The 57,671-nt window shown below is 45.6% G+C and carries 44 protein-coding genes and 2 pseudogenes (1 of these 46 running past the window's edge); 14 read left to right on the forward strand and 32 right to left on the reverse strand.

Translation table 11 applies throughout. The features are described from left to right. Nucleotides 1-524: pseudogene (locus M1B78_RS03675) on the forward strand (HNH endonuclease); the annotation flags it as partial. A gap of 44 nt (nucleotides 525-568) precedes the next feature. On the opposite strand, the gene M1B78_RS03680 reads toward M1B78_RS03675, so the two are convergent. The 7 genes from M1B78_RS03680 to nagA all read right to left on the reverse strand — a co-directional run bounded on the left by M1B78_RS03680 (nucleotide 569) and on the right by nagA (nucleotide 10,107). Then, on the reverse strand, nucleotides 569-1,210 hold the full coding sequence (locus M1B78_RS03680; RefSeq protein WP_257939928.1) for a hypothetical protein: 642 nt from the start codon (nucleotides 1,208-1,210) through the stop codon (nucleotides 569-571). Nucleotides 1,211-1,250: 40 nt separating this feature from the next. Further along, the gene (locus M1B78_RS03685) at nucleotides 1,251-3,089 is read right to left on the reverse strand and encodes a YgiQ family radical SAM protein (protein WP_257930778.1); all 1,839 of its coding nucleotides are present in this window, start codon (nucleotides 3,087-3,089) and stop codon (nucleotides 1,251-1,253) included. Beyond that, complete coding sequence (locus tag M1B78_RS03690) at nucleotides 3,089-3,304, reverse strand: sulfurtransferase TusA family protein (RefSeq protein ID WP_136009304.1); 216 nt, start codon at nucleotides 3,302-3,304, stop codon at nucleotides 3,089-3,091. Before M1B78_RS03690 ends, M1B78_RS03685 begins: the two co-directional genes overlap by 1 nt. After that, on the reverse strand, nucleotides 3,305-3,619 hold the full coding sequence (locus M1B78_RS03695; RefSeq protein ID WP_136009303.1) for a hypothetical protein: 315 nt from the start codon (nucleotides 3,617-3,619) through the stop codon (nucleotides 3,305-3,307). Nucleotides 3,620-3,736: 117 nt separating this feature from the next. Next, nucleotides 3,737-6,664, reverse strand: coding sequence for a xanthan lyase (locus M1B78_RS03700; protein ID WP_257939929.1), 2,928 nt, complete (start codon nucleotides 6,662-6,664; stop codon nucleotides 3,737-3,739). Nucleotides 6,665-6,854: 190 nt separating this feature from the next. Further along, nucleotides 6,855-8,846 (reverse strand): glucosamine-6-phosphate deaminase, encoded by a 1,992-nt coding sequence (locus M1B78_RS03705; protein WP_136009301.1) that lies wholly within the window; start codon nucleotides 8,844-8,846, stop codon nucleotides 6,855-6,857. 94 nt (nucleotides 8,847-8,940) lie between these two features. Further along, nucleotides 8,941-10,107, reverse strand: coding sequence for an N-acetylglucosamine-6-phosphate deacetylase (gene nagA, locus M1B78_RS03710; RefSeq protein WP_257930781.1), 1,167 nt, complete (start codon nucleotides 10,105-10,107; stop codon nucleotides 8,941-8,943). Nucleotides 10,108-10,555: 448 nt separating this feature from the next. Between nagA and M1B78_RS03715 the strand changes: the two genes are divergently transcribed. Continuing rightward, on the forward strand, nucleotides 10,556-11,257 hold the full coding sequence (locus M1B78_RS03715) for an SIMPL domain-containing protein (RefSeq protein ID WP_257930782.1): 702 nt from the start codon (nucleotides 10,556-10,558) through the stop codon (nucleotides 11,255-11,257). Here the strand turns inward: M1B78_RS03715 and M1B78_RS03720 are convergent. The 3 genes from M1B78_RS03720 to M1B78_RS03730 are packed head-to-tail and all read right to left on the reverse strand — an operon-like array spanning nucleotide 11,229 to nucleotide 12,883. Next, nucleotides 11,229-12,035, reverse strand: coding sequence for an amidohydrolase (locus M1B78_RS03720; RefSeq protein ID WP_257939930.1), 807 nt, complete (start codon nucleotides 12,033-12,035; stop codon nucleotides 11,229-11,231). The two genes, M1B78_RS03715 and M1B78_RS03720, sit on opposite strands and share 29 nt — an antisense overlap. A gap of 22 nt (nucleotides 12,036-12,057) precedes the next feature. Next, nucleotides 12,058-12,612: a 1-acyl-sn-glycerol-3-phosphate acyltransferase gene (locus tag M1B78_RS03725; RefSeq protein ID WP_257939931.1), complete on the reverse strand. Its 555-nt coding sequence runs from the start codon at nucleotides 12,610-12,612 to the stop codon at nucleotides 12,058-12,060. Nucleotide 12,613: 1 nt separating this feature from the next. Then, nucleotides 12,614-12,883 (reverse strand): hypothetical protein, encoded by a 270-nt coding sequence (locus tag M1B78_RS03730; RefSeq protein WP_257939932.1) that lies wholly within the window; start codon nucleotides 12,881-12,883, stop codon nucleotides 12,614-12,616. A 303-nt stretch (nucleotides 12,884-13,186) separates the two neighbouring features. Here M1B78_RS03730 and M1B78_RS03735 point away from each other — a divergent pair, with 303 nt between their 5' ends. Genes M1B78_RS03735 through M1B78_RS03745 form a run of 3 tightly spaced genes read left to right on the forward strand, consistent with a single transcriptional unit; the run spans nucleotide 13,187 to nucleotide 18,977 of the window. Next, nucleotides 13,187-14,461, forward strand: a complete 1,275-nt coding sequence (locus M1B78_RS03735; protein WP_257930784.1) for an efflux RND transporter periplasmic adaptor subunit — start codon at nucleotides 13,187-13,189, stop codon at nucleotides 14,459-14,461. Nucleotides 14,462-14,468: 7 nt separating this feature from the next. Continuing rightward, nucleotides 14,469-17,579 (forward strand): efflux RND transporter permease subunit, encoded by a 3,111-nt coding sequence (locus M1B78_RS03740; protein WP_257939933.1) that lies wholly within the window; start codon nucleotides 14,469-14,471, stop codon nucleotides 17,577-17,579. Between the two features lie 21 nt (nucleotides 17,580-17,600). Further along, a complete protein-coding gene (locus M1B78_RS03745) occupies nucleotides 17,601-18,977 on the forward strand; it encodes an efflux transporter outer membrane subunit (RefSeq protein ID WP_257939934.1) in 1,377 nt (458 codons plus the stop codon). Nucleotides 18,978-19,063: 86 nt separating this feature from the next. Here M1B78_RS03745 and M1B78_RS03750 read toward each other — a convergent pair whose 3' ends face one another. Next, a complete protein-coding gene (locus M1B78_RS03750) occupies nucleotides 19,064-19,369 on the reverse strand; it encodes an RNA recognition motif domain-containing protein (RefSeq protein WP_257930787.1) in 306 nt (101 codons plus the stop codon). A 308-nt stretch (nucleotides 19,370-19,677) separates the two neighbouring features. Between M1B78_RS03750 and M1B78_RS03755 the strand changes: the two genes are divergently transcribed. From M1B78_RS03755 to M1B78_RS03770, 4 genes are all read left to right on the forward strand, one after another. Then, nucleotides 19,678-21,324 carry a diphosphate--fructose-6-phosphate 1-phosphotransferase gene (locus M1B78_RS03755; protein ID WP_136009291.1) on the forward strand — a complete coding sequence of 549 codons (1,647 nt, stop codon included), beginning with the start codon at nucleotides 19,678-19,680 and terminating at the stop codon, nucleotides 21,322-21,324. 69 nt (nucleotides 21,325-21,393) lie between these two features. Beyond that, entirely contained in the window at nucleotides 21,394-22,257 is an 864-nt protein-coding gene (locus M1B78_RS03760) for a glycoside hydrolase family 25 protein (protein ID WP_257939935.1), read from the forward strand. Between the two features lie 172 nt (nucleotides 22,258-22,429). After that, nucleotides 22,430-23,722, forward strand: coding sequence for an ABC transporter permease (locus M1B78_RS03765; protein ID WP_257939936.1), 1,293 nt, complete (start codon nucleotides 22,430-22,432; stop codon nucleotides 23,720-23,722). A gap of 7 nt (nucleotides 23,723-23,729) precedes the next feature. Further along, nucleotides 23,730-25,013 carry an ABC transporter permease gene (locus M1B78_RS03770; protein ID WP_257939937.1) on the forward strand — a complete coding sequence of 428 codons (1,284 nt, stop codon included), beginning with the start codon at nucleotides 23,730-23,732 and terminating at the stop codon, nucleotides 25,011-25,013. A gap of 33 nt (nucleotides 25,014-25,046) precedes the next feature. Here M1B78_RS03770 and prmA read toward each other — a convergent pair whose 3' ends face one another. Next, entirely contained in the window at nucleotides 25,047-25,892 is an 846-nt protein-coding gene (gene prmA, locus M1B78_RS03775) for a 50S ribosomal protein L11 methyltransferase (protein WP_136009288.1), read from the reverse strand. 281 nt (nucleotides 25,893-26,173) lie between these two features. On the opposite strand from prmA, the gene M1B78_RS03780 reads away from it, so the two are divergent. Both M1B78_RS03780 and M1B78_RS03785 read left to right on the forward strand, forming a co-directional pair. Then, nucleotides 26,174-27,580, forward strand: a complete 1,407-nt coding sequence (locus M1B78_RS03780; RefSeq protein ID WP_136009287.1) for a hypothetical protein — start codon at nucleotides 26,174-26,176, stop codon at nucleotides 27,578-27,580. A gap of 33 nt (nucleotides 27,581-27,613) precedes the next feature. Then, nucleotides 27,614-29,302 (forward strand): OmpP1/FadL family transporter, encoded by a 1,689-nt coding sequence (locus tag M1B78_RS03785; RefSeq protein WP_257939938.1) that lies wholly within the window; start codon nucleotides 27,614-27,616, stop codon nucleotides 29,300-29,302. Nucleotides 29,303-29,413: 111 nt separating this feature from the next. On the opposite strand, the gene M1B78_RS03790 is transcribed toward M1B78_RS03785, so the two are convergent. The 6 genes from M1B78_RS03790 to M1B78_RS03815 form a co-directional block, all read right to left on the reverse strand. Next, entirely contained in the window at nucleotides 29,414-30,319 is a 906-nt protein-coding gene (locus tag M1B78_RS03790; protein ID WP_257930793.1) for a hypothetical protein, read from the reverse strand. A gap of 20 nt (nucleotides 30,320-30,339) precedes the next feature. Continuing rightward, nucleotides 30,340-30,810, reverse strand: a complete 471-nt coding sequence (locus M1B78_RS03795; protein WP_136009284.1) for a DUF6108 family protein — start codon at nucleotides 30,808-30,810, stop codon at nucleotides 30,340-30,342. A 13-nt stretch (nucleotides 30,811-30,823) separates the two neighbouring features. Next, nucleotides 30,824-31,285, reverse strand: coding sequence for a hypothetical protein (locus M1B78_RS03800; protein WP_257939939.1), 462 nt, complete (start codon nucleotides 31,283-31,285; stop codon nucleotides 30,824-30,826). After that, on the reverse strand, nucleotides 31,282-31,806 hold the full coding sequence (locus tag M1B78_RS03805) for an RNA polymerase sigma factor (RefSeq protein WP_176468165.1): 525 nt from the start codon (nucleotides 31,804-31,806) through the stop codon (nucleotides 31,282-31,284). The genes M1B78_RS03800 and M1B78_RS03805 overlap by 4 nt, the downstream gene beginning before the upstream one ends. Before the next feature lie 373 nt (nucleotides 31,807-32,179). Next, nucleotides 32,180-32,737, reverse strand: coding sequence for an NADH peroxidase (locus tag M1B78_RS03810; protein WP_009123967.1), 558 nt, complete (start codon nucleotides 32,735-32,737; stop codon nucleotides 32,180-32,182). 26 nt (nucleotides 32,738-32,763) lie between these two features. Next, nucleotides 32,764-33,198, reverse strand: a complete 435-nt coding sequence (locus tag M1B78_RS03815; protein WP_136009281.1) for a Fur family transcriptional regulator — start codon at nucleotides 33,196-33,198, stop codon at nucleotides 32,764-32,766. 294 nt (nucleotides 33,199-33,492) lie between these two features. Here M1B78_RS03815 and M1B78_RS03820 point away from each other — a divergent pair, with 294 nt between their 5' ends. Beyond that, nucleotides 33,493-35,418 (forward strand): NAD(+) synthase, encoded by a 1,926-nt coding sequence (locus tag M1B78_RS03820; RefSeq protein ID WP_136009280.1) that lies wholly within the window; start codon nucleotides 33,493-33,495, stop codon nucleotides 35,416-35,418. 227 nt (nucleotides 35,419-35,645) lie between these two features. Here M1B78_RS03820 and M1B78_RS03825 read toward each other — a convergent pair whose 3' ends face one another. From M1B78_RS03825 to M1B78_RS03880, 12 genes and pseudogenes are all read right to left on the reverse strand, one after another. Next, nucleotides 35,646-36,476 (reverse strand): transporter substrate-binding domain-containing protein, encoded by an 831-nt coding sequence (locus M1B78_RS03825; protein WP_257930796.1) that lies wholly within the window; start codon nucleotides 36,474-36,476, stop codon nucleotides 35,646-35,648. Nucleotides 36,477-36,487: 11 nt separating this feature from the next. Beyond that, entirely contained in the window at nucleotides 36,488-38,698 is a 2,211-nt protein-coding gene (locus tag M1B78_RS03830; protein WP_257939940.1) for a putative porin, read from the reverse strand. Between the two features lie 448 nt (nucleotides 38,699-39,146). After that, the gene (locus M1B78_RS03835; protein WP_257930798.1) at nucleotides 39,147-40,526 is read right to left on the reverse strand and encodes an RNA-binding domain-containing protein; all 1,380 of its coding nucleotides are present in this window, start codon (nucleotides 40,524-40,526) and stop codon (nucleotides 39,147-39,149) included. A 50-nt stretch (nucleotides 40,527-40,576) separates the two neighbouring features. Then, nucleotides 40,577-40,651, reverse strand: a pseudogene (locus tag M1B78_RS18845) (SEC-C metal-binding domain-containing protein); the annotation flags it as partial. 1,262 nt (nucleotides 40,652-41,913) lie between these two features. Then, the gene (locus M1B78_RS03845; RefSeq protein WP_257930800.1) at nucleotides 41,914-46,809 is read right to left on the reverse strand and encodes a DEAD/DEAH box helicase; all 4,896 of its coding nucleotides are present in this window, start codon (nucleotides 46,807-46,809) and stop codon (nucleotides 41,914-41,916) included. A 115-nt stretch (nucleotides 46,810-46,924) separates the two neighbouring features. Then, nucleotides 46,925-47,800 carry a formylglycine-generating enzyme family protein gene (locus tag M1B78_RS03850; protein WP_257939942.1) on the reverse strand — a complete coding sequence of 292 codons (876 nt, stop codon included), beginning with the start codon at nucleotides 47,798-47,800 and terminating at the stop codon, nucleotides 46,925-46,927. A 151-nt stretch (nucleotides 47,801-47,951) separates the two neighbouring features. After that, nucleotides 47,952-48,497: a 2-oxoacid:acceptor oxidoreductase family protein gene (locus M1B78_RS03855; protein ID WP_257939943.1), complete on the reverse strand. Its 546-nt coding sequence runs from the start codon at nucleotides 48,495-48,497 to the stop codon at nucleotides 47,952-47,954. A gap of 22 nt (nucleotides 48,498-48,519) precedes the next feature. Further along, nucleotides 48,520-49,281, reverse strand: coding sequence for a thiamine pyrophosphate-dependent enzyme (locus tag M1B78_RS03860; protein ID WP_136009276.1), 762 nt, complete (start codon nucleotides 49,279-49,281; stop codon nucleotides 48,520-48,522). Nucleotides 49,282-49,293: 12 nt separating this feature from the next. Further along, complete coding sequence (locus M1B78_RS03865; RefSeq protein WP_257939944.1) at nucleotides 49,294-49,467, reverse strand: hypothetical protein; 174 nt, start codon at nucleotides 49,465-49,467, stop codon at nucleotides 49,294-49,296. After that, a complete protein-coding gene (locus M1B78_RS03870; RefSeq protein WP_257939945.1) occupies nucleotides 49,464-50,549 on the reverse strand; it encodes a 3-methyl-2-oxobutanoate dehydrogenase subunit VorB in 1,086 nt (361 codons plus the stop codon). The genes M1B78_RS03865 and M1B78_RS03870 overlap by 4 nt, the downstream gene beginning before the upstream one ends. A gap of 19 nt (nucleotides 50,550-50,568) precedes the next feature. Next, a complete protein-coding gene (locus tag M1B78_RS03875) occupies nucleotides 50,569-50,796 on the reverse strand; it encodes a 4Fe-4S dicluster domain-containing protein (RefSeq protein ID WP_136009273.1) in 228 nt (75 codons plus the stop codon). 16 nt (nucleotides 50,797-50,812) lie between these two features. Continuing rightward, entirely contained in the window at nucleotides 50,813-51,088 is a 276-nt protein-coding gene (locus tag M1B78_RS03880; protein ID WP_136009272.1) for a tetratricopeptide repeat protein, read from the reverse strand. A gap of 178 nt (nucleotides 51,089-51,266) precedes the next feature. Between M1B78_RS03880 and M1B78_RS03885 the strand changes: the two genes are divergently transcribed. Together M1B78_RS03885 and M1B78_RS03890 are read left to right on the forward strand one after the other, a co-directional pair. Then, the gene (locus M1B78_RS03885) at nucleotides 51,267-52,994 is read left to right on the forward strand and encodes a helix-turn-helix domain-containing protein (protein ID WP_257939946.1); all 1,728 of its coding nucleotides are present in this window, start codon (nucleotides 51,267-51,269) and stop codon (nucleotides 52,992-52,994) included. Nucleotides 52,995-53,061: 67 nt separating this feature from the next. Next, on the forward strand, nucleotides 53,062-55,719 hold the full coding sequence (locus M1B78_RS03890) for a leucine-rich repeat protein (protein ID WP_257939947.1): 2,658 nt from the start codon (nucleotides 53,062-53,064) through the stop codon (nucleotides 55,717-55,719). Nucleotides 55,720-56,135: 416 nt separating this feature from the next. Here M1B78_RS03890 and rpiB read toward each other — a convergent pair whose 3' ends face one another. Both rpiB and M1B78_RS03900 read right to left on the reverse strand, forming a co-directional pair. Continuing rightward, nucleotides 56,136-56,570 (reverse strand): ribose 5-phosphate isomerase B, encoded by a 435-nt coding sequence (gene rpiB, locus M1B78_RS03895; protein ID WP_136009269.1) that lies wholly within the window; start codon nucleotides 56,568-56,570, stop codon nucleotides 56,136-56,138. 91 nt (nucleotides 56,571-56,661) lie between these two features. Beyond that, nucleotides 56,662-57,671, reverse strand: partial view of a transketolase family protein gene (locus M1B78_RS03900; RefSeq protein ID WP_176468156.1) — the 3' portion only. The gene runs 1,000 nt beyond the window's last position; 1,010 of the gene's 2,010 nt are visible here — the last part of the coding sequence; its start codon lies beyond the right edge, outside the window; its stop codon occupies nucleotides 56,662-56,664.

Raw genomic sequence — 57,671 nt, forward strand, 5'->3', positions numbered from 1 at the left:
TATCGCGTACTAAGAACTTTGTAATCGGTTGTTTTACAGTCGACATAGTAATTGTATGCGGAAAAAAGGACGTTTACTTTGCTCCTCTTGAAAAACGTGTATTAATATCAACTAAAGAAATAGAGCCTTTGGGAGAATTTGTGAATCAGCTGTATGTTGTAAAAATTCCAGTTTATTATGGTGGGAAAGATTATAAATTAGAAAGTGATAATATCGTAACATTGCAATTTAATGAATTGAGTGATACTGGTAATAGATATTTCCTTTATCGTTGCTTTGCTTGGAATCATATTTATTATTATCCCGGTTCATATCTTGGCCAAGGGGTACTTGCTTATAATCAATATTCCATTATTTTTCCTTTATACTCATTAGACTCATTGGATGTCCATCATAAAGTATATAGAAAAAAGAATGGACAGATAATTGAACCGTGGGAGTATGATGATAAGGATTTAGAGACTCTTTGCCATAGTTGTCATTTGAAAAAGCATAAACTCCCAATCTATGTCATTAATGAATAGTTTTATGGAGTTAGAGATTCCTTTGAATTTTTCTATTTTTGTTATTATTTTCCGAATTGTAACGCGAATCCCAGATTGAAGAATGTGATGTTGTTTTTGAACCAATTGTGATTCACTCCGTCATCATAGCCGTCCGTGTTGTAAAGTCGTGCATCGGGGTTGGCAAACCAGTCTGCTGTTAGGAAATCACAGCGAATCATGCCCGAGAGTTTACGGCTGATGCGGAATTCATAGCCTACAGCGAAAGTTATTCCACAATATCCTTTATGGAAAAGGTGTCCGTTCCGTTCACCGCGTTTATATGTCCGTTCCTGATAGTTCATATACCCGATGCCGAACGAGAGGAACAGTCCTTGATTCCCGTTGCTCCACAAGGGACGGTATGTGATGTTGGGGCGTATGCAGTGCAGATGTGCCTTATCCGGCAGGCGGGCCATGCGCAGATAGTCATATTGAAGTCCCACAGCAAATAGGGGCGTGATGTAGTAGCGGCCTTCTGTCATGAGGTCATATCCCACCCGGTTGCCGTTCTTGCTGAAGAAGTCGTTGCGGTTTCCTTCTACATGGGGCAAGGAAACACCGCCACCAAGGATGATGCTGTAATTTTGCGGTAGGCATTCGCTTTGTGCCAGCATTCCTGTCACTCCGATGGAGAGTAGGGATAGACAGAGGAGGAATCGTTTCATGCTGTAGCTGAGGTCTTTGGAGATATTGTATATTTTTATCTTATCGTTTGCCGTATAGCTTGTCTATCAAATCCGTCCGTCCTATCCGGCGCAGTTCGTTTATGATGTTCCTGCGTTCCTCTGGTTTGTACCAGAAGAAGAACTGGCGTTGCGCCAGCTTCTCGCGTTGCGTCTTGGCGCTGAACACCGGTTCCAACGTATAAGGATGGAAGCCCGTGTACCATGCTTCGGTGGCAACGGTCATGGGAGTAGGGGTAAAGTCCTGTACTTGTTCCAGATGGAAATCCAGGCGTTTGGTGATGACGGCAAGTTCAGCCATATCCTCCTCCTTGCATCCGGGATGACTACTGATGAAATAAGGGATAAGCTGCTGACGCAGTCCTTCTTCACGGTTGATTCTGTCGAATATCTTCTTGAACTCACCGAACTGGCTGAACGAAGGTTTGCGCATGATGTTGAGCACGCGGTCCGAGGTATGCTCCGGAGCCACTTTCAGACGGCCGCTGACATGGCGGGCGATGAGCTCGCGGGTATATTCCTGCGTACTTTTGTCGGTGTCCGGATTCTTGCTCTGGTGCAGTAGCAGGTCATAGCGTACACCGCTGCCGATGAACGACTTCTTGATGCCGGGCAGGGCATCTACGGCATGATAGATGTCAAGCAGTGGACGGTGGTCTGTATTCAGATTGGGGCATACTTTGGGGTAGATGCACGACGGACGTTTACATTTTCTGCAGATAGCCTCATCCCGTCCCTTCATCCGGTACATATTGGCCGACGGACCTCCCAAGTCACTTAAGTAACCCTTAAAGTCGGGCAGCTCTGTGATGGCTTTTACCTCTTTCAGAATGCTTTTCTTGCTGCGGCTTACGATGAACTTGCCCTGATGTGCGGAAATGGTACAGAACGCACATCCTCCGAAACATCCGCGGTGCAGGTTGACGGAGAACTTTATCATGTCGTATGCCGGAATGCGTTTCCCCTTATATTTGGGGTGGGGCAGGCGTGTATAAGGCAAGTCAAAAGAATGGTCGAGCTCGGCTTCCGTTAAAGGGGGATAGGGGGGATTGACCACCACTGTCTGTTTGCCGGTCTTCTGCAGCATGCGCGATGCTGTATATTTGTTACTTTCCTCCTCGATATGACGGAAGTTGGCAGCTTCTTTCTTTTTATCTTTCAGACATTCTTCATGGGAAAAGAGGGTGATATCTCCTTCTTGTGCTACTACTTCCTTGTCAAGATAAACCATTTGAGGAATATCGGCGATGAGCTCTTTGAAGCTTTGGGCGTCCACTTGTGTCTGTTGGCGTTTCAGTCTCTCTGCAAGTTCCACCACCGGTTTCTCTCCCATGCCGTAGATGAGTGAGTCGGCACCACTGTCGAGAAGGATACTGGGGCGTACACGGTCTTGCCAATAGTCATAGTGTGTCAGGCGGCGCATGCTTGCCTCGATGCCGCCCAGTACGACGGGGACGTCGGGAAATAGTTTCTTCAATATGTGGGTATATACAATGGAAGGATATTCGGGGCGCATATCCGGACGTGCGTCCGGTGTATAGGCGTCATCACTGCGCAAGCGTTTGTTGGCAGTGTATTTATTGACCATCGAATCCATACAGCCGGGACTGATGCCGAAAAACAGACGGGGACGTCCCAGCTTCTTGAAGTCGCGCAAGTCGTCGCGCCAGTTGGGCTGGGGAACGATGGCTACGCGTAATCCTTCCGCCTCGAGGATACGGCCTATGACGGCAGCTCCAAAAGACGGATGGTCTACGTAGGCATCACCGCTGAAAAGTATTACATCCAATTCGTCCCAACCATGCAGCTCTACTTCTTTTTTGGTGGTGGGGAGCCAGTCTGTAAGGCGATATTCTTTCATTAATCCATTGTAAATTGTAATGTCATTCGTTCTCCGTCATAAATCTCACGGAAGCCTATCTGTTGCTCGGCAAGATACTCTTTCATATCATTGAAGGCAGTGGCGTCATCCATGATGATTTCCAGCTTCTCGCCTTTCCCGACCTCGCACATGGTTTTTATGGCAGGAATTAGAGGGCTGTAATGCTGTTGTCCGCAGGTGTCGATGGTTTTCATTTATTCTTCTTCTATGGTGTCTTGTTGGGAAAGCCATTGCAGATAGAGCTTGATGAGTTGCTGTAGTCCGAAGGCCTTCATGTTGTTGTGGTAGATAACGTCGATGCAGAGGTCGAGCAGGTCTTTGCTGTCTTCCTCTTGCGCGGCGATGAGAGAGCGGATGTTCAGTTTCAACTTGTCGAGTACGGTTTCTTCCACAATGCCATTGCTGTCGATGAGATGACGGAAGAGTCCGTATTTTTCGATAGTGGCAAGGTTTTCTTCTGAAACTTCTAAACTGCGGGTTCCGCTGGGATTAGCTTGTATGGTGTACATGTTGTTTAATGTTTAGTGGTTAATGTTTAATGATTAATAGAAGCAAAGATAGTTTTTTCACCACAGATTACACAGATTTCTACAGATTATTTATAGGGATTGCTGTTTTTCTCTGTATTACTCAACCTGATTTGTGGTGAGAAAGTGAAGTATGGAGGCCATAATTGCATTTCTGGACGTTTCTTCCTTGATGCTTTCAAAAGGGAATCCCATGATGAAGGTGCGGTAATCGCTGCCTTGATAGGCCACGGCGGCGGATGCGTTGTCGGCGGCATAGGTCATGACTGGAAAAGCGGGAGACATGGGCAGGATGCAATCGGGGGAAGTGACCGGATAGTCCTGCTCATTCGGTAGTCGGGGAAGGGTGAAGGTATGCCCCAGTCCCCGGACAGCGATTTTGTCCCCGTCTGTTTTCAGAGAGTTGCCATGCCGGTACTTCAAGATATTCTGAATAAATTCTTTATTGCCCTGCGAGCTGTCCATATCGCTGCCTACGTAGGCACCGCTGACCAGGAGATGACCTCCCGACCGGCAATAGGAAGTCAGTATGCGCTGCATGGGCGAGGAGAATGTTTTGTAGTAGGTATTGCGTGCCGGATTGCTGGAATTGTCTTCTTTCTCCAGTCCGAGGATATAGTCTACTATCGGATAGTCTTCTAAAGAGAGGATACCTTTTTCCACAGCCTCATCGCTGCATGAGACGAAGCTGTAGTTTCCGGCGGCTTGTATGGCCTTGCCGTGTACGAAGGGGTAATCGAAAGTATTTCCGATGATTTTCATGCCTTCGTATTCCTCTCCACTCTCTCCCAGACGTTTTCCCGCTTCTTCCCGGCTGAAGTTCTGCTGGGCGCCGCAAAGGGAGATGTCATAGAGGTAAGGAACGCCGGGATCTTGCGACAGGTCGAAACCTGCAGCATCGGGAGTGTCTATGACGGCCGGCCCGCTGATACGGTCGAATCCGTTGACGATAAGTATCTGTCCTTTTTCCCGTTTGGCTTTATAGGCAGCAAGAATTTCCGAAGGGAAGCTTTCACCGCCCCGGTTCACGGCGGTTACTTTGAAGGAATAGATGATGCCGGGTTCTATTTTTACGGTATGGGACGGAGAACTGACACGTACGCCATTGTCAAATCCTCCGCGTCCGATACGTGTATATACAATATATTCGCGTGGCTTGGCAGTCGGCTCTAGCGGGTCTTCCTTGCCTTGCCAGGAAAGCTCTAAAGTATTTTCCTTTTTCCCGAAGCGGATGGCAAAGTGGCTGACGGGAAGCGGCTGGACTGCATACTCCTTGCCGTGCTGGCTGCATATATATTGCAAGATGGCTTTATAGAGCGCGCGTCCGACGATGAACTTGAAGTTGGGGTCATGCCCCAGACGCATATCTGCGAAGTTCTGGTGCGACAACAGTTCTACGATGGTGGAAGGAACGGCGGGCAGGCGCGTTTCACTGTAGTTGCGGTTCCATAGGCTGCGGCGTGTCCAGTCTACGTTAAAGGTGGAGCGGATGTCATGCTGCAACTGCGTCAGCAAGACGTCCGAGAGGTCGCGGGAGGCATGGCGGTCTGTACCGGCATTCAGCCTGCCGTTGTTGAAGTTGGTGGTATAAATGCCGAGAGTGCCTATAATCTCGTCTTCCTTGCTGAAGCCGGCATCGCTGTGCAGGGCCATACTCATTTCAAAGGGGATGCCCAAGCCTTCTTCCGTCGGATTGAATACTGATTTTCCTGCGAGATAATTCACTGTACGGGAACGCGCGTTGATGTCATCATTCATGTCATTGTTCCCCTCATAGCCTCCGTAGACAGAGTAAGGCATACCTGCCCATTGAGCAGAGTAGCGTGCACCTTCCAGATATCTGGGCAAGCCGCTGGCTTGTCCGCTGCGGGCAATGTTGCCCATGCCTCCTCCAAAGCGGACGGCATCGGCACAGACCACGCCTTTTTCCTTGCTTTCGTTGCTCAATACCACCATGCCATAGTCATTCCGGCCTTTGTCGAAAGTGAATGTGCCAAGGTATACCCATGTACCTCCTCCTATTTGCTGGTTCACCTTGAATTCCGTGACGCCTCCATTGTGGAATACAAGGTATTTGGCATCGCTTACGCTGCCCGGCAGTGTCTGATAAGATACGTATACGGCATATTCTCCTGTTTCCGGAATATCGGGCACCCATTCGGCAAAAGCTTTGTCTTTCTTCTTTTCTGTTTTGGCAAAGCGTGCCGTGCCGGTAAGGAAAGGGTTTTCATTGTCCTGATAGATTCGTTTCCGTTGGGCAAATCCGGGTCGGGAGGTCTGCTCCCAACGTGCTTTCCGGCTTTTTACATCCAGATAGAGGGAACCTTGTCCTCCATGTCCGCTCAGGCTACCGTCATTGTCTACAATGACTTCTCGCTTTTGTGTGTCCCTTTCGCGGGGAGTGAATACATTGGCTCCTGCATTCTCCAGCATGGGCAGAAGGTAGGGCAGGATGAACGACTGGGTGAACTGGTCTTCTGTGGTACAGAACAGCCTGGGGCGTTGCCATCCCCATTTGTCTTTGTCATTGATGTAATATTTCCCGTGGCTTTGCCAAAGGGCGATGTGTCTTCCTTCCAGTCCTCGGGTAATCTCGTAGGGGCGCGAAGTGCGGGTTACCCAAGGTGTACCTTTGTATTCCAGGTGGCTGAACAGACGTGCTTTGTCTTTCTTCCCTTTCCGGTAGAGGTTGGGGATAAGCTCTTCGATGTTTTTCCCGTCAGCAAAGATGGTGAGGCCGAAGTTGTTCACCGGTCCCGGCAGGATTTGTCTCAGATATCGGTAAATGGCATCGACGGTTTCTGGTCGTAGAGGCTGGTAGGCAAAGCGCTCGTTTGCGTAGATGAACAATTTCTTTTTCCGGAAGTCGATTTGGAAGCTGTCCGGACGGCAAGTGCCTATGTTTATCGGGGAGGAATATTCATTGAAGAAGGTTTGCAGGCATTCTGCCACGTTCGATTGAATGTCTTGGGCAGACAGCCACGTCCCGTGTAGCAACAAAAGAAAGAAAAGAACAGGTTTTTTCATATTTGCAGTTCATTTTAGAGCTTGTTTGAATTTCGCTTGCCAGGTTTTTATTCGTCACATACCCGCTACGCTCCGCAGAAAAATATTAGAACAAACTTTTAGGGGATTAAAAAAGAGGTGCATAATCAGAGCGATGCACCTCTTTCCTGAATGTATTTATCTCGTTTCCGAATTTTCTTGTTTCAGCAGGTTATAGTGGAATGTATTCCACAAAGGCCTCCATTGCTTCATAGGAAGCAAGTCCGAGACTGTCATACAAGGCAGCTGTTCCGCGGTTACGGTCTTCGCTGCGTTGCCAGAACAGACGTTCGTCATTGCCCAAGAACGGTGCGCTTTCCATCTGCGACTGATGCTTCAGGATAGAGTTGCGTTTGGCACGCAATTCTTCCGGGCTGATGGGAACGGCCATTTCGATGTTTTCGATTTCCCATTCTGCCCATGCACCGCGATACATCCAGATGCGGCATTCCTTCAACCATTTGGCATCTTCTTCTTTTTCCAGGTCGATGGCGGCAAATACGGCATCCGTACAAACACGGTGTGTTCCGTGCGGGTCGGCCAGGTCGCCGGCAACGAAAATCTGATGGGGCTTCACTTCGCGCAACAGGTTGCGTACGATTTCCACGTCTGCTTCGCTGATAGGATTTTTCTGTATCTTGCCCGTTTCGTAGAACGGCAGGTCAAGGAAGTGGCAGTGATCCAAAGGTATGTTATTATATGTACATGCAGTACGTGCTTCGCCACGACGAATCAGTCCCTTGATGGTCAGGATGTCGCGCGTGTCCATGTCACCGTCTTTCTTCTCCTTCAGATACTTGCGGATTTCGGCGTATTTGTCGTTGATAACCTGGTCCTCGCTGTTGTTGAAGATTTGGTTGAACCCGTTGATGAAGTGTAGGAAACGGATCACTTCTTCATCGCCTACGGCAATGTTGCCGGAAGTTTCGTAAGCCACATGCACGTCATGTTTCTGCTCTACTAGACGACGGATGGTACCTCCCATGGAGATAACGTCATCATCGGGATGCGGAGAGAACACGACCACACGTTTGGGATAAGGTTTCGCACGTTCGGGACGATAGGTGTCGTCTGCGTTCGGCTTGCCGCCCGGCCATCCGGTGATGGTATGTTGCAGGTCATTGAATATCTTGATGTTCACGTTATAGGCTGAACCGAACAATGCTAGCAGTTCACTCAGACCGTTTTCGTTGTAGTCCTTGTTGGTTAGCTTCAGAATGGGTTTTCCGGTGAGCTGGCACAACCAGACGATGGCGCTGCGGATGAGCTTGTCGTTCCATTCGCAGGAAGTTACCAGCCAGGGGCGTTGGATACGCGTCAAGTTGGCGGCGGCAGACAAGTCGATGACGATGTGCGCATTGTTGTGAGTCTGCAGGTAAGAAGCTGGAATGGTGTCGGTAACTGCACCTTCCACACACTCTTTTACCATCTTGGCTTTTTCTTCACCCCATGCCATCAGGTATACTTTCTTTGCGGCAAGGATAGTGGAAACACCCATTGTGATGGAACTGATAGGAGTACTTTCGATGCTGCCGAACATCTTGGAAGCTTCGTTACGTGAATCATTATCTAGCAGAATCAGACGGGTGGTAGAGTTCATGCGTGAACCCGGTTCGTTGAAGCCGATATTGCCTACGCGGCCTATGCCTATGATAGCGGCGTCTACTCCGCCGAAGCTTTCGATGCGCTGTTCGTACAGACGGCAATATTCAAAAATGGTGTCTTTGGCAATCGTACTGTCCGGGCTGAAGATGTTCTGCCTGTCAATATCCACATGATCGAGCAGCATTTCCTTCAAGGCATTGAGGTTGCTGTTAATGGCATCCGGTGCCAGTGGGTAATATTCGTAAAGGTTGAATACGACTACATTGCGGAAACTCAAGCCTTCTTCTTTATGCATGCGGATGAGGGCTGCATATACGTTGCGTGGAGAGTTTCCTCCTGCCAGTGCCAACACACAGAAACGTCCCGCTTTTTGCTTGTCACGGATTAACTGTGCAATGTCAAGGGCAATCTGGTTGGCGCCTTCTTCGGCAGACTCGTAAATGTCTGTCGGTATTTTTTCCAGTCGGGTCAATACCGACCGTTCAAATGCATTCTCAGGCCTGTAGTATCTGGGGGATACTCTGTTGAGAGTGATTTGAGAGCTTAGATTGGTTTTCATAAATAGAATATTAATAAATGATTAAGTATTGCACTGTTCTTTGAAAAACAAATATACGAAAAACAATGTTCATTCGCATGTCGTTGAAGATTAATTAAGAGATTGTATAGGTCTCCGGTACAAGTTTGCCCATGGCCCATACGGCTCTTACGTTCAAGTTTTCGTCCATGACAATGATGTCGGCATCCTTGCCTTTTTGGAGGGAGCCTTTGCGGTCGTATACGCCCATAATCTTTGCCGGGGTTTCAGAAGCCATGCGTACGGCGTCTGCCAACGGAATTTCAGCTTTTTGTACTACGGTGCGTATCAGCCGGTCCATGGTGGCTACGCTGCCGGCAAGGGCGGAATGGTCTGCAAGCTTGCAGACTCCGTCTTCGATGATGACGCGCGGGTCAAAGGCCTCCTGGCTGTCGCTTGCGGCGCATGCCAAGGCGTCGGTTATGAGGCAGGTGCGTTCTACGCCTTTTATCTTGTAGACCAGTCGCAGGATGGTGGGAGGAACATGGATGCCGTCGGCCACCACTTCCACCGTCATGTCGTCCAGCAGATAGATGCTTTCTACTGTGCCTTCGTATTTGTACTCACGGCGTTTGTGGAAACCGGGCATTGCATTGTAGAAGTGGGTGGCATGGGTATAGCCTGCTTCGTAGGCTGTACGGATGTCTTCAAACTCCGCTTGCGTATGGGCTACCGATGCCAAAATGCCTTTGGCGGTGATGTATTTTCCAAACTGCATGGCTCCCGGAAGTTCGGGGGCAGCGTCCCAGCGCTTGATACAGGACCAGGTTTCCACGATAGGGATGTATTCGTTGGGGTCGGGACTCTTGATGTTCTCAGGGATTTGTCCGCCTGCCATCGCCATGTTCAGGTAATGCCCTTCCAGATGCAGGCCAAGGATAGGGCTGTTTTTTTCTTCCATGAGTTTGGTGCAGGTTTCGGCTGCCTGCTCAATCATGGGAACGGTGGAGGAGGAGAGGGTGGGGAAAATGCTGGTTGTTCCATATTTCATATGGGTTTTGACGGCTACACGAAAGGCATCTTCAGTACATTCCATAAAGTCACGGCCTCCACCGCCATGGGCATGGATTTCCACACCGCCGGGGAGTACATACATACCTTTTACGTCTATCAATTGTGCACCGATTACTGCAAGGTCGCAGTTGGTCACTTCCAATATTTTTCCGTCTCTGATGAGTACAGAGCCGTCTTTAAGCCATCCTTGCGGGGTAAGGATGCGGGCGTTGATAAGTTGAGTCAACATAGGATTTAGGGGTTAGAGTTATTAAATTAATCATGTCGTTGTTCTGACATTGTTTCAGAGGACAAAAATAGGCACTTTTTGGAGAATATGTACTCCTTCTTTTAGGGTATTTTCATTAAATACTCTAAAAAAAGCAGATTTGGTGCATTTTGCAGGATGTCTCTTTCCTTAAAATGTGTTCTTATTATATAGAAATAGAAGCGGAATGCTTATAGGGGGATACCGGGGTAAACTTACGACTGATATGCTATTAAAAGGCTTTTAATGATGGTTCGCTATAGGAAGGAGATGGATAGGTGGACTTTGTGGAGGAAAAGGCATAGCTCCTATAAATAGGTTGCTAGGGGTATAAATGAGGATAATCATGCAAAAATAAACCGTTCATTGCACTTTTTCCGTTTGGGTTTGTTATATTTGTATTTGTTTATAAACTCTAAAATATCAACGTATGAAAAGCTGGAAAGTAGAAGCAGCCATCATAGCCGTGGGGCTGCTTTTGTTGGGAATCAAGGTAAAAGGCGGTATTGACAATTTTGTGAATAAGGATCGTGTGGTCAGTGTAAAAGGACTGGCCGAAATGGAAGTGCCTGCCGACAAGGTGGTCTGGCCTCTTGTCTACAAAGACATAGGCAATGACCCTGCTCTGCTTTATGCCAATATGGAGAAGAAGAACGCAGCCATCGTGAGTTATCTTGAAAGCAACGGCATAGAGAAGGAAGAAATCAGCATTGCACCCCCCGAGGTGATTGACATGCAGGCTGAACGTTACGGTGACCGCAATGTGGCCTATCGTTATAATGCCACGTCTGTCATCACTGTCACTTCCAAGAATGTGGATAGGGTGCGTAGACTCATGTCCGGGCAAGCCGAGCTCTTGAAGCAGGGCATTGCCATCACAGGAGGAGACTACAAATATAACGTGTCTTATGAATTTACCGGTCTTAATGAAGTGAAGCCAAAGATGATAGAAGAGGCTACCAAGAATGCCCGTGCCGCAGCCGAGAAGTTTGCCAAGGATTCGGACAGCGAGTTGGGCAAAATCCGTAATGCTTCGCAAGGGCAGTTCTCCATCAGCGACCGCGATGCTTATACTCCTTATATAAAGAGTGTGCGCGTAGTGACTACCGTGAACTATTATCTGAAGAAATAACGAAACCGTCCGCATCTTTCCAAGCGGGGAACTTTTGCCTGAACTCCTGCAGGGAGGAAAGGCTGAGGGAGGCAGTGGCAGTCGCTTCTTTGTCGTCGGGCACAGTGGCAAGCACTTCTCCTTTTGGAGAGTAGACCGCACTGCCTCCACAGTGTGGAGTGTCTCTGCCATCTCTGCCGATGCGGTTGACACCGCAGACATAACTGATGTTTTCCAAAGCACGTGCTTGCAGCAGGATGTCCCAAACCTTCCGGCGGGGAACGGGCCAGTTGGCGACACAAATCAAAAGGTCGTATTCATTGTTCCTGTTGCGACTCCAAACCGGGAAGCGAAGATCATAACATACAAGCAACAGTATGTTCCAGCTGCGATACCGGATAATGGGACGTTGGTAGCCGGAAGTGAAATGCTCTGTTTCGTGCCCCATCCGGAAGAGGTGCCGTTTGTCGTAATAGTAGGCATCGCCTTCGGGCGTAAGGAAGAATGCACGGTTGTAGTAGGATGGCTTTCCTCCTTCTGGAGCTGTCTCGTTGGCAATAAAGCTGCCTGCAAGAGCGAGTCGGTACTTTTCGGACCATCGGCGCAGCGTTGTGATAGTTTCTCCTGTTGTGGGTTCGGCCAAGCTGGCGGTGTTCATACTGAAGCCGGTGGAGAATGTTTCCGGTAAAACAACAATCTCCGTTGTTCCACGAAGAGTTTCTAACTTCTCGTGGAGACGACGGAGATTTTCTTGTTTATTTTCCCAGACGATGTCTGTTTGCAGAATGCTTATTCGCATGGCATGAATGCTTAATACCTGATTAGATATCTCCTAAATCAAAATTTTCGGGATTTTTCCCTTTAAGGTTCTTGAAATACAGTTTTATCTCGCGCATATCCTTTTCTATGTCTCCGGTAGGCATGACAGCTTTGGTAGAGGAGATGGTCTTGGAAGGATAGTCAATCCCGATAAGCATGATGGGTACTTGTGCTTTAAGCGCTATGTAATAAAAACCTTTCTTCCAGTTGGGATTGGCTTTACGGGTTCCTTCCGGTGTAATGGCCAGGTGGAAATGCTTGCTGCTTACAAACTTTTCGGTCATTTGGTCTACTAAGGAAGATTTACGTCCCCGGTTCACCGGGATGCCACCAACGGCTTTGAATATCAATCCCAGAGGAAAAAAGAACCATTCCTTTTTCATCATGAAGCTGGTCTTGCGGCCGATGGCGCCATAAAACAATTTACCGATAAATAAGTCCCAATTGGAAGTATGGGGTGCCGCACAAATTACACATTTGTCGTAGTTGGGCACCGTCACGTTTGTCTTCCAGCCCAGCAGGCGATAATAAATGAAGCTATAAAAGGCTTTCTTCATCTTATTTCAACTTGCCCATTGCGTCAATGATTTCGTCTACCTTCGCATTGAAATCAGCACGAAGTTTTTTGTAGAAATCTTTTACATTTCCCGGCTCGGTGTGGCTGATGCGGCTTATGAATTCATCTTGCATTTTTAGAATTTCAGCCATCAGATTATCGGCTTTTTGTTTCTCTATTCCAGGTATATATAAGCTGTTTACAAGACACTCTGTGAACAATTCACCCGCAATATAGTTTATATTCTTCTTTAGTTCTTTTCTACTTGCCATAATTTTTACGTTTAAAATGAATAATTTGAATTATTTTCGGTAAAGATAATGTTTTTCTTTGTTAGTGTAGAGCAAAAAAGGGTTTTTATGTGTTTTTAATTTAGTAATTTTGTGGAATTATTCCACAAACTGTGGACACATTCCACAAGAAAAAACAGAAGATGCCACCATGAATAAAAAAATGATTTTTTCTTTTATATCTGATATATAGATTGTTATATGTGTTGGATAAGATGGTGATAGATTGGCATCGGATTTGTCTTAATAGAAAGAAACAGGGTTAAATTTAATAGACAAACAAACATGAGACAGTTTTTTACGAAAAAAGAATTGAAATTAAAGAAGAAGAGGTTGTTGATGATGGTTGTCTGCATGGCGGTATTGTTGGCAGGTTACTTTATTCTGACTTGGCCTAAGAAGCTTGAACCTGAAGCTCCTACCGTGATTGTGGAATCAGCAGAAAAAGGAGATGTGGAGATATATGGCGAGTACGTGGGGCGTATTCGTGCCCAGCAGTTTGTAGAGGTACGTGCGCGTGTGGAAGGGTATTTGGAGAATATGCTTTTTGCAGAAGGAACGTATGTAACCAAGAACCAGGTGCTTTTTGTTATAAACCAAGACCAGTATAGGGCAAAGGCCGACAAAGCCCGTGCACAGTTAAAGAAAGATGAGGCGCAGGCATTGAAGGCAAAACGAGATTTGGAGCGTATCCGCCCTCTTCATGCGCAGAATGCTGCCAGCCAGTTGGACTTGGATAATGCCCAGGCTGCCTACGAGACGGCAGAAGCTTCGGTGGCGATGAGCCAGGCCGATTTAGACCAGGCCGAATTGGAATTGGGGTATACGTTGGTCCGTTCTCCGTTATCGGGACATATCAGTGAAAGAAATGTGGACTTGGGAACATTGGTCGGACCGGGAGGTAAATCTTTGCTGGCTACGATTGTGAAAAGTGATACGGTGCTGGTAGACTTCAGCATGACAGCATTGGATTACCTGAAAAGCAAGGAACGGAATATCGAGATAGGGCGTCAGGATTCTACACGTTCCTGGCAGCCGAACATTACAATTACTTTGGCGAATAATACTGTCTATCCTTATAAAGGCTATGTGGATTTTGCCGAACCTCAGGTAGACCCTCAGACTGGAACATTCTCCGTACGTGCAGAAATGCCGAATCCTGACAGAGTGTTGTTGCCGGGGCAATTTACAAAAGTGAAGCTGTTGCTGGATGTACGTGAGGGTGCTGTCGCTGTTCCTCAAAAGGCAGTTACCATTGAGAAAGGTGGTGCATATGTTTTTGTAATGCGCCGGGACTCTACGGTTGAAAAGCGTTTTATTGAGCTGGGACCTGAATTTGGTAACAATTGGGTAGTTGAGCGTGGTTTGGCTGCCGGAGAACAAATTGTGACAGAAGGTTTTCACAAGCTGACTCCGGGTATGAAAGTACGTGCCCAGGCTGCCGTTCCTAAAAAAGAGGGCGGGCAGACGAATGATTCTCTGAACAAGCAGGTCGTTTCTGAAACGAAGCAGACTACCCCGGCTGAGAATAAATCAAAGGACAACAACCCTTCAAAGTAATGATGTTATGAAAGTAAGTTTTTTTATAGACCGTCCGGTATTCTCGGCGGTGATATCGATTGTGATTGTAATTGTCGGTATCATTGGCCTGACCATGCTGCCGGTAGACCAATATCCGCAGATAACACCTCCCGTAGTGAAAATCAGTGCTTCCTATCCGGGAGCCAGTGCATTGACTGTTTCGCAGGCGGTGGCAACTCCTATTGAGCAGGAGATAAACGGTACTCCCGGTATGCTGTATATGGAGTCCAACAGTTCTAATTCCGGAGGTTTTTCGGCTACGGTCACTTTCGACGTATCCGCCGACCCGGATTTGGCTGCCGTAGAAATACAGAACCGTGTGAAACTGGCAGAGAGTCGTTTACCGGCCGAAGTGATTCAGAATGGTATTTCTGTGGAAAAACAGGCTCCCAGCCAGTTGATGACCATCTGTCTGACTTCCAGTGACCCGAAGTTCGACGAAATTTATCTGAGTAACTTTGCCACTATCAATGTGCTCGACTTGTTGCGCCGTATCCCCGGGGTGGGACGTGTTTCCAACATCGGCAGCCGTTACTATGCCATGCAGATATGGGCGTTGCCTGATAAACTTGCCAACTTCGGCCTGACGGTGCAAGACTTGCAGAATGCCCTGAAAGATCAGAATCGTGAGTCTGCTGCAGGTGTTTTGGGACAACAACCGGTGAAGGGACTTGACATTACTATTCCTATCACTACCCAGGGACGTTTAAGTTCGGTAAAGCAGTTTGAGGACATCGTAGTCCGTGCCAATGCCAATGGTTCCATCATCCGCTTGCGCGATGTGGCACGTGTTTCGCTGGAAGCCTCTTCGTATAGTACCGAGAGCGGAATCAACGGTGAGAATGCTGCTGTGCTCGGCATCTATATGCTTCCCGGAGCCAATGCCATGGAAGTTGCAAAGAATGTAAAGGCCGCTATGGAGGAAATCAGTGCGAATTTCCCTGAGGGAATGAGTTATGAGATTCCCTTCGACATGACTACTTATATTTCCGAATCCATTCATGAAGTATACAAGACGTTGTTCGAAGCGTTGATTCTGGTTGTACTGGTCGTATTCCTTTCTTTGCAAAGTTGGCGTGCGACGGTGATACCGATTGTTGCGGTACCTATTTCACTGATTGGTACCTTCGGTTTCATGCTTATTTTCGGTTTCTCTCTGAACATACTGACTTTGCTTGGATTGATTCTCGCCATCGGTATTGTGGTGGATGATGCCATTGTGGTGGTGGAGAATGTAGAACATCTTATGGAGACGGAGAAATTGAGCCCGTATGAAGCTACCAAAAAGGCGATGAACGGATTGGCAAGTGCCTTGATTGCCACATCGTTGGTGCTTTGTGCCGTATTTGTGCCGGTAAGTTTCTTGAGCGGAATCACCGGACAGCTATACCGTCAGTTTACCATTACTATTGCTGTTTCCGTATTGCTTTCTACAGTAGTGGCTTTGACGCTCAGTCCTGTTATGTGTTCGCTCATATTGAAGTCCGACAGTGGAAAGAAAAAGAACATCGTTTTCCGTAAGATTAATGAATGGTTGAATCTGGGCAACCACAAATATGTGGCTGTCATCAACCGGGTCATCAGGAATCCTCGCCGATTGATGAGTGCGTTTGGTTTGGTACTGGTTGCCATTTTCATTATCCACCGGCTGGTGCCTACCAGCTTCCTGCCGACAGAAGACCAAGGCTATTTTAAGATTGAGTTGGAATTGCCGGAAGGTGCTACTTTGGAGCGAACCCGTGTGGTGACCGACCGTGCCGTGCAATACTTGGAGAAGAATCCCTATGTGGCCTATGTGCAGAACGTGACGGGTAGCAGCCCCCGTGTGGGTAGCAACCAGGCACGCAGTGAGCTGACGGTTATTCTGAAACCGTGGGAAGAGCGTAAGGGGATTTCCATCGATAAGATAATGGAGAATGTGGAGAAGGATTTGAAGGAATATCCCGAATGTAAGGTTTATCTTTCCACGCCTCCGGTCATTCCGGGATTGGGTACCTCGGGAGGTTTCGAAATGCAGCTTGAGGCGCGTGGAGAGGCGACGTTTGACAACTTGGTGCAGGCGGCAGATACGCTGATGTATTATGCCCAGAAGCATAAGGAGCTGGCGGGGCTTTCATCATCCTTGCAGTCTGAAATACCGCAACTTTATTTTGATGTGGACCGTGATAAGGTGAAAATGTTGGGTGTGCCCCTGGCGGATGTATTCTCTACCATGAAGGCCTATACCGGTTCAGTATATGTGAATGACTTCAATATGTTCAACCGTATATACAAGGTGTATATCCAGGCCGAGGCTCCTTATCGTGAGCATAAGGACAATATCAACTTGTTCTTTGTAAAGGCAAAGGATGGAGTGATGGTGCCGCTTACTTCCTTGGGAAATGCCTCTTATACCACCGGTCCGGGCAGCATCAAGCGTTTCAATATGTTTACCACTGCTGTCATCCGCGGTTCTGCGGCACAAGGCTACAGTTCCGGCCAGGCAATGGAGATTATGGAGCAGATTGCACGTGACCACTTGCCGGACAATATCGGTTTGGAATGGAGCGGTCTTTCCTATCAGGAAAAGAAGGCGGGAGGGCAGACGGGTCTTGTACTTACGTTGGTATTCCTTTTTGTATTCCTCTTCCTGGCTGCGCAATACGAAAGCTGGACGGTGCCTATCGCTGTGTTGCTTTCACTGCCGGTTGCAGCTTTGGGTGCCTATCTGGGTGTTGTGATATGCGGGTTGGAAAATGATATTTACTTCCAGATTGGCTTGGTGATGCTGGTGGGACTTGCGGCAAAAAATGCCATTTTGATTGTGGAGTTTGCCAAGGTACAGGTTGACAAGGGGGAAGACTTAATTTTGTCGGCCATCCATGCTGCCCAACTTCGTTTCCGGCCTATTCTGATGACTTCCCTTGCTTTTGTATTGGGTATGCTTCCTATGGTATTGGCAAGCGGACCGGGCTCAGCAAGCCGTCAGGCTATCGGTACAGGTGTTTTCTTCGGAATGATATTTGCCATTGTATTCGGTATTGTGCTTGTACCGTTCTTCTTTGTGCTGGTTTATAAAGCAAAGGCAAAAGTGCAACATAAAATCAAGAAAGACTGATTCACTTAAACAAAGACTGTTATGAAAAAAAATAAAATATATATCCTTTTGCTGCTGAGTATTTCCATATTCACTTCCTGTAAGGTTGGAAAAAGTTATGTCCGTCCTGAAATGTCCTTGCCGGACAGCCTTGTGCAACAGCAGGACAGTATCAGCATTGCCGACCAGCAATGGCAAGCTGTTTATACGGACAGTACTCTGCGCAGCTTGATAGACCGTGCATTGGAGTATAATAAGGACATGCAGATTGCGGCTTTCCGCGTCAAGGAGATGGCTGCCCAAAAGCGTATCAGTGTTGCCAATCTTCTGCCGCAGCTCACCGGAAAAGTGGAGGCCGAGCGTGAAGTGGATAATTATGGCGGTCATAGCCGTGATGTAGGCAATACCTATGAAGCCAAGGCATTGCTTTCCTGGGAACTGGATCTTTGGGGAAACTTGAGATGGAAGAAAGTGGCCGCCGTGGCCGAATACCTGCAAAGTGTGGAGGCACAGCGTGCGTTGCGCATGACTATCGTTGCCGAAGTTGCACAGGCTTATTATGAGCTGGTAGCCCTTGATACCGAACTGGAGATTGTACGCCAGACGCAAAAGGCGCGTGAAGAGGGAGTTCGCTTGGCCCGTATCCGTTTTGAAGGTGGACTGACCTCCGAGACCTCTTATCAGCAGGCACAAGTGGAGTTGGCCCGTACGGCTACGCTTGTGCCCGATTTAGAACGCCGTATCTCTCTGAAAGAAAATGATATCGCTTTTCTTGTAGGTGAATTTCCTACCCGCATTAAGCGTGTAAATTTTCTACAGGAACTGGATGTGCCGGAGTCTTTACCGGTAGGTTTGCCTTCCGATTTGTTGGAGCGCCGTCCTGATATTCGTGCAGCAGAGCAGCAGTTGAAGGCTGAGCATGCCAGAGTGAAAATTGCTTATACCAATATGTTTCCCCGTCTGGCGTTGACTGGACAGTTTGGATTGGAAAGTGATGTGCTGTCTAATTTTTTGGAATCTCCTTATTCCTTATTGAATGGTGCGATATTGGCTCCGCTTTTCGGTTGGGGAAAGAATCGTGCCGCCCTGAAAGCCCAGAAAGCTTCTTTTGAAGCCGAGATACATAGCTATGAAAAGACCGTACTGAATGCTTTTAAGGAGGCAAAGAATGCTATTGTGGATTTCAATAAAATAAAGGAAGTCTACCAGCTGCGTGCCAAACTTGAACGCTCTGCTAAAGGGTACGTGGATTTGGCACAATTGCAATACATCAATGGTGTCATCAATTATATGGATGTGCTCGATGCCCAGCGTGGTTATTTCGATGCTCAAATTGGAGTAAGTAATGCTATCCGTGACGAGCTTATTGCCATGGTAAATGTCTATAAGGCATTGGGGGGCGGCTGGCAAACCGAATGACGATTAGCCGTTTTTATTTATCCGGTTATAAAAAAAGCAGGGGGTATTGCAACAACACCCCCTGCTTTTGTCAATAGTCAAGAATATTAATATCTTCTGGAGTTGTAACCGCCTCTTCTGTCGCGATTGCCGCCATTGAAAGGTTTTTCTTCTCTGGGGCGTGCAATGTTTACTGAAATTTGTTTGCGGTCAAATTCGGCACCGTTCAACTCGTCAATGGCTTTTTGGGCGGCTGCGTCGTCCGGCATTTCTACAAAACCGAAACCTCTGGATCTTCTTGTTTCTCTGTCTGTGATGATTCTTGCAGAAGAAACTTCTCCGTACTCTGAAAATAAATCGTTTAAGTCAGCGTCTGTTGTGCTGAAGTTTAAACCTGAAATGTAAATGTTCATTTGAAATTTTAATTAATTGTAATTATTAAATTGGAGTATGGAGAATAATTATGGAAGAGACCGCCTGATAATAGTTATGTATTATAAAGAAGAACAATGCGATAATGACTCGTAACTCGAACTTTGCGACAAAGATAACACAATAAATCAGTTAAATGCTTTCTTTTCCTTTTTATTTTAGGATAAAAGACGATAAATGTCATTTTATACATTATTTCGGCCTCTCGTTTGCATATCTTACGAAAAAAAACGAAATTTGCGACGCTTTTAAACGGAACTTTACTAACACCTTTAAATAATTAAGAGAAATGACTAAAAGTGCATTGCAAATTGCAAGGGCTGCCTATCAGCCCAAACTTCCGAAAGCGCTGAAAGGAACTGTTAAGGCTGCAGAAGGAGCAGCTACTCAGTCTGTTGCTGATCAGGAAGAAATCAAGAAATTGTTCCCCAACACGTACGGAATGCCTTTGATTAAGTTTGAGACTACTGATGAGGCAGCCAACTTTCCCGCAATGAACGTGGGGGTTATCCTTTCCGGTGGACAGGCTCCTGGCGGTCACAATGTGATTTCCGGTATCTTCGACGGTATAAAGAAGCTGAACAAAGACAGCAAATTGTATGGCTTTATTCTGGGTCCCGGTGGCTTGGTTGATCATAATTACATCGAACTGACTGCCGAAATTGTCGATGAATACCGCAATACTGGTGGTTTCGATATCATTGGATCAGGTCGTACTAAGCTGGAGAAGGAAGAACAGTTTGAAAAAGGTTATGAGATTCTGAAGGAACTCAACATCAAGGCACTGGTAATTATTGGTGGTGATGACTCCAACACCAATGCTTGCGTACTGGCTGAATACTATGCTGCCAAGAATTATGGCGTGCAGGTAATTGGTTGCCCTAAGACCATCGACGGTGACTTGAAGAATGATATGATTGAAACTTCTTTCGGTTTCGATACGGCTTGCAAGACTTATTCTGAAGTAATCGGTAATATTCAACGTGACTGTAACTCTGCCCGTAAATACTGGCACTTCATCAAGTTGATGGGACGTTCTGCCTCTCACATCGCTTTGGAATGTGCATTGCAGGTACAGCCTAATATGTGTATCATTTCTGAAGAGGTTGAAGCTAAGGATATGTCTTTGGACGATATCGTGACCAGCATTGCCAAGGTCGTTGCTGAACGTGCAGCCCAGGGCAATAACTTCGGTACGGTTCTTATTCCCGAAGGATTGGTTGAATTCATTCCGGCCATGAAGCGTCTGATTGCTGAGTTGAACGACTTCCTTGCTGCCAATGCAGAGGAATTTGCCCAAATCAAGAAATCGGCTCAACGCGACTATATCATCCGTAAACTCTCTCCGGAGAATGCTGCCATTTACGCAAGCCTTCCCGAGGGTGTGGCACGTCAGTTGTCTTTGGACCGCGACCCGCACGGAAACGTACAGGTGTCTTTGATTGAAACTGAAAAATTACTGTCTGAAATGGTGGGTACCAAGCTGGCTCAGTGGAAAGAAGAGGGTAAGTTCGTAGGTAAGTTTGCTGCACAGCACCACTTCTTCGGTTACGAAGGACGTTGCGCGGCTCCGTCAAACTTCGATGCTGACTACTGCTACTCTTTGGGTTATGCAGCATCTGCATTGATTGCTAACGGAAAGACCGGTTACATGTCTTCTGTACGCAACACTACTGCTCCTGCCGAAGAATGGATTGCAGGCGGTGTGCCCATCACCATGATGATGAACATGGAACGCCGTCATGGCGAAATGAAGCCGGTTATCCAGAAGGCTCTGGTGAAACTGGATGGTGCTCCGTTCAAGGCATTTGCTGCTCAGCGTGACCGTTGGGCTATGGAAACAGACTATGTTTATCCGGGTCCTATCCAGTACTTCGGTCCGACAGAGGTTTGCGACCAGGCTACGAAGACTTTGCAGCTGGAACAGGCTAAATAAGTTGACGCATCAACAAGTTGATAATAAAACGGAAGGGCGGTTCATTCCGCCCTTTCTTTTGATTTACTCATGCCAACCAAGACCTCCACAAATCCCCGGCGCAGAACTGCTGCCACCCGTCGCTCTTCCTCTCCCTCTTCGCGGAGTAAGAAGAAATCGCAGCCGCGTACCATGCCCGTATGGTTGCGCAATCTTTGGGCGGTCTGTATCATTCTTATTTTTTCTACCGGCTTTTACTGGTTTTTCATTCGTCCATACGCTTATCGTTGGAAGCCTTGTTACGGCCAGAAAGGATATGGTGTGTGCATGCCCTGCAACTATGAGGTGCATGGCATAGACATATCTCATCATCAGGGGAAGATAGATTGGGAACTCCTGGCACATAACAGAGAAGCCAAATTTCCCATCCATTTTGTTTTTCTGAAGGCCACCGAGGGCGGCGACCATGGCGATGATACGTTTACGCAGAACTTCGGTCAGGCGCGTAAGTATGGTTTTATCCGTGGTGCCTATCACTACTTTATCCCTAAGACCGATGCCCACAAGCAAGCCGATTTCTTTATCCGTACCGTGCAGCTGGCAAAGGGAGACCTGCCTCCCGTACTTGATGTGGAGACTATCGGCAAGCAGTCACCGCAGGAACTTAAAACGGCTGTCAAGACTTGGCTGGACAGGGTTGAGTCCCATTATGGCGTGAAGCCTATCCTTTATACTTCCTATAAATTCAAGGAGCGTTATCTCGGCGACTCCATTTTCAATACTTATCCTTACTGGATAGCCCACTATTATGTAGATTCCGTGTGCTATGAAGGCAAGTGGCACTTTTGGCAGCATACCGATGTGGGTGCTGTGCCCGGTATTGAAGAGGAAGTTGACCTGAACGTATTCAACGGGACATTGGAAAAATTGCAGGCACTTACTCTGCAAGAATAATCCTGGCACCACTGTACACAACACATTTCATGTGGCGACTATTTCATGCAAGTGTTCGTTATTGAACAAGTGTCCGTTATCGGACAGGATGTTAATATGTTATGAATCTCACAGTCAGTATATTACGATATTGGCATGCAACTTGTTTTTCTATTGCCCAAATAGCTGTGATATGATAAGAAAGTATTTGCAACAATCTTTTATGTTACTGAAACAAAATCCCTTGTTCAGTAGTCTTTACATCTTGGGCACCGGACTCGCCATAGCTTTGGCGATGGTACTTGCCATACTCTACTATATAAAGGTGGGAGATATTTATCCGGAAAGCCATCGTAGCAGAATGATGGTGGCTTTGTCTGCACATATGCAGGGAGAGGATACTTCTAATAATACGACTTGGTGCTATTCTTTGCCGTTTGTCAAGAATTGTTTTTATCCGTTGGAGGATGTGGAAGCTGTGACGGCAGTCACGAAAGTCAATCCGGTCACTGTGAAATCGGAGATGATGAAACGGCCGTTGTCTGTCATGCGGAAGTTTACGGATGTGGCGTTTTGGAAAGTGTTCGATTTTAAGTTCATAGCCGGTGGGCCGTTTACGGAGGCGGACTTTCAGAGTGGAGTTCCTGTGGCAGTAGTTTCGGAAGAACTGGCCCGGCGCATATTCGGGCGGGTAGATGTCGTGGGAAGCGAGTTGAACATGAATTATCGGAAATATAGGATTTGCGGGGTAGTGAAGTCGCCTAGCTACGCTATGAAACTTAGTTTTGCGGATGTGTGGTTACCTTATACGTGTGATGTGTCTTTGAAAGACAGTTATATGGATGTAATAGGGGCTTTCCAAGTGGCCATTCTTTTGCATTCTGCCGGGGATGCCGGAAGGGTGAAGGAGTGTGTGGACGAATATGTACGTAAGTTCAACCTGCAGCCACACGATGGTTATAGGCTGGTGCTGCATGGACAGCCCTACATGTATTGGAAATCAATGTTCTATCAGAATGACATGGAAGAGTTGGATTATGCGAAGATTCTTCGTGAGATGGGTGTTTGGTTGCTGTTGCTATTATTGGTGCCGGCGCTCAACCTTTCGGGGATGATTGCTTCACGTATGGAGTGGCGTCTGCCCGAAATGGGAGTGCGTAAGGCATTCGGGGCAACCCGCGGCAGGTTGTTTGCACAGATAATTTGGGAGAATTTGCTATTGACGGTATTGGGGGGAGTGCTGGGATTATTGATCTCTTTTGGTATGCTGTTTTTGGCACAACAGTGGTTGCTGACTATGCTTGACGGAGGAACACAGCTCTTTCCGGATGGCACACAGGGCGTTACGTGGGACATGCTTTTCAATCCATACGTGTTCTTGTTCACGTTTCTCATCTGTGTGTTGTTGAATTTGGTTTCAGCATTGATACCGGCTTTTCTATCTTTGAAGAAAAATATTGTTTATTCTCTTAACAAACAAAAATGATATTATTATGTTTGGACAAATCATACGATACCTTTGGAACTGCCGTCGCCACAATTTGTGGATTATGATAGAGCTGATTGTAATTACTATCGTCAGCTGGATGGTGATAGATCCGCTTTTTGTGCTGAATTATAACCGTGGAATTCCTGACGGTTATGATGTTGACGGGCTGTATCGCTTGCAACTGATGCGGAATCCGGAAGATACGGTGTCCAATCCGGCCGATGACTATCGGCTGATTATGCAGAAGTTGCGCAACATACCTTCCGTTGATGCCGCTACTTGTGTGTTGCGTGGTGCTTATCCCAGTTCGCCGGGTATGAATGCCAACAATATAGTGAAAGATACCGTAGCGATAACCACTACCTATATTCCTTTTTTCCGTGGTTCGGACTTTTTCCGTACTTGGCGTTTCCGTTCGGCATCAGACGGCACATGGGAGACCTTGGAGAATCTGGAAGTGCCTGATGATGGTATTATCTTGAGTGAAGATGCCGCCGCAGTTTTGTCCGGAGGAGGCGACATGGTAGGTCAGACTGTGCATGAAGGTAATGGAGACGGCCTCTCTTATCGGGTGGTGGCGTTGATGCGGCCTTTCAAGATGCGTAATGGCATGCAGCCTTGTGCCGTGCGGCTGGTACCTATTATAGGTGAGATGCCCGAGTGGGGATTTAATGGGATGCGCATCTTTATTCGTGCAAAGGAAGGAATCTCGGAAGAGCGTTTTGTAGAGCAATTTTTGCAATGGTCGGATGAGAATCTGGCGGGAGGGTCATTGGTGTTCAAGGATTTCTTGCCGTTTCACGAAATACAGGCAGCTTCGGATTTGGAGAAAGGCGTTACCAATGAGATACGCTCTAAATATCTCCTTGCTGTCTTTTTCCTGTTCAATTTGCTGCTTGCAGTGAGCGGGACGTTTTGGATGAACACCAGTGGCCGGCATGAAGAAATAGGTATCCGTCTTTCGTATGGTGCTTCGCCCGGAAAAATCCGGCTGATGCTGTTTGGCGAGGGGATAGCATTGACGACAGTTGCCGTGTTGCTGGGATGTTTCGTCTATTTCCAGTGGGCGTGTTTTGAGGGTTTGTATGCTTTTGGCGATCTGTATTCTTATGAAAAGAGAATGGTTGTTACGTCCGATTCCTATTTGCCCGGCCATTTCGGTTTGCACTTTATGATTGTTTCGTTGCTGGTATATCTGTTGATGATGCTGGTAACGTGTCTGGGAATATCTGTTCCGGCATACAGAATCAGTACCATTTCTCTGGTGAGAGCGTTGAAGGATGAGTAATCAATCCTTCAACACTTTTACAGGCATGAAGAATTACGGTTTTTGAAACTTCACCGCCGCCCATCGGTTCTTTTCACAATGGTGGACAAAGTGCAGTCCGTTGCGTTCGGCTTCTTCGCGGATGACGGGAATGTCATCTATGTAGAAACCACTCATCAACAACTCCGCTCCGGGATTCATGCGGGCTATGTAGTACTTCATGTCCGCCAGGAGGATATTGCGGTTGATGTTGGCGATAACCATATCAAACGGACCTTTGCTTTCCAGAGAGGAGGCGTCACCTTGGGATACGGTAATGTTATCCACTCCATTCAATGCTATATTTTCGAGGGAGTTGCGTACACACCATTCATCTATGTCGATAGCCGTACAAGGAGAGGCTCCACGCATACGTGCCAGTATGGCGAGGATGGAAGTTCCACACCCCATATCGAGCAGTGATTTGCCTTGCAGGTCACTGTCCAGCAGTTCGCCGATGATGAGGCTGGTGGTCTCGTGGTGTCCCGTGCCGAATGCCATCTGCGGATTGATGACGATGTCATATTCTGCTTGTGGGACATCGTTGTGAAAAGTGCTGTGAATGACACAACGGTCTCCGATAACGATGGGCTGGAAGAAGTTCTTCTCCCATTCCTCGTTCCAGTCTTTATCTTCTGCTTCCACATAACTGTATTCTATTTGTGCGTCGGGCAAGGGAAAGTAGGCAAGTGCCTCTTTAAGAACGGTTTCGCTATAAAGTTCTTTCTGTATGTAAGCGGTGATGCCGTCGGTCTGTTCGACAAAACTTTCAAAGCCGGCTTCACCCAGGACGCCGGAAAGTACATCGTTGACTATTTCTGTACACGGAACGGTGCGGAATGTAAATTCTAAATATTTCATCGGAATATAATTGTTTGTTAAATACAGAATATGCTTCTTAGAAGCAAACCGGTTTCTGCGTATATTTGTTTATCTTTCTGCAAAGGTAATGCAAACCGGGGGGAGAATAAAACGAACGTGCTCTTTTTTTATCCGCTAGAGACTTTGATTTATTGAATGATAGTGTATTTAGGGAATTCCCTATCAATCTTTGGGGAAAATCTGCTGCATGGGATAAAATCAGGCGTTATCTTTGTGACGTGAAGAAATAGATAGATGTAAAATCCATAAACCAAACTAATATGAAAAAGATTGTTTTTTTATCGCTTTTTGCCTTGTGCCTTCCATGGACACTGGCGGCACAAAGTATAGATGACGACCTTTACTACATTCCTTCCAAGAATAAGGAAGAGAAAAAAAAAGAGGTGAAGCAGGAGAAGAAAGTAGCCGCTCCCGTAGAAGAGATTGTAGTAAAGTCGAATGCGCCGACCACTATCTATTCGTCGCCGGGAAGCACTACCGTTGTAGTAAAAGACCGTAAGGGGAAAACCCGCGACGTGGACGAATATAACCGTCGTTACGACTCCCGCAACAATGATTTCGTGATGGAGAACGATACCCTTTACATCAATGAAAAAGAAGATGACGGCTTGGACGGCGAATGGGTGAACGGTGAGTTTGAAGGTTCACAAGATGATTACGAGTATGCTACCCGTATTATCCGTTTCCGCAATCCCCGTTATGCCATCAGCATCAGCAGCCCACTGTATTGGGATGTGGTCTATGGCTTGAATTCCTGGGATTGGAACGTGTACACCGATGGTCTGTATGCATACGCTTTCCCGACATTTACCAACCGCTTGTGGTGGGACTGGCGCTATAACTCTTACGGTTGGGGCGGATATCCTTACTATGGCTGGGGATGGAACAGCTGGCACAGTCCGAGCTGGAGCTTTGGCTGGGGCGGCTGGTACGGCGGTGGCTGGTGGGGACACCATCATCATCACCATCACTATCATCCCGGATATTATCCCGGCGGCGGTGGCCATTGGGGAGGAGGCAGTCATTGGGGAAATACCTATACAAACAGACGTTCATTTGGAAGTTCTCGTGGAAATAGGGTCTCTGCCTATGGAGGAAGTACTACAACCAGACGTTCTTCTTATGTGAATGGTGGGCAAACAGTGCGTCGCAGTGGTGCTGCAACGGGACAAGTCAGGCGTGGAAGTACCGACACTAATCGCAGAGTAGTAGGGACAAGGTCATCTGCTGCTACGCGTTCCAGCGCTATTCGCTCCAGTGCTACGCGTTCGGATGCCGCTACGAGCAGACGCTCTACTTATACTCGTCCAAGTAGTACACGTAGTAGTTCCTATGGTAGTAGTCGTTCTACTGTAGAGGGAGTACGACGTAGTAGTTCTACAGCAGGCGGCCGTTCATCGGTAGGGACATCTTCGCGGAGTACTACCCGTAGCTCGGCAACTTATAATCGTGGCTCAAGTACTGCTCCTGCACGTAGTAATTTCAATAATAATCGCAGTAGCCGTTCTTATAATAATAGTAGTACGCGTTCTTATAATAATAGTGGCAGTAATAGTGGTTCCTCTTCCAGCTTCTCTTCTGGAGGTGGTTCTCGTTCCTCGGGTGGAAGTTATTCAACCGGTGGAGGATCTTCTCGTTCAAGTGGTGGAAGTTCCAGAAGGAGATAAAGGACTTACTGATTAATTCTAAAAAGTGGATTTATGAAAAAAAATATAATGATGATGGCACTTGCTATGTCTATAGCCGTAAGTGTCAATGCACAGACTATCTATGATGCAGCTAATATTGCAAATAAAGATTTGAATGGGACTGCTCGTTTTGTGGGAATGGGAGGTGCTATGGGAGCATTGGGAGGAGATATCACCACTATGGGAACTAATCCTGCAGGCATAGGTATATATCGTAGTAATGATGCTGCTGTTTCTTTTGGATTCTCTTCATATGGAACTGAAAGTAACTATATGGGTAATAAAATGAGTTCGGATAAGACACGGGCAGATTTTAATAATGCAGGTTTTGTGTTTTCCACAAAGGTGGGAAATGTAACGCCCTTGCGATACGTGAACTTTGGATTCAACTACCAGCGTGTAAAATCTTTTTATAATAACATGCAGATGGAAGGTAATCTTGGTGATTTCTCTCAAACTATTTATATGGCTAATCAGGCATCAGATGCAGGTGGTATTAAAGATTGGCCTGATAATCCTTACCGGGATAATAATATAGGTTGGCTCTCTGCTATGGGATATAATGGTTATTTGATTACGGACTTGATTTCGCAAGGAGATTTAGATAATTTGTTGGCTTCAAACCCCAATTATTCTAACTATGTACCTTATATGAAAGATGGTGTGCAAGTGCAAAATGTGGATGAAGAATTGATGTACCGCACTCCGGGCGAATATGTAGGTATGTACACCGGAGCAGATGCTAAGTTTCATTCTGAGGAACGTGGAGGAATTGATCAGTTTGACTTTAATGTTGCCTTTAATTTTAACGACCGTATCTATTTTGGATTAACTGTTGGAGCTTATGCATTGGACTATAGCAAATACTGTATCTATGATGAAAATTATGGTGGAGGTGAAGGCTATAACTTACAGACATGGAGTAAAATCAATGGAGCAGGCTTTGATGTGAAGTTGGGAACTATCGTACGTCCGTTTGAGTATTCTCCATTACGTATAGGGTTCTCGATACACACACCGATATTCTATAGCCTGGATTATAAAACCAATGCACGTTTGGAGTCTGATGTATGGAATGACTTGAATGTGAAGAATGAAGTGGGTACTCCGAGCAATGAGATAGGACATTATGATGAAGATACTTATGATATCCTTAATGGCGACATGGTAAGCAAATTTCAACTTCGTACTCCGTGGACCTATAATCTCAGTTTAGGATATACTGTAGGTAATAATTTGGCATTGGGAGCTGAATATGAATATAAGGATTATTCTTCTATTCAGTTCAGAGATGATGCAGGTTATGCTGATTCTTTCGATTATGAGAATTCTACTACAGACATGTTGAAAGGTGTCAGTACCATTCGTTTGGGAGCAGAGTATAAGGTGATTCCTCAGTTTGCCTTGCGCGCCGGTTATAATTATCAATCTTCTATTTTCAGGGATGATGCTTTTAAGAATCTTCCACTAAACTCCATCCAGACAGATACGGACTTTGCCAACAGTGAGTCATTGAGTAACTATACATTGGGTATAGGCTATCGCGGTTCTATGTTCTATGCCGATTTAGCTTATAAGTATACTACTTATGATGCAAAGTTCTATCCATTTGATACATTTGATGGGACAACTTTGGCACAAGCAACCAAAGTAACCAATACGCGCAGCCAAGTACTGCTTACGTTAGGTGTGCGTTTCTAAAAGAACAATTTTCATTGCATATAACCTTTCATTGTCAATACCTTAGGGTATAAAAGAACTCCCCGGAATGTACAAATACATTTCGGGGAGTCTTGTGTTATAAGGGAGGGATTACAGATACCATGCCACGCCAAATGAATAGGGAGATACTTCCGGTCCCTTGTCTTTCTGGAATAATCCGTATGTGGAGTAGCGCAGGTAAATGCCGATATTACCATAACCGGCTTGTGCCAGCAGGTTTATGCCGACGGGCTGCACATACATACCTTTGCCTACGGTTTTCTTCTTGCCTCCGTTGATGTGTGAGAATGACTTCACACCGTGGCGTATCTCAAATTCGGGACCGGCATTGAAGAACACTTTGCGTCTTCCCACTCTTTGTTGCCATTCCATCAATACGGGTACGCGGAAGAAGAAATGGCGCAGACGGCTTTTATTGTAGCTGGTCTCTTCGTTGCCTGCGGTGAAGATGCTGGTTCCGTTTTCCTTTAGCAAGGCATAGTTACCGTCGATATTGAAAGAACGGTATCCCCAGCTGACTCCCAGATTGATTCCCCAATGCGGGTTCTTCTTGAAGTTGTGATATACGGAGAGGATGTTGAAGCCGAATTCCCACGATTTGGACAAGTCGAGTACCATCTTGTCGCTTGCTCCGAAGGAAAGGAAGTCGTTAGCCAGCCGGCTGTAGCCAATATACAGACCGGAACAGTGCGGTTCGTAAGCATTGTATCTTCTCTTTTTGGGGATGAATGGCAGGGCGTCGAGGAAAGTGCGCTTGTCTGCATCCACTTTCTCAAGATAGACTCCTTCATAAATTTGCACTTCTTTTTTTTCGCCGTCTTCCAGCTGCTCTTCGTACACCTTGATGCGCATGTCTCCTTTTCCTTTCCGGATGATGATGGAGTCGCCTTGTGTCTGTACTGTAGCTTTCTGTTCAGGGTCAGTCTGTTGTTGTGCTGCCATGCGGCCGGCCGGCACAGCAAGCAGGCAGGCCAAAATCATAATTCTGGTTTTCATATCGTATATTGTTTTTAGAGTTATTCCGATTTGTAAAGCATATTCATCATTTCCTTTTCACTGAGCAGGCCCTCTATGTAAATCAAAGTACCCATGGAGCCTTTTCCTATCTTGAAAATGAGGTAGCGGTTCAGCTTCTTCCCGTTGCGTTCCACCTCTTTCAGTTGGTAATAGGCGCTACGCAGAATGCCGCTTTCCATTACCTCTTGCGCCTTCTTTGCGTTGTCCTGCTTGTCGTGGGCAATGGCCTGCTGGATTTCCCGGCAATAGGGGAATACATCCTTGAATACAAGGCTCTTGTAGGTAGTCATTCGGTAAGATTTCAGGATGCTGCCGTTCAGCTCTACCCTGGTCACGCCCTTTTGTTCGCCGTACTTGTTGAACAGGTCGGCTATTTGCAGTCCCTCTTGCGCATGTGCAAAGGCCGGCAGGCAAATCAGCAGGGACAAGAGGCACAGCCTGCGCAGGCAAATCTGTATAGATGTTTTCATAAGCTTGTTTATATTAGTGTTGAAACAGTAAGTTGTTTAAGTCTTCCTCCGTGAAGCCGGCATGTTGCAGGGCTTCCAGCGCTTTGGCTTCCACCAGCTTCTCGTCCGTGTACCGTTTTCCGTCGATGACGACATAATTTTCAAGAACACCGGAAAGCGGAAATATAGTCTTGGCTACCCCGAGAAGCAGGAGCAATCCGGCGGCAACGCCGCTTATGGCATAGCACATGCGGTAAAAGCGGGAGGGCTTTCCGGAAGGCTGTTCCTGTTGTTTTTCCTTCGGTGTGATTGTTGAAACGGCTTCCTTCCTGGTCACTGAAACGGCTTCCTTATCCAGATAGACGAATAGGGGGCGGTAAACCAGCAGATGTTCCGGCACCTTTTCTTCTTCTGTAAAGAAACGGCGCAACCAGCGTTCTTCTTCGCAGGAGGTTTCTCCTTCAAAATATTTATCCAGCAGTTCATCTATCTTCATGCTTCCTTTCTCCTTTCTCTTTTTCCTTGTATGGTTTGCAGGTAAATGTCTCTCACTTTTTTCCGGGCTCTCGACAGGTTGCTGCGGATGGCTTCCGGTCCGCAGCCCGTGATTTCAGCGATTTCATCCGTCTCGTATCCTTCGATGTCCTTCATCCGCATGATGGTGCGTTGAAGATGGGGCAGCGAGTTGATGATTTCGTGCATCAGGCAGATTTCATCTTTGATTTCCAACAGCTGTTCAGGTGTTCCGGCAGGGGATGCTGCCTGCACAATGTCGAGAGACTGATTGTCATTACGTTTGCAGCGCCACATATCTATGCAGGTGTTGTGCGTCAACGTCATGGCAAATGCCTCGATGCTCCGGTACTGATTCAGTTCAAGCCTTTTGTTCCATAGCTTGAGCAGTACCTCCTGAACGGCATCTTCTGCATCCTCCGGGGCGTCGGTCAACTTCCGTGCATAGCTCAACAGCTTGGCACGGAGTGGAAGAACGGTTATTTTGAATTCTTTGAGTTCCATTTCTGTAGATAAGACGAATGGGATTGATAAACGTGACATCAAAGATAGGGAAAAAGAAACATCTGACCTGCAAATGAGGTCGTCTCTTCCTATAGAGAAAGAGATCTGATGCCTACTTTAAACTTTATCTTTAGGCTGAAGATGTAGATATTCAACCTGAAGATATATATCTTCATACCGGATATGTATATCTTCAGTGTGAAGATAAATCTTGTTCCCTGCTTCAGCCGGTTTTTCCGGTAGGATGAGATGTCCTTGCAAGGTAGGTGAGATGGCTTAAGGTCTGCTGTCTGTGTGGCAGTGTGACGTTGGCGTATAAAAAAAGTGCCCTTCTGTTTCCGGAAGGGCACTTCAATATATTCAGAAATAAGGATTATTTCTTGAAATAGCGGTTGTACAGGCCTTCGAAACCTTTACCGTGACGAGCTTCGTCCTTAGCCATTTCGTGAACGGTATCATGGATAGCGTCGAGGTTCAAAGCTTTGGCGCGGGTAGCGATGCGCTTCTTGTCTTCGCATGCACCTGATTCTGCGTTCATTCGCTTCTCGAGGTTTGTCTTGGTATCCCATACACAGTCGCCCAGCAGTTCGGCAAACTTGGAAGCATGTTCTGCTTCTTCCCAGGCGTAACGCTTGAAAGCCTCTGCCACTTCGGGATAGCCTTCACGGTCTGCCTGGCGGCTCATTGCCAAGTACATGCCTACTTCTGTGCATTCACCCATGAAGTGGTTGTTCAAGTCCTTAATCATTTCATCGTCGCAACCTTTGGCTACACCGATAACGTGTTCGTCGGCAAATACCAACGGACCGCCGGCTGTTGCTTCTTCAACTTCTACAAACTTGCTTGCGGGAGCTTTACACAATGGGCATTTTTCGGGAGCTGCATCTCCTTCGTATACGTAACCGCATACTGTGCATCTAAATTTTTTCATTTTCTCTCAGATTTTAATTAGTTGAATTAATTATTCTTCGTTATTCTTAAACGTTCTTCTTCCATACAATGCTTGCAGATGCCTTTGTAGTAATAGTGGATTTCCTGCACGTCGTGTCCGTCCATATCCATGTCTATTACTGTCTTGGTGTTGTTATTGCACATCAAGTCATAAATTTTTCCGCAACGTTTACATAAAAAGTGACCGTGCGGACTGGTATCGGCATCGTAACATGTGTTACGCTCGTCAATGGTCAGAGTTTGTGCCGCGCCTTGCTCACTAAGCAACTTCAGGGTATTGTATACCGTTGTCTTGGACAATGTCGGTATAGAGGGAGACAATGCCGTATATATTTCATCCACCGTGGGATGCGTACGATGCTCCATCAGATAGTTCATAATGGCTATGCGCTGCACTGAAGGCTTAATGTGATGATTCTGCAATCGTTTTATTACATCCATGTCATCTTATTATTCAAACTTGTAATAATTACATTTTTAATTCTTTTGCAAAGATAAGAAGTTCCTATAATTCTCCAAAAGATTTCCGGAATATTTTTAGCAGCAACCATTAAAAATGCTGATATGTTCCTCGTGCCGGTAAGCCACGGCTCTTTCATTTAACTCCCTTAAATGAAAGAGCCGTGTCCGGTAAGAGAAAACGTTTTATCTCTTATCTCTCTTAATCAGAATTTTGCACTATCTTTGCCACGAAAACGAAGATAGTGCAAATCGAATAAATAATATGACATCCTTATGAATTACGGATATGTAAAAGTAGCGGCGGCTGTGCCCCGTGTCAAGGTGGCTGACTGTAAGTTCAATGCCTCAGAGATTGAAAAAGAGATTATTATAGCCGACGGGAAAGGTGTGCAAATCATTGCTTTTCCGGAGTTGTGCATTACCGGATATACTTGTGGTGACCTTTTTGCCCAGCAGCTTTTGCTCGAAGAGGCGGAAATGGGGTTGATACAGATTCTGAACAATACGCGCCAGCTGGATATTATTTCGATATTGGGCATGCCCGTTGCACTGAACGGTGTGTTGCTGAATGCGGCGGTTATCATTCAGAAGGGAAAGGTGCTGGGCGTTGTCCCCAAGACTTATCTTCCTAATTATAAGGAATTTTATGAGAAACGCTGGTTTACTTCGGCTTGTGATGTATCGGAAAACAGTGTGCGCCTTTGCGGACAGATTATTCCGATGGGGAGAAACCTGCTGTTCGAAACGGCTGATACCACTTTCGGGGTGGAGATATGCGAGGATTTGTGGGCGCCCATACCGCCCAGCTCTACGCTGGCGCTGCAGGGTGCGGAAGTCTTGTTCAATCTTTCGGCCGACAATGAAGGTATCGGCAAGCACAATTATCTGCGCTCGCTCATCAGCCAGCAGTCGGCACGTTGCATTGCCGGGTATGTATTCAGCTCGTGCGGTTTCGGAGAATCCACTACGGATGTGGTGTTTGCCGGCAGCGGGCTGATTTATGAGAACGGGACTCTGCTGGCGGCAAACGAACGCTTCTCCTTCGAGGGGCAGGTGGTCATCAGCGAAATTGATGTGGAACACTTGCGTACGGAGCGACGGGTGAATACGACCTTCTCGGCTTGCCATGCAAATTGTGTCTCAGACCTCCCGGTACGAATCTCTACGGAGTATGTCGACAGCAGGGATTTGAACCTGACACGTACTTTTGAGCCGCATCCGTTTGTTCCGCAGGGGATAATGCTGGACGAACGCTGCGAGGAAGTATTTTCCATTCAGGTGTCCGGACTGGCGCAACGTCTGGTGCATACTAAAGCGAAGAGTGCCGTTATCGGCATTTCGGGCGGACTGGATTCTACGTTGGCGCTATTGGTCTGTGTGAAGACTTTCGATAAGTTGGGATGGTCTCGCCAGGGCATTGTCGGGGTCACCATGCCGGGATTCGGGACGACCGACCGTACATATACTAATGCGATGGACTTAATGAACTCCCTCGGTGTGACCGTCCGCGAAGTCAGTATCAAGGAGGCTTGCATACAGCATTTCAAGGATATAGACCATGATGTCCATGTGCACGACGTGGTCTACGAGAACGCGCAGGCACGGGAGCGTACCCAAATCTTGATGGATATTGCCAACCAGACTTGGGGAATGGTTATCGGTACGGGTGACCTTTCGGAACTTGCCTTAGGATGGGCCACCTACAATGGCGACCACATGTCGATGTACGGTGTGAATGCCAGCGTCCCCAAGACTCTGGTGAAGCACTTGGTGAAATGGGTGGCAGAGCATGACATGGATGATGCTTCACGCGTTACGTTGCTCGACATTGTGGATACTCCCATTAGTCCGGAACTGATTCCCGCAGATAAGAACGGAAATATCCGGCAGATTACTGAGGACTTGGTGGGTCCGTATGAGCTTCACGACTTCTTTCTTTATTACTTCCTGCGCTGCGGTTTCCGTCCTTCCAAGATTTTCTTCTTGGCAGCACGCACATTCAAAGGGATGTATGATGAAGAAACCATCAAGAAATGGTTGCAAATCTTCTGTCGCCGTTTCTTCAACCAGCAGTTTAAGCGTTCCTGCTTGCCGGATGGTCCGAAGGTCGGGAGTATCTCCCTCAGTCCGCGCGGTGATTGGAGGATGCCGAGCGATGCCTCATCGGAGATGTGGCTAAGGGAGGTGGAAGGACTTTGATTCTTTACTTCGGGCGTGCCGTAATATCTATGGGTATTTGATGACTGCAACAGTTATGCAGTATCACTGCATAACTGTTGCAGTCGTACTGCATATCGGTTTGCAGCGCCACTGCAACGGCTTTGCAGTGGCACTGCAAAATGTATGCAGGATTTTGCAGTAATAATCTATTGATTAATAGCTGGTTGTAAAAGTAGGGATATGCTGCGTGTATGAAAAAGTGCAGCTTAGTTTCGTTTCCCGTAGTATCGTTTGTAGATTTTCTTGTATTCCTTTCCCTTTTTGAAACTATCCAGCCATGTATTGAGGCTGTCCAGCAGGATAGGTGACTGTTTGCTCACTCCCCAGGAATAGAATTGCGTGAAGCTGACGGCGGTATTGATGTCTATTTGAGGAATACTGTCGGCTGCGGTACGGGCAATGCTTTCGTCGCATACGGCATAGTCAATGTCTCCGTGGGCTACCAATGCAATCAGTTGTTCGGAACCGTACTTCTCTATCTCCTCAACGTAGATGGTGTCGCCTATCTCATTTCCCAGGTTGCGGATACGTAGTATGGAAGGGGAGCCTTTCACTACGTGTAGCGTCTTGCCCGCCAAGTCCAGTTGGTTTTTGATGAACAGTGATGAGTCGGGAACATTCTCGAGCTTGCGCTGCACCAGCACTTGCTTGTTCAGTACGATGGGGGTGGTAAGCAGCAAGGAGTCTTTCAGCTCGCTGGTGGCAAGGATGCCGTAGGCAATCACGTCATATTGCCCGTCGGCCAGACCTTCCAGCCGCTTGTTGAAGCTCATTTCCGGTGATATGGCAGCCTGCAGTCCGTGGTCGCGTGCAAAAGCTTCTATCAGCTCGTAGTGGAAACCGGACAAGGTGTCATCATCCACATAGAAACTGATGGAGTTGTATTCCGTCGAAACATGTATGATGCCTTCGGCAGCTATCTCGGCATAGTCGCGCGGATGACCTTTCTGTTTCTCTTCTTTCTTGATGAGATAGTGGGCTATGAGAGCTGCCGTAACTCCCAGAAGTGCGTATTTGAGCAGTCTGCTTTTTATCATACAGTTGTCTGTTAGTCATAGAAATTCCATGAGACGCCAATCTTGAACAAGCGCGGATTGATGGGGTAGTGCGGTGTCAGGAAGGAATTGGCGCTTCCCATACCCGCGTTGACGTGATACATCATGGCAAAGATACGCGTCCGTTTCAAGTGCAGGTTGGCATATACGTTTACGATGGGGTAACCGCCTATTTCCACCAAGTCGTCCGTAGGCTGCAGATGGAACTGCTGGACACCGGGCGCATAGGCGGGTGCGTTATACTTGGTGAAGTAACGGACATCGGCACCCAGCTGAACGGTCAGCACCTTCTTGGCGAGCTTGGTCAGTATGTAGAAGTTATGGTAGAGCGAGAGTTTGGGCAATGGAAGTACCGCTTCATTGCTTGTCTTCTGCCAGGTCACTTCGTTGTCCAGATGGAAGACACCAAGGCGGAAGTCTTGTTTCAGCGTGGCAGACAGCACTTGTATGTTGCCTCCGTTCTGTTCGGGCAGGGCGCTTTGGTTGAAGTAAGTGTAGTTCTTGATATTTTCTGCACCGGCACGGAGATTGGTTCCCCAATGGGAAATGTTCAGCTCGCCTTCCACACGCGTACGGAATTCCTTGTCCATGTTGTCATTGTCCCAGTTGTAGTGGTTGGAGTGATAATGACGCATATAGAAGGAAGGAAGCGTGTTACTCACATAACCGCGGGCGTAGAAGTTCACCGTATCTTTCCATAGACGGAAGTTCAGGTCCAGATTGGCGTTGACGCGGAACTGTCCGATGGCTTTGTCTACCAACCCCACTTCGCCGTTTACGTTGTAGTGCAGCAGTTTGCCTTCGCGCTTGGCGAGTTCGCCACCCAGGAAGATTTCCTGCTCGGTGTAGCGGATGCGGCGCATGTCGGTAAGCGTGTCCGTGTTCATCAGGTCGTACCGGCTGAACTTGTGGGAGACATAAGCCGTAAGTCCGGCTTTGGCATATTTGTTGAAACCCTCCAGCAAGGCTATTCCGAACACGTTCTTTACGCTGAATGCCGTGGTGGAGTCGTTACTGTGATTCTTGTAAAGCTTGTACTCTTCCGGGAAGAATCCTTCGGGCTCGCTTCCCGAACGGAATTGGTGCCGCGACCGCTCTACTTTCAGGGTATGGATAAAGCTGGTGACGGGGACGAACTCTTCTTCGAAAAGTGAGTCGTTGCCTGCGGTAGAAACAGGCGGCAAGCTGTCATTGGCTGCTGCAAGAGTGCTGACCGATTTTGATGCTATGCTGTCGTTTGGCAATGCTATGTCGTTGTTCGAAGCGGATATTTCGGCTTCGGAAGACGGGGAGGATGAAGCTTTGGGTACGGACACCGTCGGTTTGCCTTCTTGTGTGCTCCGTAATCTCCGCGTAAAACCAAGACGATAGCGCTGTGTCAGATAGATATAAAAATCCTTGTTGCGGTTGGAGCTCTGTTCCAATTTAACCGGTATAGTGGTGGACTCGTACTCTTTCTTTCCTCCGGACATGTTTTCGGGACGGGTGATGTATTGGTCGTCTGCAATACCGCCGTTCTCGTTCATCTTCAGGAAAAAGTTGTTGTAGACTGCTTGTACCTGGTATTTCTCGCCGATATAGCTGCCGAACAGTCCTGCATTGAAGTGTGAGGTGGACTGGTTCTGGTAATAACCGCGCCCATACAGATAGTCGATGTTGAAGCCAAATGCCAACTGCTTGTTGACGTTGACGGAGAAGTAGGACTTGAAGCGTTCTTCACCGTTCACTTTGTTGCCGGCCTTATAGTAGGTGAGATTGGTGTAAGGCACGTTGCTGTTGGTGAAAAGCACCTGGTCGGGACGTGTGAAAAAACTGGAGAAGGGAGCCATGAAGATGGTCGGCTCGCTTTCTTCCCGTTCGAAGAACAGACGTGAGAGGCGTGGTGAACCTAAATTCCCCAAATAATTGTAGTGGCCGAACATTCCTTCCACCAGATTGGTGTTCTGGAAGTTGAGGCTGGCCGTGTCGGCAGGCATGATGGTACGGTTACCCAGTGTCTCACTTAGTTTCCACATGTAAAGCTTGGGTGGAAGACTTTGAATCTCAGTATTGGTACTGTCTTCCAGATTGTCCGGCTGGGTGTTCGGGTCAATTTGGTTACCGAACCGGTCGCGATTGTTCGTCGGGTTTAAGGTGTTTTGAGCCATAGCTCCCCATATCCCCATAACGGACAGAAATATATATGTCAGTACAATTCGTCTCATAATTAGGCGCAAAGATAATGCAAACTGAAAGTAGTACAAAAAAAGAGGGTTGTTTTTTAACCTACATTATTTCACATGTTTCACCTTGTCGCCTAATTTATTCTCTTTTAGTTGTTTACGATGAAATATAGAAGCTTGCGGCTGAAGCATAGGGAATGCGGGAAGCGTTTATGCTTTCAGCCAGTTGGCGGAATGGGTATTTACGCGGCACTGACCATAATCAGTGCCGGCAGATATATGTAAAAAAGATGTTGGATATTAATAGAAAAAGTCCGAAGTATAGATACAAAAAAAACGGAACAATTGAAGGATAATTTTATCCCCAACCTTGGGATAGAAAAACCAAAATTTGGGACGGACATTCCAAGGGGTGGGATAGAAAGTGGCAAAGGTGAAGGAAGTGAAGGCAGAAAAGGTGTACTTTTTAAAAGTTCCATAAATTTGCTGCTTATTTTTTTATATCTATCAACACTTCCCAATAACCGGATTTGGTACTTCCTATTCGTTTTAGTATTCCTGCCTTTTGCAGTTTCCCTAAGTTGTATTTAATTCCGTCAGCCGTACTGTTCGGTATAGCTTCTGTCAGTTCTTTGCGAGTGGCAGATGGATGGGCTTTTAGATATTCTATGATGGCTTTTTGGAGTACTGTTTTCCTTAAAACTTTTTCTTGGGTAGTTTCTTGGGTAGTTTCTTGGGTAGTTTCTTGGGTAGTTACTCTTTCTGGATACTCAAACTTGAATATCGTCCATACACCTGAAGCGTCATAGCGGAAATCCGGTGTAGAGAAACCGTCGTTCATGCAAGCCGTCATGATACGTTCTATACCTCGTCCCCATGCTTCAATCTCTCCGGAACGGAAGAACGTATTGGCAATATCGGGATTATAGGGGAAACTCCGATGTGAGGACAGCAATGTCTCTACTGTCCAACCATCTGGCAATACACCTCCATTTACTATTTCTAATTTATTCTCGTATACGCGAATTTGAATGGGAGAAGGTTCCGCATAATCCTTATTGATACAAGCATTCAGCAATGCTTCGCGTAGAGCTTCCTTTGGCATAGGTAATGTCTCTATGCGTTGAATGCCCTCGTAGGTGATGATAGCTTTCATATACTTAGTACACAGCAAATCCATCAATTTTTTGATTTGTTGGAACAGATTGCCATGAACCTCGTCCTGATATACCAAATCCATACCTTCACGGAAGAAGCCGACCTTTGCAAAAGCTCCGGTCACGTATTGTTCTGGGTCAGGATGGAACAACAAGGAGGCAGCTCGTTTCAGATAATCTCCTTCATAAAGCCGAAGTTTTTCTAACAAACCATGATTATTATCCTTTAAATCTGCATCCTCCATACGTCCACTTCGTTTGGCATATTGGCGGAACAAATCAAACGTAGCATTGTCCAAATCTTCAGCCTTTAAATAAGGAACAGGTACACCATCCCATGTCTTTCCTTGCTTGCGAAGCATAAAACGGTCGAGTGCGGCACCTTTTAACTCTTGATTGGTAGCACCGCTCCGCTGGTAATATTTACCGCGAAAACTAATTGGATAAGGATATGCCTCTATTACAATTTCAAGATATTTCTTTTCATCCTCTTTTTTCAGATTGACGTCTACCAAGATACCGAGCATATCACGTACCTTATTAGGTATGTCTTCCATCAATTTCTTGGCATCCTGCACACCGCATACTTCGCCATTGTCTTTGATGCCGATATAGAGCGAGCCTCCTTGCGCATTGGCAAAGCCACATATCCATTTCAGATATTCATCGCGCCAAGATTCTTTGAATTCTATGTTTTGGGATTCGGTGGTCATAATACTTATTTAATAATCAGATTTCATTTCCTGAATATAAAATTAGATAATCACAATTCTTTTCCGTGGCACTTTTTGAATTTTTTCCCACTACCACATGGACAAGGATCATTTCTGCCTATCCTTTGAAATATTTTATTTATTTTTTCTATATGGTTTTTCCTGTTTTCTTTTTCAATACATTCATCTATTTTCCTCTTTAGCACATCATCAAGGAAAAAATTAGGATGCCATCCTTTTAATATTTTATCAAGTACGAAACTATCAAAAGCTGATACAGCTAATCCTGAAGCAAACCCCAATAACCCAATTAAATTAGTTCCAATGTATCTTAAAGGATTAGTTAATTTTGAGCCGATAATATTTTGCACAGAATTCATTACTTCCTTTTGTATTAACTGTTCGTCATATTCTTTCTTTTGAATCCAATATCTGAAAATATTATTATGAAAATTATTCCTAAGTTTTAGAACATCGTCTAGGTTAATAATTCTTTCAACAAATAACTTTCCAAGGTCTGGAAATCCTTTTTGTTGTTCTATCCTAATTAATTCATCTATTCCACAATGAATATTTTTACTAAATGCAGAAGCTGTTTTTCGGTACATAAGTTCATTAATGGCTGCATCCATTTTTATATTATCTATATTTAATGTTGCAGCTAAAATTACATCTTTATTAAGTTCTTGTAGACGAATTCTACTTAATAGGTTGTATTCCCATCTTCCATCGTTTTGTTTGCGATAAAAATTGGAATCATGAAGAAATGTTGTATTTGAAATATCTATATTTGTTTCTTCATTGATTTGTTTTTTTATATTTTCTGCATCAATATCGACACTATTTTCATCAATAAGATAAAGAATAGTATTTGCTTCAACTCCTTTAAAGTCATTTTGATTAAACCAATTCTCAATATGACTCCATTTATGAATGTTATCAAGTTTAAAATCTGATTCTAGCATATTTTCATTTGTACAATGCCCTTGTGGATAAGGGAAAAAATCATGCTTCCATTCCTCAGAATCAAGTTTCATTATAACAGGATTTAACTCTTGATCAGGAATCAAACAAAGCAGGTGTAAACCTAGTAACTGTTTGAGATTATCACTACCTAAAACCTGAATAATATCTACAATATGGTTTCCCTCAATATAAATTTTATCAAAAGTTAGCAATGCAGTTATTAAATCACGGGCTATTTGAAGAGTTACCTCATTTTTATTTATATTTATATCATAACCGGATATAATATCAATTGTTTTTCTTTCATTTCCTACTTGAACAAAGGAAACACATTGTTTTGTCCGAGGATAATTTGTGATAAATATTTTTGATTCTTCCATTTGTTATGCTAATGATTTTATGCCTATTGATAAATAAGAGATTACTGCTTTTCAAACTTTAATTTAGGTAATCTTTTCACTATCTCCACCGTTTTCATCGACACATTAATAACACGCAGCAAAAGATTAAAGATGTATTTTTCATCATCGTGTTCTTTTGCCCAATCGTTAGGGTCGTTGGTAATGCTGCTTTTGCTATCGGTTGTTACTGCATAGCGTTCCATAATCCACTCGATGGCAGACTTTCCGTTTACTATATACTCGTAGGCTTCAGCGGGAATACCTTCTATGGTAATGCTTTCGTTATAATGGATGCTGCTCTTGTCTGCGGTCTTGCTGTCTTTTTTAGCGAAACGCATCTTTTCTACCCGGTAATTGATAGCTTCTCCTTTGTTGGTGTATGCACCAAATTGTACGATGCAACTTTTGTAGGGTTCGATAGTTTCATAATTCAGATGCCATTTGGCGAGTTTGTGACCGGCTTTGCTGAATGCCCAGAAATCATCAGCTTTTTCTACCAAGGGCAGACGAGGCAATGACTTTTTGAGGTCTGTGGCAAAGGTGGTACGATAGTCGGGCGAATGAAGGATGCCATATACGTAATAGAAAATATCCTCTTTTGTTACTTTATACCCGTATTGCTTTCGTGCGGTACTAAGAATCCAATCGGTTACTCCGTCTTTGCGTATATAACGGTCTATCGGATTTGTTGAATTTTGATTGAATAAGTCAGCTATATCTGATGCGCTGTCATCGTACCAATACAAAGGGAAACATTGTCCATTGAATTGTAACTGCAAATCTGGAATGCAATCTGTAATTAATGCAGAGAAATCTTTACTAGCACCCACTCCTGATACGCAAATTACTAAGTTCTTATGTTTAGAAGTTGGGAATAGACGTAAGTTTTGGTAGGGGCGTTGTATAAAGTTTTTGTTAAAATATAAATACATTTTTTGATAAGGCCTATAAGTTCCAGTTATAATGCTATCTGTGCTGAAATGAAGTATCTTATTGCTAATACAATTCTTTATCAAACTGTCATTCCAACTTATTTTTGTAGCTTCAAAAGAAACTGTGGCTATTTGTTTTGAAGCAAAAAGTTCTCTTTGTTGATTATAAAAGCTTATAGACTGTTGCATATTATGTTCAAGAGCTTTTAATGCATAATTATAAACCCAGGCATCTCTTGAAGATGCAAGCCCCAAAGAATAAGTTTCAAAAAATGCTTTTTGACCTTTTGCATATTTCTTTTCCGGGTCAATCGGAATGAAATCTTTAAACATTCTATTCCTGTGATTAATCCAATCACCATGTTCATTAGGAGTAAGTTGTTTCCATTCCATAATCGGATTACTAACATCCCTCATCTGTTTGATGACTCTCAATTTGTCTTCACGACTTAAATAATCTCCAATATCATGATAGAAAATCTTGGCTTTTTCAGTAGTTTTTTTAGCCCTTTTCACTAATATAGTTATAGCTATGGGAGTACGAGAGCCAGAACCAAAAATTTTTCCTCCTTCTTTACGAGACAATTCTCCATTGGTACGTTGGTTTCCTCGTAAATTAAATACATAAATAGATGAAAATTCTTGTTCAAAACATTTACGCATACCATCCATACCATTCCCATCCAACCAGCCACTATTTGAAACGAATGCGATAACTCCACCTTCATTTGGCTTAATTCTGTCAGAAGCCCATCGAAATGCTTTAATATAACTATCATACAATGCTTTTACAGAAGTTGCACTACTGCCATTAGCATACGTTTTTTCAATACGTTTTTCTAATATGGGATATTTTAAATTCTGTGCATTATCATTCGCAGACTTTTGCCCCACGGAATAGGGAGGATTACCAATAATGACGGTTATCGGTTTCTTCTTTTGTTCAATGACACGCTTGGAGTTTGTTGGGAACTGCTCTGAATAGAGGTTTTCTTCAGAGGCTTGTTCTCCCAGTTGGAATGTATCAGTAAGGCAGATACCTTCAAACGATTTGTATTCTTCGTCTTGCATCAAATCGTGGAATACATTTTCTATATTGATGGAGGCAATGTAGTATGCCATCAATACAATTTCGTTGGCATGGATTTCGTGATGATACTTGCGTAGAATATCTTCTCTGCGTATCAATCCGCTTTGAAGCAACCGGGTGATGAAAGTACCTGTACCTGTAAACGGGTCGAGGATATGCACATTCTCATCGCTCAATGTACGTCCAAACTCTTTGTTCAGAATATAGGCTACGGAATGTATGATAAAATCCACCACTTCCACCGGAGTATAAACAATACCTAACTTTTCCACCGTTTTAGGCGAAGCGACTTTGAAGAATTTATCATATAGTTCCACTATCAACCGTTGGCGACCTTCGGCATCGGTAATATCGCCTATCGTAGTACGCACATAGTCGTAGAACTTTTGTAACCGTTCATGCTCTTCTTCCGTTTTGGCTTCATCGTCCAGTAAAGCCAACATCTTTTGCATGGATTTGGATATGGCATTGCTTCCTACAAATTCATAATTTCCAAACAAAGCCTCAAATACGGGCATGGCAATAATATGCTGCGAAAGCATTTCGATGGTTTCCTGTTCCGTAAGATTGGGATTAATGTTTTTGCGCAATCCCTTCATCAATTGTTCAAAAGCCTTTTTGTGCTTGCCTTCGTCGGAAATCAATTTTTGTATACGTTTAATGTGCTCTTCTGCAATTTGGGCAATGTCCCTTGCCCACAATTCCCAGTAACGTTTACTGCCTACCTTTTTTACCATCTTGGCATAAAACACATTTTGCAAATCTTCAAACTGGAGGGAAAGTTGTTGTGCCATTTGTTCGGCAGCACTTTCCTTGCGTTGTTCTTTTCCTTCAGCCAGACTATTATCTATGCTGTCATCATCGTGGGGGACACCGCCAAACAGGATATGCTTGGGACGTTTCTTTGAAAGTTCAATCTTGTTTACTTCGGCATTGAAACGGTCGTCATGGGCGCGCAAGGCATTCAATACGGTCCATACTACTTTGAAATTGGGGTGTTTGCTAAGTACTTCATCGCCCTCCACGTTTTCTGGGATAACAACCGGAATGATGATATAACCATACTTTTTTCCTTCACTCAACCGCATGACGCGCCCCACTGATTGAACGACATCTACTTGTGAGTTTTTGGGTGAAACAAATACTACGGCATCCAATGAAGGCACATCCACCCCTTCGCTTAGGCAACGGGCATTGGTCAGCATCCGGCACTCCATTTCATTCTCCGGTTGGGCTTTCAACCACATCAATTCCGCATCCCGTTGGGTGGCAGACATAGTACCGTCTACATGATGGGCGATGACATCTACCATCTGTTTTTTATCAACTTCGCTAACGTCTTCCATATAGGCATCCTTGCAGTCTGTGAATACTTTGGATGTAAGTTTTGAGTCTTTGATGGTTGTACAGAATGTGACGGCACGGCGCATCGGTAATGGGTCAGTAGCCTTAATCAATCCTTCATCTCCCAATACTCGTTTGGAAAGGGCATTGATACAACCGACAAATTTAGAAGCATCATCCACCGTAATCGTTCCGTCTTCATTGGTGATAACATTGCGCAAAGCTGGTGTAATATCTTTATCGCCTACGGCAAGAATCAATACCTTGTAGTCTGTCAATAAGTGTTTTTCTACAGCTTCGCCAAATCCGATACGGTAAATTTCATCGCCATAGAGTGAGGCGTCATCCATAGAACAGAGGATAGCATTGTTCTCATCCGCTTTTTTCCGGGCTTCATCTGTATATAGGCGAGGAGTAGCTGTCATATAAATGCGGCGTTTTGCTTGGATAAAGTCATTGTCATGCACTTTGACGAAAGCACTTTCATCGGTTCCTTTCAAGGTTACTCCGGTGGTACGGTGGGCTTCGTCGCATATAATCAAGTCAAATATTCCGTATTCATTGTTTGTATATGCCAGTATTTTGGCTTGCGCCCTTGATATAACTTCAATAGATTGGTAGGTAGAGAAAACAACCGTCATGCCTTGCCGTTTCTTTTGGCGAATGCTGTCTAATTGGCGAACGATGAAATCCGTATTGGTAGAAGCCGGTAAAGCCAAATCAAGTACACTTGTCGTATTGTCATCGTTCTTAATTTCTTGCCGGGACACTTGTCCATCGGAACAGATACAGACTGCATGGATAGGAACAGAAGCCTGCCCTGACCAAGAACGCAACGTCTGTCCCAATAAGGCAATCGAAGGAACGAGAAAAAGGACAAGTCCGTTATTGTTGGTTTCTTTCTCTGCTATTTTAAGTGAAGTGAAAGTCTTTCCTGTACCGCAAGCCATGATTAATTTTCCCCGTTCGTGTATTTTCAAGTATTCGTGGGTCTTGTTAATAGCTTTTTGTTGATGCTCTTTGATGTCAAAAGGTTTGGGGCGCAAAGCTCTACCATACAGTCCTTTTTCAAGTTGTTCCCAATCGACATCATCAGTTTCAAGGTCTATTAAGTTTAGACGAGCGACCTTGGGCATTTGGTTTTTAATAGTCAGTTCGGCAACACTATTCCATTTGTTGGTTGTTGAAATCCAAAGGCGTTGAGCAAAACCGATAGTTTCTCCATTTACTTCAAATGTTTTACTTGAAGTGGAAAGAAAAGAATCCACATCAGCTTTGTTAATGTAATTGCCTTCTGCAAAACATTTGCATTGGATAGCCCAATAATCACCAGTGAAAGTTTGGGCTACTAAATCTATTCCTATATCTTTTCCTCCGAATTGTTCTTTGTATGGAAATTCAGACCAAAGCCAGGTTGTTTCAAACAAACTTTCATAGAGAGAAGTAGTTTTGAGATAGGCTTGCATCAGTCGTTCAAAACGAAAACCTTTGTCTTTTTCCGAAAGAGATTCTTTCCGGAATTTATGTAGTATTTGGGAGAAACTTGTCATTCTATTGATTGTTATTTATCAGTTCTTTTATATCCATGTTTTTATGCCATCTATTTGTTTGCAAAGATATAAAACGATATTTTATAAAAAGAAAATGAGAAGAGAAATCCTCTTCTCATTCAGCACCTTCTTCCCGTCTTCCATCAAGCGCTATCCGGAAGCCGCCATATTCATCTTTATAGCTCCCCATGTCATAATCAATGTACGACACTCGGCATCCTTTCGCCGTTCCGCCCCAACTTCCGCCGCGCAGCACCCGGCGGAAATAGAGGTGTGTCCCCTTGAACGGCCATCCCGAATGGACGGATTTTCCGTTATGCTCATATTCTTTGGTATATAAATCTTCGCACCATTCCCATACATTGCCGCTCATGTCGTATATCCCTAATTCATTGGGTTTCTTCATGCCGACCGGATGCGTAGTTCCTTCCTCTCCGCATGGATTTGTCTGATAGTTGTCTATGTACCAAGCCACTTCGCCTATGTTGTGGCTTCCGCTATATTTATACCCTTGGCTTCGCTTGCCGCCACGGGCTGCATATTCCCACTCCTTCTCGGTGGGCAAGCGGAAAGGGCTCTTTGTAAGAATACTCAGTTTGGTGATGAATGCCTGGGCATCTTCCCAACTGACGGATTCTACGGGGCAATCGTCGCATCCGGCGTTGAAAGAGCTGTTGTGCTCACTGCCTATTACTGCATTCCACAGCCTTTGTGTCACTTCATATTTTCCTATGTAGAAAGAATCCACTTCTTCTTCGTGCACGGGCTTCTCATTGTCTTCGCAATCGCTTCCCTGTTCTCTTGTCCCTCCCATCTGGAAGGTGCCTCCTTCCACCAGTACCATTTCAAAACTCTCACCGTTCACGGTAAAGGTCAAGGTAGGAACAGGTTCTTGATTGGATTTATCAGGGGAACATGCCAGCAAGCAACTTAGTGCAAGGCTCCATACCAGGTAATTTATCCTGTTGGTACTTAAAATGTTTTTTCGCATACGTATCTCTATTTTGGGCTGTCGACAAGTTTAGTTCTCTTCTAAAAAATAAGGCACGGACAATACATCATACCATGCCGCCCGCATGATTCCCGTGTTTGTCCGTGCCTTATAGGAAAACTGCAAATGCGTTTACGTTACATCTGTGTTTTTATTTCACCTCTTCTATCAGTTCCATTCCTTTTTTGATGGCCTCCTCGTTCATCGGGATGAGGTGGTGGTGGCGTTCGGGAAGTGTCTTCTTCAATCCCTTGAGCACGCTTTCCAGTGCGACCATCGGTTTCAGTTTCAGCAATCCGCCCAGTACAATCATGTTGAACGCTTTGGCGTTGTTCATTTCGTTGGCGGCATCCATGGCGTCGATGCGATAGACGTGGATGTCCTTGCGCGTAGGCGGATGGATGATGCCGTAGCCGTCGTAGATGAGTATGCCGCCGGGCTTCACTTTGCCCTCGAACTTCTCCAATGACGGCTGGTTCAGGATGATGGCGGCATCGTACTTGCTGAGGATGGGTGAGGAGATTTTCTCATCACTTACAATAACGGTCACGTTTGCTGTGCCACCGCGCTGTTCCGGTCCGTAAGCCGGCATCCAAGTTACTTCTTTGCCTTCCATTAGTCCGGAATATGCCAGAATCTTTCCCATGGACAATACACCTTGCCCACCGAAGCCTGCTATAATGATTTCTTCTTTCATTGTTCTTCTGTCTTTAGCATGATTATTTATCTTTCAGGTCGCCCAGCGGATAGAAGGGGAACATGTTCTCCACCATCCATTCATTGGATTTCGCAGGAGACATTTTCCAGCCGGAGTTGCAGGTGGAAACGATTTCCACAAGGTTGGAGCCTTTGCCTGCCATAGAGTTCTCGAATGCTTTGCGGATAGCCTTTTTCGCTTTGCGGATGGCGGGAACAGACTGTACGCTTTGGCGTGTCACATAAGCGGTTCCTTCCAGTTGTGCGGCAATATCGGCCATTTTCAGCGGATAGCCGTGCAGATGCACGTCGCGTCCATAAGGGCTGGTCGCCGTCTTCATGCCTACAAGGGTAGTGGGAGCCATTTGTCCCCCGGTCATACCATAGATGGCATTGTTGATGAAGATGATGGTGATGTTTTCGCCGCGGTTCAAGGCGTGGATGGTCTCGGCAGTACCGATACAAGCCAAGTCGCCGTCTCCTTGGTAAGTGAACACCAGACGGTCCGGCCAAAGGCGCTTGATGGCAGTGGCAAGTGCGGGTGCGCGTCCGTGGGCGGCTTCCTGCCAGTCGATGTCTATATAATTATAGATGAACACGGCACATCCTACGGGGGAGATGCCTATTGCTTTGTCTTCCAGTCCCATTTCTTCGATAACCTCGGCTACGAGTTTATGAACTACGCCGTGGCTGCATCCCGGGCAGTAGTGCATGGGATTATCGTTCATCAGAGTCGGTTTTTTGGCAACCAGATTCTCGGGCTTTATAATATCTTCTTTTGTCATAATCACTTCTCCTTATCTGTTGGTGAACCGTATGAAAAACTCCATCAGCTTGACGAATATTGCTGCACCGCAGACGTAGATGAACAGTTGGAAGTCATCTTTGGCGGCAAAATATACAATGATAGCTGCTAGGGCAAGTATCATGAAGAGAATGTTCAGTACGTTTCTTATTTTATCAGGATTCATTTCTTAATCAGTTTTTCTTTCAATGCATCTACTATCTCATCCGGATCGGGAACAATGCCGCCGAGGCGTCCGAAATGTTCCACTTTCACTTTACCGTTCACGGCCAGGCGGACATCTTCCACCATCTGTCCGGCATTTAATTCTGTAACAAGCATGCCTTTCACCTTGTCGGCATATGCGGCAATGGCTTTGGTTGGGAATGGCCACAACGTGATGGGGCGGAGCATACCTACCTTGATTCCTTCTTCGCGTGCCAGTTCCATTGCTTTCTGCCCGATGCGTGCCATGGAACCGAAGGCTACAATCAGGTAGTCGGCATCATCGCAATGAATTTCCTCGAAGCGAACCTCATTCTCTTCAATCTGCTTGTATTTGTTTTGGAAGCGGATGTTGTTTTTTTCCATTTCTTCCGGTTTCAGTTCTAACGAGGTGATGATGTTGGGCTTGCGTCCGTTGGTTCTGCCGGTAGTGGCCCATGGGCATTGTTCGATGACTTCCGCATCGGTGCGGCGTGGCTTTTGTGCCGGAAGCACTACTTTTTCCATCATCTGGCCGATGACACCGTCGGCAAGGATGATTGCAGGGTTACGGTATTTGAAGGCAAGTTCGCATGCCAGTCCTACAAAATCTGCCATTTCCTGTACGGAAGCCGGAGCAAGGGCAATCAGACGATAGTCACCGTGACCGCCTCCTTTTACTGTCTGGAAATAGTCGGCCTGGCTCGGTTGGATAGTTCCCAGACCGGGACCGCCGCGCATAACGTTTACAATCAAGCAAGGCAGCTCGGCACCTGCCAGATAAGAGATGCCTTCCTGCTTCAGGCTGACACCGGGGCTGGAGGAGGAGGTCATGACCATTTTTCCACTTCCGGCACCGCCGTACACCATATTGATAGCTGCCACTTCACTTTCTGCCTGAAGAACCACCATGCCGGTCGTTTCCCAGGGTTTCAGTTCGGCAAGAGTTTCCAATACTTCCGATTGCGGAGTAATGGGATATCCGAAGTAACCGTCTGCACCGCAACGGATAGCTGCGTGGGCAATGGCTTCGTTTCCTTTCATTAATACAACTTCTTCTGCCATATTCTGCTGATTTACAGGTTTATTCTACTTTTGTTTTATATACAGAGATACATCCGTCCGGACATACTGTGGCGCACGAGGCGCAGCCGTTGCAGGTATCTTCCAATATCTGTTGGGCATAGTTATACCCTTTCACATTCACCTCCTTGGTGAGGGCTATTACGTTGAGCGGACACGCTACCACACACAAGTTGCAGCCTTTGCAACGTTCGGTGTCTACTACGATTGCTCCTTTGATTTTTGCCATAATTTACGTTCTTTATTTATTGATTGTACATATCCTTGTTGTAGAAGTTCAGGATGTCCATAGCCATTTGATGGGCATGTTTTGCCGGGCTTTCGGGGTTCAGGTCGATGGCATACTGATAATTGTTCAGTGCTTGTTGCCAGTTGCCTTGTTTCCGATAGGCATTTCCCCGCAGGTAGTAAGCTTCGTCTTTGCCAGAAAAGTCTGTTTGCAGTATTTCGTCAAGCTGCTGAATGGCTTGCTCCACCTTTCCCTGGTTAATAAGCTCTTTTATGGTATTCAATCGTTCCATATTTAAACAATATCCGGGTTACTGAACCACAAAGATAGTTTTTATTTGAAGACAAAGCATATCTTAGGGTTGAATTTTGCAGGAAAAAGTGTGCTATTTATCTCTAATTGGTTACTTTTGTTCTGTATAATCAATGTGTATAGCCGATATGTGCGGCATTTGGAAACAATGAAGTGGAATGAAACTGTTTGGGAAGGCGGAAGTAATGCGTAAGTATAAAATTGTTTTTTTTATGGTTGTCGTCTCTTTGGTGGCCGGTCGTTTGTCTGCCAATCAAGGTGGCTATTTTGGCGACAGTACTCTCTATGCCTTATCCATGCAGATGTATGACAGCATCAGGTCTTCTGTTTTTCTGGAGTTGAGACAGTGTGGGTTGCAACGGGCAGAGGCTATACGAAACGCTCATTTCGATTACGTCTTCAGGGTGGCCTTGCTTTCATATTATGAAGTGAGGAAAGAGAAGGAGGAGTATCGGCAAGCGTGTGATAGGCTGGTGCGTTATTATCAGGAAATGGATGAGGATTCTTTGCTATACGAGACTTGGGGACGGTTGCCGGATTGTTTGTTGAAGTGGGGAGATTATGTGGAGGCGGTTCTTTCGTTGCGGGAAATGTCGGCCTATGCTCAGCGGCACAATCACCCTATGGGCATGGCTATTTCTCATTTTTATTTTGCGCAGTGTTATTTGAATAACGGGCAGCTTGACGAGGCAGAACGCCATTACCGATGTGCCATGGGGTGTTTTGCTGATTTGGATGTACCGGGCAAGGTGGCACGTTGCGGATTTAATTTGATTTCTATTCTGCTGGTGCGTAATGATTGGGCGGGTGCTTTGGCCTTGAGCGATTCATTGCCTTGTCATATCCGTTCGTGGGAGCAGAAGAAAGGCATTGCCGTCAATCCGGTACTCCGTGTGCAGCAGGCTATGTATCGTCTGAAGATCTTCATCAATATGAAGGATGCGAAGGCTGCTGCTGTCCAGCGAGACAGTATGCTCTATTATAATAAGGTATATGCGGATGCTTCGCAGCAAGAAGAGCTGCAATATACATTGGCTCGTTATGAACGGTTGGTAGGTAACTATTCTGAAGCAGACAGGATTCTGAAGATGCTGGTCGATTATAGTTTGCAGCAAAATAACCACTCTAGGATAGCACGGTATTGCCGTACATTGGCCGAAGTGAAGCGCTTGGAAAACTTGTCTGCGGAGGCTGCCGAGTATTTCCATTTATATGCCCTTGCAGTAGACAGTTCACAAATGACAGATTCTAATTTGCGGCTTGAGCGTATTACGAAACTTTTCCGTTTGAACGAGTTGGAGCAGGAGAAAAGAGTGGTACAAGCTGAGCATAAGAAAGCTTGTGTACTGGTTGTGTGCATAGCTGTGGTAAGTGTGATGATATTTCTTATTTGTCTCTTGTTGATGGTGCATTTTTACCGCTTGCGCCGGAAGAACCGGGAATTGGTGGAGCGTATACGTAGCCAGGAAGAGGCGGAAGAGCGTGCTATGGAAGCATGTACTTTTGTGGAAACAGTGTTGCCTAAGGGCGGGGAGGTGTCGCGCGAAAAGCAACTTTTCAGACAGATACAAATGTTGCTGTCTGATGAAAAAGTACTGTCGCGTCCTAGGTTGGGGCGTGATGAGCTGGCTGCGTTACTGAATACAAACCGTACGTATGTGGCAGAAGCCATTTCTACCTGTACGCAAGGAAAAAGTGTGTCATTGTTTGTAGCAGAAATGCGTGTGAAGCGTGCGCGTCGTTTGTTGGATCAACATACCGAAATGTCTTTGGAAGAAATAGGGATGGCATGTGGGTTTCAGTCGCAAAGTACTTTCACGAAATATTATCGTAATTATTATGACATTACTCCTGGTGAATATCGAAAGCTGGTGGGTTCGAAATAGTTTTTTTGTTGTTAAGCAGAGGTTTGCGTATAGTAAATGAAGAATTGCGCATAGGAAAAGGAACTGAATGCCGGTTTCTGTATTTTTGTTCCAAAAAGAAAAAACAACAATTGAAGAGTTTATGAAAAATGTATTCGGATTTTTAAGTATTGTCGTGTTAACTGGATGGAGCTTATTTTCCATTTCATCATGTAGTGATCAATATGATGACAGTGAAATCAAGGACCGTCTGGATAAGGTGGAAGACAGAGTTACAAAACTTGAAGAATGGTGCTCAACCGTTAACAGTGAAATTATTTCGTTGAAAGGATTAATAACAGCTTTGGAAAACAAAGATTATGTAACCGGGGTGGAGACTCTTGAGGATGGTTATAGGATTACATTTTACAAAGGTGGAAACATCATTATCCGGAATGGAAAGGATGGTATTGACGGTGAAGATGGTATTGACGGTTATACCCCTATAATAGGTGTAGCCAAGTATTCTGATGGTTTTTATTATTGGACTGTTCAAACGCAGGATGGAAATACGGATTGGTTGACTGATGCGGATGGTGATATGGTACGCGCCACCGGGAATAATGGTAAAGACGGGGTTGATGGTGAAGATGGCGCTGATGGTGAAGATGGTGCTGATGGTGAAGATGGTGCTGATGGTGAAGATGGTGCTGATGGTGAAGATGGTGTTGACGGAAATAACGGCCTGAACCCTTACATCGGTGATAACGGCAATTGGTGGGTTGGTACTACTGATACTGGTGTAAAAGCACAAGGAGAGCAGGGCGTTTCCGGTTTAAGCCCTTACATCGGTGATAACGGCAATTGGTGGATTGGTACTACTGACACTGGTGTAAAAGCACAAGGGGAGCAGGGCGTTTCCGGTTTAAGCCCTTACATCGGTGATAATGGCAATTGGTGGATTGGCACTACTGATACTGGTGTAAAAGCACAAGGAGATAAGGGACTGGATGCGGTAGCGCCGCAAGTCCGTATTAATGATAATACCAACGAATGGGAGATTTCCATTGACGGAGGAAAAACCTACACTTCGACGGGCGTAAAAGCAACCGGAAATCAGGGTGATAGTATGTTCAAGGATATAGATAACTCGAATGCAGATTATGTTGTGCTAACTCTTGCCGATGGAAAGACTAAGATTACATTACCTAAACAATCGGATATTTCGTTTTCAATCGGTGATGTCTCGGAGAATAATGAAGTGATGGAAATCAATCAGAAAACGACTATCGCAGTTAATTTCTCTTCGGGATTAAAAGAAGGCTTTTTTTCTGCCATCATTGCTGATGTCATAACTCCCGGGGGTATTGTCACTCGTGCAGGTTCATCGGGCTGGGAGATTGAAATAATCAAGCCGACATTTACCAATGGAACCTATAACAATGATGCAGCGATAATAATCACTCCTATTTCGGCGGCAGTTGTAGGTTCATGCGCTATTGTTCGTGTTACAGTTATTGATAATAGAGGAAGGGAGATTACTTCTTCACGTCCTGTCAGATGCGGTAGAATGGATTTAGTTTTAAAGGAAACAGTGGCTGAAGGTGGATTGCAGGCGGCTGTTGAAAAACGATTGTCCGGTGTCACTCCGGAAATAATACGAACGCTTGTTGTGGACGGTACATTGAATAGAGATGACTATGACTATATTGTGGGACAACTGAAAGGACTGCAAGAATTGACTCTTAATAGTGCTGTTTCAATACCGGACAAGGCTTTGAACCACCGTTGGGATGAGCCTGACACATCTCTTATGAAAATTTCGGCACCCAAAGTAGTTGCTATTGGAGAATTGGCATTCAATAATTGTGCGGCTTTGGAGGAAATCGATATGCCTGCTCTGAAAACGATTGGCAAGAGTGCATTTTACAGTTGTATTAGTTTGAAGAAGTTTGCATCCTCCTCGGTCACAACCGTTGAAGAATCTGCATTTATCGAGTGTTCATCGCTTGAGAGTGTTTTTCTTCCCGGTATTACTGAAATAAAACGTTACACATTTTGCGATTGCAGTGCTCTGGTCGACATTGTCTTTCCGGAGGTGAAGGCAATAGGTGAATGTGGATTTAAAAACTGTACGTCGCTGGTATCTTTGTCAGATGTGTTATTCCCAAAGTTGGAAACATTTACCGGTGTGAATGTTTTTGAGGGCTGCACGGGACTTACTGTTGTGTCGTTGAGTAAAGTTACATCATTGGAGACTGGTCTTTTTTCACTTTGTCAATCTCTTCGGGAGGCCAGCTTGCCCAAGGTTACAACAATAGGTGGATATGTTTTTAGGAATTGTACACTGTTGGAAACGGTAGACCTGCCAGAGGCTGTATCTGTTGAGAATATGGCATTCGCGGGATGTGCTTCACTTGCGACAATAGTTTTGCCGAAAGCGGAAACATGTGATACTCATGTCTTCTGGAAGTGTACTTCACTTGAAAATGTTATATTACCTGCCGTAAAAAAGCTGGGCTCACGAGTGTTTAGTGAGTGTTCCGGGCTTTTGTGTGTCGAGTTATGTACAGCGGTCGACCATCCCGGGCTGGATTCTGTCGGTGCCTGTTTGTTCGAATCGGTAGATACTTCCCATATTGAACTATCATTAGGCTATGGAGAAATCGTTGTAACCAAGACTCTTGTGGGGGACAATCAAGAGTGGAAACGGCACTCAGGAGATTTTCAGTATAATAGATTCAAGAAGATTATTGAAAAGATGTGATATATATTAGAGCTTATATAGAATAAAATACAGGTACACAGATTTACAGTGCCCTTAAACCTTATTCTATATGATATCTATTTATAAAGAAAACGGTTACTTCAAGCTGAACAACGTTTTCTTTTATGAGAACAGTTGTTATTCACGTGAGTTATATCGAATGAGCATTAACTATAAGAGTGTATGTCAAAACTAAAAATTCATCATTATTATTGATTTAAATGAAGTTAATCTATCCTTGTTGTGAGTAGGAGAGGAGATGCTTCATTACATTCTGCATGGCAGAATGGTATATCTTGTTAGAGTTTGACATACCTCTTATAGTTAGTGCTTTTGGAATGGAATCATCCATGTTGTTCCATATCTAAAGATGGCACATAGTTATCTTAATGTATTTTTATAACTCCAAAGCGTGGTTATTTGACAGGTATCTTGTCAATTCGCTTTTGATGGCGTCCACCTTCGAAATCCGTTTGAAAGAATTCCCTCATAATTTTGTCGGCTTCTTCCGTAGAGATGAAACGTCCCGGCATGACAAGCACGTTGGCATTGTTGTGTTGGCGTGCCAGACGGGCTATCTCGGGCTTCCAGCAGAGAGCGGCGCGGATGCCTTGGTGTTTGTTCAGCGTCATACTGATGCCTTCGCCGCTTCCGCAGATGGCAATTCCCGGATAACACTCTCCGGTTTCAACGGCCAGTGCCAGCGGATGTGCAAAGTCGGGATAGTCGCAACTCTCGGTAGAGTAAGTCCCGAAGTCCTTGTAAGCCCAGCCTTTGGCTTCCAACCAGCCGCGGACATATTCCTTCAATTCGAAGCCTGCATGGTCGGAACAGATTCCTATTGTTTTCATAATAGTCAGTTAATATATTAATACGCCAATGTGCTGATGCCTGCAGCTTGTGGGGCGCAGGCAACCAGCACATCAGCACATCGGTTAATGATTATAACATTGTTTTTACTTGCTTGTAAACGTTCTCGGCTGTGAAACCAAGCTTTTCGTCCAGCACTTTATAAGGTGCAGAGAATCCAAATGATTCCAATCCCCATACTTTACCGCGCGGACCTACCAGCCCTTGCAGTGTGACGGGCAGACCGGCTGTCAAGCCGAATACCTTGGTGCCACACGGGATAATGCTTTCTTGATATCCCGGAGCCTGGCTGCGGAACAGACCTTCTGAAGGAACGGACACGATACGCACCTTGACGCCATCCTTGCGCAGTAATTCAGCGCCGGCTACCAATGTGGCAACTTCCGAGCCTGAAGCAACGAGGATTACATTCGGATTTTCATCGGATCCGGCTACGATATAAGCGCCTTTGGCAGCTTGTTCGTAATCATTGCCTTCGGGCAGGTTGGCGATATTCTGGCGGGAGAAAATCAAACCGGTTGGGGTCGTGGTGTTTTCCATTGCCAGTTTCCATGCCATAGTTGTTTCTTCTGCATCTGCCGGGCGGAGTACTAACATCGAATTGTGTCCCTTGTGGTTTTTTAGTTTTTCCATCAAGCGGATTTGGACTTCTTGTTCTACCGGTTCGTGGGTAGGACCGTCTTCACCTACACGGAAGGCATCGTGTGTCCAGATGAACTTCACGGGAACTTCCATCAAGGCTGCCATACGTATAGCAGGTTTCATGTAATCGGAGAATACGAAGAATGTTCCGCAAGCGGGAATTACACCACCGTGCAGTGCCATACCGATACAGCAGCAAGCCATAGTCAGCTCGGCAACACCAGCCTGGAAGAATGCACCGCTGAAGTCATTTTTCTTGAAGGCATGTGTTTTCTTGAGGAATCCGTCTGTCTTGTCGGAATTGGAAAGGTCAGCGGAAGCAACAATCATATTTTCTACTTGAGTGGCGAGAGCACCGAGTACAGTAGCGGATGCTGCACGCGTGGCAACGCCTGCTTTCTGTTCGATGGCGGACCAATTCACTTCGGGAACTTTACCGG

Source organism: Bacteroides muris (ex Fokt et al. 2023), from assembly GCF_024704895.1.
GTDB lineage: Bacteria > Bacteroidota > Bacteroidia > Bacteroidales > Bacteroidaceae > Bacteroides > Bacteroides muris.

What these genes read in the sequence shown, in the direction of transcription:
- M1B78_RS03680 (WP_257939928.1), bottom strand. Translation starts at nt 1,210, where the DNA reads ATGAAACGATTCCTCCTCTGTCTATCCCTACTCTCCATCGGAGTGACA.
- M1B78_RS03685 (WP_257930778.1), bottom strand. Translation starts at nt 3,089, where the DNA reads ATGAAAGAATATCGCCTTACAGACTGGCTCCCCACCACCAAAAAAGAA.
- M1B78_RS03690 (WP_136009304.1), bottom strand. Translation starts at nt 3,304, where the DNA reads ATGAAAACCATCGACACCTGCGGACAACAGCATTACAGCCCTCTAATT.
- M1B78_RS03695 (WP_136009303.1), bottom strand. Translation starts at nt 3,619, where the DNA reads ATGTACACCATACAAGCTAATCCCAGCGGAACCCGCAGTTTAGAAGTT.
- M1B78_RS03700 (WP_257939929.1), bottom strand. Translation starts at nt 6,664, where the DNA reads ATGAAAAAACCTGTTCTTTTCTTTCTTTTGTTGCTACACGGGACGTGG.
- M1B78_RS03705 (WP_136009301.1), bottom strand. Translation starts at nt 8,846, where the DNA reads ATGAAAACCAATCTAAGCTCTCAAATCACTCTCAACAGAGTATCCCCC.
- nagA (WP_257930781.1), bottom strand. Translation starts at nt 10,107, where the DNA reads ATGTTGACTCAACTTATCAACGCCCGCATCCTTACCCCGCAAGGATGG.
- M1B78_RS03715 (WP_257930782.1), top strand. Translation starts at nt 10,556, where the DNA reads ATGAAAAGCTGGAAAGTAGAAGCAGCCATCATAGCCGTGGGGCTGCTT.
- M1B78_RS03720 (WP_257939930.1), bottom strand. Translation starts at nt 12,035, where the DNA reads ATGCGAATAAGCATTCTGCAAACAGACATCGTCTGGGAAAATAAACAA.
- M1B78_RS03725 (WP_257939931.1), bottom strand. Translation starts at nt 12,612, where the DNA reads ATGAAGAAAGCCTTTTATAGCTTCATTTATTATCGCCTGCTGGGCTGG.
- M1B78_RS03730 (WP_257939932.1), bottom strand. Translation starts at nt 12,883, where the DNA reads ATGGCAAGTAGAAAAGAACTAAAGAAGAATATAAACTATATTGCGGGT.
- M1B78_RS03735 (WP_257930784.1), top strand. Translation starts at nt 13,187, where the DNA reads ATGAGACAGTTTTTTACGAAAAAAGAATTGAAATTAAAGAAGAAGAGG.
- M1B78_RS03740 (WP_257939933.1), top strand. Translation starts at nt 14,469, where the DNA reads ATGAAAGTAAGTTTTTTTATAGACCGTCCGGTATTCTCGGCGGTGATA.
- M1B78_RS03745 (WP_257939934.1), top strand. Translation starts at nt 17,601, where the DNA reads ATGAAAAAAAATAAAATATATATCCTTTTGCTGCTGAGTATTTCCATA.
- M1B78_RS03750 (WP_257930787.1), bottom strand. Translation starts at nt 19,369, where the DNA reads ATGAACATTTACATTTCAGGTTTAAACTTCAGCACAACAGACGCTGAC.
- M1B78_RS03755 (WP_136009291.1), top strand. Translation starts at nt 19,678, where the DNA reads ATGACTAAAAGTGCATTGCAAATTGCAAGGGCTGCCTATCAGCCCAAA.
- M1B78_RS03760 (WP_257939935.1), top strand. Translation starts at nt 21,394, where the DNA reads ATGCCAACCAAGACCTCCACAAATCCCCGGCGCAGAACTGCTGCCACC.
- M1B78_RS03765 (WP_257939936.1), top strand. Translation starts at nt 22,430, where the DNA reads ATGATAAGAAAGTATTTGCAACAATCTTTTATGTTACTGAAACAAAAT.
- M1B78_RS03770 (WP_257939937.1), top strand. Translation starts at nt 23,730, where the DNA reads ATGTTTGGACAAATCATACGATACCTTTGGAACTGCCGTCGCCACAAT.
- prmA (WP_136009288.1), bottom strand. Translation starts at nt 25,892, where the DNA reads ATGAAATATTTAGAATTTACATTCCGCACCGTTCCGTGTACAGAAATA.
- M1B78_RS03780 (WP_136009287.1), top strand. Translation starts at nt 26,174, where the DNA reads ATGAAAAAGATTGTTTTTTTATCGCTTTTTGCCTTGTGCCTTCCATGG.
- M1B78_RS03785 (WP_257939938.1), top strand. Translation starts at nt 27,614, where the DNA reads ATGAAAAAAAATATAATGATGATGGCACTTGCTATGTCTATAGCCGTA.
- M1B78_RS03790 (WP_257930793.1), bottom strand. Translation starts at nt 30,319, where the DNA reads ATGAAAACCAGAATTATGATTTTGGCCTGCCTGCTTGCTGTGCCGGCC.
- M1B78_RS03795 (WP_136009284.1), bottom strand. Translation starts at nt 30,810, where the DNA reads ATGAAAACATCTATACAGATTTGCCTGCGCAGGCTGTGCCTCTTGTCC.
- M1B78_RS03800 (WP_257939939.1), bottom strand. Translation starts at nt 31,285, where the DNA reads ATGAAGATAGATGAACTGCTGGATAAATATTTTGAAGGAGAAACCTCC.
- M1B78_RS03805 (WP_176468165.1), bottom strand. Translation starts at nt 31,806, where the DNA reads ATGGAACTCAAAGAATTCAAAATAACCGTTCTTCCACTCCGTGCCAAG.
- M1B78_RS03810 (WP_009123967.1), bottom strand. Translation starts at nt 32,737, where the DNA reads ATGAAAAAATTTAGATGCACAGTATGCGGTTACGTATACGAAGGAGAT.
- M1B78_RS03815 (WP_136009281.1), bottom strand. Translation starts at nt 33,198, where the DNA reads ATGGATGTAATAAAACGATTGCAGAATCATCACATTAAGCCTTCAGTG.
- M1B78_RS03820 (WP_136009280.1), top strand. Translation starts at nt 33,493, where the DNA reads ATGAATTACGGATATGTAAAAGTAGCGGCGGCTGTGCCCCGTGTCAAG.
- M1B78_RS03825 (WP_257930796.1), bottom strand. Translation starts at nt 36,476, where the DNA reads ATGATAAAAAGCAGACTGCTCAAATACGCACTTCTGGGAGTTACGGCA.
- M1B78_RS03830 (WP_257939940.1), bottom strand. Translation starts at nt 38,698, where the DNA reads ATGAGACGAATTGTACTGACATATATATTTCTGTCCGTTATGGGGATA.
- M1B78_RS03835 (WP_257930798.1), bottom strand. Translation starts at nt 40,526, where the DNA reads ATGACCACCGAATCCCAAAACATAGAATTCAAAGAATCTTGGCGCGAT.
- M1B78_RS03845 (WP_257930800.1), bottom strand. Translation starts at nt 46,809, where the DNA reads ATGACAAGTTTCTCCCAAATACTACATAAATTCCGGAAAGAATCTCTT.
- M1B78_RS03850 (WP_257939942.1), bottom strand. Translation starts at nt 47,800, where the DNA reads ATGCGAAAAAACATTTTAAGTACCAACAGGATAAATTACCTGGTATGG.
- M1B78_RS03855 (WP_257939943.1), bottom strand. Translation starts at nt 48,497, where the DNA reads ATGAAAGAAGAAATCATTATAGCAGGCTTCGGTGGGCAAGGTGTATTG.
- M1B78_RS03860 (WP_136009276.1), bottom strand. Translation starts at nt 49,281, where the DNA reads ATGACAAAAGAAGATATTATAAAGCCCGAGAATCTGGTTGCCAAAAAA.
- M1B78_RS03865 (WP_257939944.1), bottom strand. Translation starts at nt 49,467, where the DNA reads ATGAATCCTGATAAAATAAGAAACGTACTGAACATTCTCTTCATGATA.
- M1B78_RS03870 (WP_257939945.1), bottom strand. Translation starts at nt 50,549, where the DNA reads ATGGCAGAAGAAGTTGTATTAATGAAAGGAAACGAAGCCATTGCCCAC.
- M1B78_RS03875 (WP_136009273.1), bottom strand. Translation starts at nt 50,796, where the DNA reads ATGGCAAAAATCAAAGGAGCAATCGTAGTAGACACCGAACGTTGCAAA.
- M1B78_RS03880 (WP_136009272.1), bottom strand. Translation starts at nt 51,088, where the DNA reads ATGGAACGATTGAATACCATAAAAGAGCTTATTAACCAGGGAAAGGTG.
- M1B78_RS03885 (WP_257939946.1), top strand. Translation starts at nt 51,267, where the DNA reads ATGAAACTGTTTGGGAAGGCGGAAGTAATGCGTAAGTATAAAATTGTT.
- M1B78_RS03890 (WP_257939947.1), top strand. Translation starts at nt 53,062, where the DNA reads ATGCCGGTTTCTGTATTTTTGTTCCAAAAAGAAAAAACAACAATTGAA.
- rpiB (WP_136009269.1), bottom strand. Translation starts at nt 56,570, where the DNA reads ATGAAAACAATAGGAATCTGTTCCGACCATGCAGGCTTCGAATTGAAG.